At 71.1% G+C, this 57,004-nt stretch carries 48 protein-coding genes and 1 pseudogene (1 of these 49 only partly in view); 31 read left to right on the top strand and 18 right to left on the bottom strand.

Features of this window, described 5'->3' with window-relative positions; all coding sequences use genetic code 11:
* On the top strand, positions 1–170 hold the 3' portion of the coding sequence (locus tag AB0K82_RS23800) for a hypothetical protein (RefSeq protein ID WP_364400397.1). 826 nt of this gene lie to the left of the window's left edge; 170 of the gene's 996 nt are visible here — the last part of the coding sequence; the start codon falls outside the window, past its left edge; its stop codon occupies positions 168–170.
* 15 nt (positions 171–185) lie between these two features.
* Here AB0K82_RS23800 and AB0K82_RS23795 read toward each other — a convergent pair whose 3' ends face one another.
* Positions 186–773, bottom strand: a complete 588-nt coding sequence (locus AB0K82_RS23795; protein WP_364400394.1) for a hypothetical protein — start codon at positions 771–773, stop codon at positions 186–188.
* Between the two features lie 183 nt (positions 774–956).
* Between AB0K82_RS23795 and AB0K82_RS23790 the strand changes: the two genes are divergently transcribed.
* Positions 957–1,823 carry a universal stress protein gene (locus AB0K82_RS23790; RefSeq protein ID WP_364400391.1) on the top strand — a complete coding sequence of 289 codons (867 nt, stop codon included), beginning with the start codon at positions 957–959 and terminating at the stop codon, positions 1,821–1,823.
* Between the two features lie 27 nt (positions 1,824–1,850).
* Here AB0K82_RS23790 and AB0K82_RS23785 read toward each other — a convergent pair whose 3' ends face one another.
* Both AB0K82_RS23785 and AB0K82_RS23780 read right to left on the bottom strand, forming a co-directional pair.
* Positions 1,851–2,588: an HAD family hydrolase gene (locus tag AB0K82_RS23785; protein ID WP_364400388.1), complete on the bottom strand. Its 738-nt coding sequence runs from the start codon at positions 2,586–2,588 to the stop codon at positions 1,851–1,853.
* A gap of 71 nt (positions 2,589–2,659) precedes the next feature.
* Positions 2,660–2,875, bottom strand: a complete 216-nt coding sequence (locus AB0K82_RS23780) for a V-type ATP synthase subunit F (RefSeq protein ID WP_364400385.1) — start codon at positions 2,873–2,875, stop codon at positions 2,660–2,662.
* A 407-nt stretch (positions 2,876–3,282) separates the two neighbouring features.
* On the opposite strand from AB0K82_RS23780, the gene AB0K82_RS23775 reads away from it, so the two are divergent.
* The 3 genes from AB0K82_RS23775 (at position 3,283) to AB0K82_RS23765 (ending at position 5,165) form a co-directional block, all read left to right on the top strand.
* Positions 3,283–3,936: a universal stress protein gene (locus tag AB0K82_RS23775; RefSeq protein WP_364400383.1), complete on the top strand. Its 654-nt coding sequence runs from the start codon at positions 3,283–3,285 to the stop codon at positions 3,934–3,936.
* Between the two features lie 90 nt (positions 3,937–4,026).
* A complete protein-coding gene (locus tag AB0K82_RS23770; RefSeq protein WP_364400381.1) occupies positions 4,027–4,839 on the top strand; it encodes a GAF domain-containing protein in 813 nt (270 codons plus the stop codon).
* Between the two features lie 164 nt (positions 4,840–5,003).
* Positions 5,004–5,165, top strand: coding sequence for a hypothetical protein (locus AB0K82_RS23765; protein ID WP_345353787.1), 162 nt, complete (start codon positions 5,004–5,006; stop codon positions 5,163–5,165).
* A 69-nt stretch (positions 5,166–5,234) separates the two neighbouring features.
* On the opposite strand, the gene AB0K82_RS23760 is transcribed toward AB0K82_RS23765, so the two are convergent.
* On the bottom strand, positions 5,235–5,414 hold the full coding sequence (locus AB0K82_RS23760) for a hypothetical protein (RefSeq protein WP_364400379.1): 180 nt from the start codon (positions 5,412–5,414) through the stop codon (positions 5,235–5,237).
* Between the two features lie 51 nt (positions 5,415–5,465).
* Positions 5,466–7,250: a thiamine pyrophosphate-requiring protein gene (locus AB0K82_RS23755; RefSeq protein ID WP_364400377.1), complete on the bottom strand. Its 1,785-nt coding sequence runs from the start codon at positions 7,248–7,250 to the stop codon at positions 5,466–5,468.
* 80 nt (positions 7,251–7,330) lie between these two features.
* Between AB0K82_RS23755 and AB0K82_RS23750 the strand changes: the two genes are divergently transcribed.
* Both AB0K82_RS23750 and AB0K82_RS23745 read left to right on the top strand, forming a co-directional pair.
* The gene (locus tag AB0K82_RS23750) at positions 7,331–10,213 is read left to right on the top strand and encodes an FAD-linked oxidase C-terminal domain-containing protein (RefSeq protein WP_364400374.1); all 2,883 of its coding nucleotides are present in this window, start codon (positions 7,331–7,333) and stop codon (positions 10,211–10,213) included.
* Positions 10,210–11,280, top strand: coding sequence for an enolase C-terminal domain-like protein (locus AB0K82_RS23745; protein ID WP_364400371.1), 1,071 nt, complete (start codon positions 10,210–10,212; stop codon positions 11,278–11,280). Before AB0K82_RS23750 ends, AB0K82_RS23745 begins: the two co-directional genes overlap by 4 nt.
* A gap of 4 nt (positions 11,281–11,284) precedes the next feature.
* On the opposite strand, the gene AB0K82_RS23740 is transcribed toward AB0K82_RS23745, so the two are convergent.
* The gene (locus tag AB0K82_RS23740; RefSeq protein ID WP_364400369.1) at positions 11,285–11,644 is read right to left on the bottom strand and encodes a hypothetical protein; all 360 of its coding nucleotides are present in this window, start codon (positions 11,642–11,644) and stop codon (positions 11,285–11,287) included.
* A 380-nt stretch (positions 11,645–12,024) separates the two neighbouring features.
* Between AB0K82_RS23740 and AB0K82_RS23735 the strand changes: the two genes are divergently transcribed.
* The 4 genes from AB0K82_RS23735 to AB0K82_RS23720 all read left to right on the top strand — a co-directional run bounded on the left by AB0K82_RS23735 (position 12,025) and on the right by AB0K82_RS23720 (position 15,624).
* The gene (locus AB0K82_RS23735; RefSeq protein ID WP_364400366.1) at positions 12,025–12,936 is read left to right on the top strand and encodes a hypothetical protein; all 912 of its coding nucleotides are present in this window, start codon (positions 12,025–12,027) and stop codon (positions 12,934–12,936) included.
* 234 nt (positions 12,937–13,170) lie between these two features.
* A complete protein-coding gene (locus AB0K82_RS23730) occupies positions 13,171–14,199 on the top strand; it encodes a sigma-70 family RNA polymerase sigma factor (protein WP_364400363.1) in 1,029 nt (342 codons plus the stop codon).
* 116 nt (positions 14,200–14,315) lie between these two features.
* Positions 14,316–14,834, top strand: coding sequence for a pyridoxamine 5'-phosphate oxidase family protein (locus tag AB0K82_RS23725; RefSeq protein ID WP_364400360.1), 519 nt, complete (start codon positions 14,316–14,318; stop codon positions 14,832–14,834).
* Between the two features lie 52 nt (positions 14,835–14,886).
* On the top strand, positions 14,887–15,624 hold the full coding sequence (locus AB0K82_RS23720; RefSeq protein ID WP_364400357.1) for an alpha/beta hydrolase: 738 nt from the start codon (positions 14,887–14,889) through the stop codon (positions 15,622–15,624).
* Positions 15,625–15,789: 165 nt separating this feature from the next.
* On the opposite strand, the gene AB0K82_RS23715 is transcribed toward AB0K82_RS23720, so the two are convergent.
* Positions 15,790–17,802 (bottom strand): S53 family peptidase, encoded by a 2,013-nt coding sequence (locus AB0K82_RS23715; protein WP_364400354.1) that lies wholly within the window; start codon positions 17,800–17,802, stop codon positions 15,790–15,792.
* Positions 17,803–18,006: 204 nt separating this feature from the next.
* Between AB0K82_RS23715 and ctaD the strand changes: the two genes are divergently transcribed.
* Positions 18,007–19,683 (top strand): cytochrome c oxidase subunit I, encoded by a 1,677-nt coding sequence (gene ctaD / locus AB0K82_RS23710; protein WP_364400351.1) that lies wholly within the window; start codon positions 18,007–18,009, stop codon positions 19,681–19,683.
* A gap of 127 nt (positions 19,684–19,810) precedes the next feature.
* Here ctaD and AB0K82_RS23705 read toward each other — a convergent pair whose 3' ends face one another.
* From AB0K82_RS23705 to AB0K82_RS23695, 3 genes are read right to left on the bottom strand one after another with little or no spacing between them, the layout of a single operon-like run.
* Positions 19,811–20,632, bottom strand: a complete 822-nt coding sequence (locus AB0K82_RS23705; RefSeq protein WP_364400348.1) for an SDR family oxidoreductase — start codon at positions 20,630–20,632, stop codon at positions 19,811–19,813.
* A 22-nt stretch (positions 20,633–20,654) separates the two neighbouring features.
* On the bottom strand, positions 20,655–21,650 hold the full coding sequence (locus AB0K82_RS23700) for a diiron oxygenase (RefSeq protein WP_364400345.1): 996 nt from the start codon (positions 21,648–21,650) through the stop codon (positions 20,655–20,657).
* A gap of 11 nt (positions 21,651–21,661) precedes the next feature.
* Positions 21,662–22,306, bottom strand: a complete 645-nt coding sequence (locus AB0K82_RS23695; protein WP_364400342.1) for a TetR/AcrR family transcriptional regulator — start codon at positions 22,304–22,306, stop codon at positions 21,662–21,664.
* Positions 22,307–22,476: 170 nt separating this feature from the next.
* Here AB0K82_RS23695 and AB0K82_RS23690 point away from each other — a divergent pair, with 170 nt between their 5' ends.
* Entirely contained in the window at positions 22,477–23,688 is a 1,212-nt protein-coding gene (locus AB0K82_RS23690; RefSeq protein WP_364400339.1) for a pyridoxal phosphate-dependent aminotransferase, read from the top strand.
* A gap of 278 nt (positions 23,689–23,966) precedes the next feature.
* Here AB0K82_RS23690 and AB0K82_RS23685 read toward each other — a convergent pair whose 3' ends face one another.
* Positions 23,967–24,455 carry a nuclear transport factor 2 family protein gene (locus AB0K82_RS23685; RefSeq protein WP_364400336.1) on the bottom strand — a complete coding sequence of 163 codons (489 nt, stop codon included), beginning with the start codon at positions 24,453–24,455 and terminating at the stop codon, positions 23,967–23,969.
* A 40-nt stretch (positions 24,456–24,495) separates the two neighbouring features.
* Between AB0K82_RS23685 and AB0K82_RS23680 the strand changes: the two genes are divergently transcribed.
* The gene (locus AB0K82_RS23680; RefSeq protein WP_364400333.1) at positions 24,496–24,855 is read left to right on the top strand and encodes an ArsR family transcriptional regulator; all 360 of its coding nucleotides are present in this window, start codon (positions 24,496–24,498) and stop codon (positions 24,853–24,855) included.
* A 364-nt stretch (positions 24,856–25,219) separates the two neighbouring features.
* The gene (locus AB0K82_RS23675; protein ID WP_364400330.1) at positions 25,220–27,307 is read left to right on the top strand and encodes an ATP-dependent DNA helicase; all 2,088 of its coding nucleotides are present in this window, start codon (positions 25,220–25,222) and stop codon (positions 27,305–27,307) included.
* Between the two features lie 339 nt (positions 27,308–27,646).
* Here the strand turns inward: AB0K82_RS23675 and AB0K82_RS23670 are convergent, their stop codons facing one another.
* Together AB0K82_RS23670 and AB0K82_RS23665 are read right to left on the bottom strand one after the other, a co-directional pair.
* The gene (locus AB0K82_RS23670) at positions 27,647–29,347 is read right to left on the bottom strand and encodes an AMP-binding protein (protein WP_364400327.1); all 1,701 of its coding nucleotides are present in this window, start codon (positions 29,345–29,347) and stop codon (positions 27,647–27,649) included.
* A 119-nt stretch (positions 29,348–29,466) separates the two neighbouring features.
* Complete coding sequence (locus AB0K82_RS23665) at positions 29,467–30,501, bottom strand: aminotransferase class V-fold PLP-dependent enzyme (protein ID WP_364400324.1); 1,035 nt, start codon at positions 30,499–30,501, stop codon at positions 29,467–29,469.
* A gap of 342 nt (positions 30,502–30,843) precedes the next feature.
* Between AB0K82_RS23665 and AB0K82_RS23660 the strand changes: the two genes are divergently transcribed.
* A complete protein-coding gene (locus AB0K82_RS23660; protein ID WP_364400321.1) occupies positions 30,844–32,112 on the top strand; it encodes a DUF4192 domain-containing protein in 1,269 nt (422 codons plus the stop codon).
* A gap of 266 nt (positions 32,113–32,378) precedes the next feature.
* A complete protein-coding gene (locus AB0K82_RS23655) occupies positions 32,379–34,169 on the top strand; it encodes a DUF2207 domain-containing protein (RefSeq protein WP_364400318.1) in 1,791 nt (596 codons plus the stop codon).
* 159 nt (positions 34,170–34,328) lie between these two features.
* Here the strand turns inward: AB0K82_RS23655 and AB0K82_RS23650 are convergent, their stop codons facing one another.
* Positions 34,329–34,679, bottom strand: a complete 351-nt coding sequence (locus AB0K82_RS23650) for a hypothetical protein (protein ID WP_364400315.1) — start codon at positions 34,677–34,679, stop codon at positions 34,329–34,331.
* A gap of 234 nt (positions 34,680–34,913) precedes the next feature.
* Here AB0K82_RS23650 and AB0K82_RS23645 point away from each other — a divergent pair, with 234 nt between their 5' ends.
* The 7 genes from AB0K82_RS23645 to leuS all read left to right on the top strand — a co-directional run bounded on the left by AB0K82_RS23645 (position 34,914) and on the right by leuS (position 44,524).
* Entirely contained in the window at positions 34,914–36,029 is a 1,116-nt protein-coding gene (locus tag AB0K82_RS23645; RefSeq protein WP_364400312.1) for a polysaccharide deacetylase family protein, read from the top strand.
* 156 nt (positions 36,030–36,185) lie between these two features.
* A complete protein-coding gene (locus AB0K82_RS23640) occupies positions 36,186–36,707 on the top strand; it encodes a DUF1707 and DUF4870 domain-containing protein (RefSeq protein ID WP_364400309.1) in 522 nt (173 codons plus the stop codon).
* A 68-nt stretch (positions 36,708–36,775) separates the two neighbouring features.
* Positions 36,776–38,140, top strand: coding sequence for an FAD-binding oxidoreductase (locus AB0K82_RS23635; RefSeq protein WP_364400307.1), 1,365 nt, complete (start codon positions 36,776–36,778; stop codon positions 38,138–38,140).
* Positions 38,141–38,142: 2 nt separating this feature from the next.
* On the top strand, positions 38,143–39,426 hold the full coding sequence (locus AB0K82_RS23630; protein WP_364400304.1) for a class I SAM-dependent methyltransferase: 1,284 nt from the start codon (positions 38,143–38,145) through the stop codon (positions 39,424–39,426).
* A gap of 188 nt (positions 39,427–39,614) precedes the next feature.
* The gene (locus AB0K82_RS23625) at positions 39,615–40,508 is read left to right on the top strand and encodes an alpha/beta hydrolase (RefSeq protein ID WP_364400301.1); all 894 of its coding nucleotides are present in this window, start codon (positions 39,615–39,617) and stop codon (positions 40,506–40,508) included.
* A 54-nt stretch (positions 40,509–40,562) separates the two neighbouring features.
* The gene (locus AB0K82_RS23620; RefSeq protein ID WP_364400298.1) at positions 40,563–41,810 is read left to right on the top strand and encodes a cytochrome P450; all 1,248 of its coding nucleotides are present in this window, start codon (positions 40,563–40,565) and stop codon (positions 41,808–41,810) included.
* Positions 41,811–42,058: 248 nt separating this feature from the next.
* On the top strand, positions 42,059–44,524 hold the full coding sequence (gene leuS, locus AB0K82_RS23615; protein ID WP_364400295.1) for a leucine--tRNA ligase: 2,466 nt from the start codon (positions 42,059–42,061) through the stop codon (positions 44,522–44,524).
* Between the two features lie 153 nt (positions 44,525–44,677).
* On the opposite strand, the gene lexA is transcribed toward leuS, so the two are convergent.
* Complete coding sequence (gene lexA / locus AB0K82_RS23610; RefSeq protein ID WP_345353819.1) at positions 44,678–45,382, bottom strand: transcriptional repressor LexA; 705 nt, start codon at positions 45,380–45,382, stop codon at positions 44,678–44,680.
* A 652-nt stretch (positions 45,383–46,034) separates the two neighbouring features.
* Here lexA and nrdR point away from each other — a divergent pair.
* The 3 genes from nrdR (at position 46,035) to AB0K82_RS23595 (ending at position 50,774) form a co-directional block, all read left to right on the top strand.
* Positions 46,035–46,499, top strand: coding sequence for a transcriptional regulator NrdR (gene nrdR / locus AB0K82_RS23605; protein ID WP_252810554.1), 465 nt, complete (start codon positions 46,035–46,037; stop codon positions 46,497–46,499).
* 72 nt (positions 46,500–46,571) lie between these two features.
* The gene (locus AB0K82_RS23600) at positions 46,572–49,397 is read left to right on the top strand and encodes a vitamin B12-dependent ribonucleotide reductase (protein WP_364400291.1); all 2,826 of its coding nucleotides are present in this window, start codon (positions 46,572–46,574) and stop codon (positions 49,395–49,397) included.
* A gap of 384 nt (positions 49,398–49,781) precedes the next feature.
* Entirely contained in the window at positions 49,782–50,774 is a 993-nt protein-coding gene (locus AB0K82_RS23595) for a Fic family protein (RefSeq protein ID WP_364400289.1), read from the top strand.
* Between the two features lie 259 nt (positions 50,775–51,033).
* Here AB0K82_RS23595 and AB0K82_RS23590 read toward each other — a convergent pair whose 3' ends face one another.
* Positions 51,034–51,774 carry an SDR family oxidoreductase gene (locus AB0K82_RS23590; protein WP_364400287.1) on the bottom strand — a complete coding sequence of 247 codons (741 nt, stop codon included), beginning with the start codon at positions 51,772–51,774 and terminating at the stop codon, positions 51,034–51,036.
* A gap of 95 nt (positions 51,775–51,869) precedes the next feature.
* On the opposite strand from AB0K82_RS23590, the gene AB0K82_RS23585 reads away from it, so the two are divergent.
* A complete protein-coding gene (locus AB0K82_RS23585) occupies positions 51,870–52,430 on the top strand; it encodes a helix-turn-helix domain-containing protein (RefSeq protein ID WP_364400285.1) in 561 nt (186 codons plus the stop codon).
* Here AB0K82_RS23585 and AB0K82_RS23580 read toward each other — a convergent pair.
* Complete coding sequence (locus AB0K82_RS23580) at positions 52,422–52,904, bottom strand: MarR family transcriptional regulator (protein ID WP_364400282.1); 483 nt, start codon at positions 52,902–52,904, stop codon at positions 52,422–52,424. The genes AB0K82_RS23585 and AB0K82_RS23580 overlap by 9 nt on opposite strands.
* A 69-nt stretch (positions 52,905–52,973) precedes the next feature.
* Here AB0K82_RS23580 and AB0K82_RS23575 point away from each other — a divergent pair, with 69 nt between their 5' ends.
* Positions 52,974–53,579, top strand: a complete 606-nt coding sequence (locus AB0K82_RS23575) for a TIGR03086 family metal-binding protein (protein WP_364400279.1) — start codon at positions 52,974–52,976, stop codon at positions 53,577–53,579.
* Positions 53,580–53,596: 17 nt separating this feature from the next.
* On the opposite strand, the gene AB0K82_RS23570 is transcribed toward AB0K82_RS23575, so the two are convergent.
* Complete coding sequence (locus AB0K82_RS23570; RefSeq protein ID WP_364400276.1) at positions 53,597–54,595, bottom strand: zinc-dependent alcohol dehydrogenase family protein; 999 nt, start codon at positions 54,593–54,595, stop codon at positions 53,597–53,599.
* Between the two features lie 109 nt (positions 54,596–54,704).
* On the opposite strand from AB0K82_RS23570, the gene AB0K82_RS23565 reads away from it, so the two are divergent.
* Positions 54,705–55,043: a helix-turn-helix domain-containing protein gene (locus tag AB0K82_RS23565; RefSeq protein WP_364400273.1), complete on the top strand. Its 339-nt coding sequence runs from the start codon at positions 54,705–54,707 to the stop codon at positions 55,041–55,043.
* Positions 55,044–55,169: 126 nt separating this feature from the next.
* Positions 55,170–56,942: pseudogene (gene fusA / locus AB0K82_RS23560) on the top strand (elongation factor G); the annotation flags it as partial.
* Positions 56,943–57,004: the final 62 nt, after the last annotated feature.

Raw genomic sequence — 57,004 nt, 5'->3', positions numbered from 1 at the left:
CGGCCGCGTTCCACACCCAGGCGCTGGAGGTGCCGGAGTTGCGGGAGTTCATCCGCGCCCGGTTCTGCGACGGGGCCCACCCCCAGATGATGGTGCGGTTCGGAGTGGCGGACGACGAGTTCGAGAGCGTCCGGCGAGCGGCCGCCGACGTGACGGTGGGCGAGCTGTGACACCTCCGACCGGCCCTAGGAGCGTCCGGTCCAGCGGGGAGCGGTGGCGGCCCAGGCGTTCTCCCACAGCACCATCCGCCGCCGCTCCAGACGGCGGTTGACCGCGGCGTACGCGCCGGCGTGCAGGATCACGAGCGACGTCAGGGCGGCGAACACGGCCAGCGTGGTGTCGGTCAGCGTCTGGGCGTGCGTGCGGGGCCGGGCCGTGAGGTCGCCCGCCTGGTTGATCCAGACACGGCGATGGACGCCGGCATGGTCGTCCCCGGCGGGGACGACGCCGCCGGTATGCCAGCGGCCCGTTCGGTCGCGCCAGCGCAACCGCGTCTCCTGCTCGACACCGTTCCGCGACGCCGCCGCGCCGGTGGCGGTCACCACCGCGTCGACCTGGTACCGGGTCCGCGCCTGGCGGTACTCCGCCCGCAGCCCGGCGCCGTCAACGAAGTGGATCATGAGTGCGGAGGCGATGACGCCCGTGATCAGGAAGAGCGCCCCCAGCACCGCCACGAGGCGGGAGTGGAGCCGGTCGAGCGGACGCCGCAGGGGGTTGCGGTCCGGGCGCAGGTAACGGATGAAGCCCAGCACCTGGATAGTGAGTGCACGCATGGGACACCTCCATCACGGCCACCTCTACCCGCAGGTTAGGCGTCTTCTCCTGGAAATGGGGAGGGTCTCTGGTCCTGGCCTGAAGGCCCGAGAGTCCTTCCCCTCCGCGGGCCTTCGCCTCTGCCGGCCGAAGGCGCGGTGCGATTGGCTGCGAATAGGCCGAAGCAGGGGGGATCTGATCCCATGGCGACCTTCGATGGCAGTTACGTCCTGGTGGGCTTCGACGGGTCCCCGGGAGCCGAGCGCGCACTGCGCTGGGCGGTGGAGGAGGCGCGGGTCCGCCGGCTTCCGCTCACCGTGTGCCACGCCTGGCATTGGCCGTACCCGGTCCCGCCGTCGGGGCCCGAAGCGCTGGAGACGGCGCGGCGGATGGGGCGGCACACCCTCGAGCACGGGGTGTTCGTCGCCCGGCAGCTGCGCCCGGCCCTGACGGTACGGCCGCGCTTCGCGACCGGCCCGGCCTCGGCCGTCCTCATCGACGAGTCCGAGAACGCCGCGCTGGCCGTCGTCGGCTCGCACGGGCGGGGCGGGTTCGCCGGCCTCGGCGCCGGATCGACGGCGCTGCACCTGGCCGCCTACGGTCACTGCCCGGTGCTGGTGATGCGCGACGACCCGGAGCCCGACGGCCCCATCGTCGTGGGCGTGGACGGGTCGCCCGCCGCCGAGGCCGCGCTGGCGTTCGCGTACGAGGAGGCGGCCCTGCGCGGACGGTCCGTACGGGCGGTGTTCGCCTGCTGGGAGGCGGAGGCCATCGCCTCGGCCGAGATGGGCATGCTGCGCGACCCGGAGCAGCTCCGGACGCTCGGCGCCGCGCGGCTGGAGCGCACGGTGTGCCTGTGGCGGGAGAAGTACCCGTACGTCGAGACCGCGACCAGTCTGGTCATGCGGACGCCGCGGCACGCGCTGCTGGAGGCCGCCGCCGACGCCGGGCTGCTCGTCGTGGGGGATCGGGGGCTCGGCGGTGTCCCGGGGCTCCGGCTGGGCTCGGTGAGCCACGCCGTGCTCGTGCACGCGCCGTGCTCGGTCGGCGTCGTACGACCCCGCAGGTGAGAGCACCGGGGCGCGTACGGCGGCCGGTCAGGCGACGCGCTCCCCGACCCCGAGCTCGGACAGATCGGTGATCACCCGGTGCGCCCCGTACTCGGGCAGCAGCAGGGACCGGCCACCCCGGTCGACCCCGATGACGAGACCGAATCCGGCACGCCGGGCGGCCTGGACGGCGGTGAGGTTCTCCTCGATGACGGCCGTCCGCGCCGGAGCGACCCGCATCCGGCGCGCGGCCTCCCGCAAGAGGCAGTCCGCCGACGCGGTGGGACCCTTCTCGGTCGGGTGGAGCGCGTCGAGGCGGACGTCGAACAGCCCCGCGAGGCCCGCTCGGCGCAGCAGTTCGGCGGCGTACCGCGTGGCGGAGACGGCCGCCGTGGGCAACCCGTGCAGGCGGACGGCGTGGACCACGCCGACCGAGGAGGCGAACGCCTGGACGCCGAGCCGGCGGATGATCATGAGGAACAGCTCCTCATGACGCGCGCCCAGGCCGCGCAGGGCGTCGAAGCACAATGGGATCTCGCACGCGGTGAGGTACTGCCGCAGGCCGTCCATCGTGGTGCGGCCCTGCATGTACCGGCGGTAGTCGGTGCCCGCGTCGAAGTACCGGCATTCCGTCTCGTACACGGCGGCGTGTGAGCGCAGGAACGGATCGAGCACGGCCTTCCAGGCCGTGCCCGACGCGTGGGCGGTGTCGACGAGGACGCCGTCCACGCCGAAGATCACCGCTGCGATGTCCCCGCATGCGCAGTGGTGGGTTGTGGTCGGCATGGCCGTTTCCCCTTCTCGTGCTGTTTCCGGCACGCTTCACGACCGCCCGACCGTGACGCGTGGCGGGCTCCTCATGGCGGCATCACGACGGTGAGCGGCCAGGAGGACGGCTCGCCGTCCAGGACACGGGCCGCCCGCGAGGTCAGGATGACGATGGCGACGTCGGTGCCCAGGGAGCGCCAGGCGGCGCGGACGGCGTCAGGTTCTTCCGCGGGCAGGACGATCGCTCCGGCGAGCCCGAAGCCCGTGACCTTGGTCCCTTCCCCGATGATCGCAATTTTAGCCATCTGATGCCTTTCTTTCGGTCTTCCCTTAATCGGGCGTGTCATCACCAATGGGGGGCGGAGAAAGGCGTCGCCCCGCGGCCGCCGCGAAGGGTGGGCCGTCCGGCCGGTTCGCGCCGGCCGAGAACGGGGCGCACCCTCATCGTCCGGAGGCGGGGCCGCGCCGGACAGGGCCGGCCGGGTGCCCGAAAGGGGACCTTTGTCCCGCTTAGTCGCCCGGTGGGGTGGAAACCCGGTAGTGAACGCGCGCATCCCTCCCGCCGGCCGGCTTCGTCGCCCCGTCCGGCCGCGCCGAGCCGCCGTCCGCGGACCGCCGGCCCGGCCGGTCGGCGGGACGGGACGGTCGCCGGCGGAACCGACCTTCGGGAAGAACGATGAGCGGCTTCCGGATCCCCGAGGAAACGGGGCCCGTGATCGCCTATGTCGACGGCACTCCCTCCGGGGACGAGGCCGTCACCTGGGCGATCGAGGAGGCGGGCCGGCGCGGCTCGCTCGTACGGGTGCTGCCGAGGCGGGAGCCGGACCGGCTGCTCGCCGAGGCCGCCGACGCCGCGATGATCGTCGTCGGATCGACCGGCTTCCTCGCCATGTCCCGGCTGGTCACCGGCTCGACCGCCATGGAGGTCGCGGTCCGCGCCGACGTGCCGGTCGTCGTCATCCGCCCGGGGCTGCGCGACGCCGCGCCCGGCCCCTCCGCCGGCCGGGTCGTCGCCGGTGTGGACGGGACCGATCTGTCGGAGGCGGCGATCCGATTCGCCTTCGCCGAGGCGGACGACCGCGAGTGCGGGCTCACGGTCGTCCACGCCGTGGACCGGGAGGAGGACCGGGAGGCGGCGGAGGCCATGCTGACGCGGCTCGCGGACGGGCGCCCGGACGTGCGGACGGTGGTCGGCCTCGGCGTGGCGAGCCGGGTACTGATCGACGAGTCCGCCGGCGCGGAGCTCCTCGTGGTCGGATCCCGCGGCCGCGCCGGCCTGAGCGGCATGCTGCTCGGCTCCGTGAGCCAGGCCGTCGTCCACCGGGCCCACTGCCCGGTCGCCGTCGTCCGCGCACCGCCCGGCTGAACGGCGGCCGCGTCACTCGCGGCCGATCGATGACCGACATCGTGACCGTAGGTCAAGCGAATCGACCGAAGATCGCCTAATCTGCGGTGGGTGCGGCTACCTCCCAAGGGCAACCGGCGTCCCGTCGGGCGCATCTACCTCACCACCGGCGTGAGCGTCGCCTCCGTCGGCCTGGTCGCCCTGGCGGGTGCCGAGGCCGGCGACGGCGGCGCGCTCAAGCCCTGGTGGATCGCGCTCAGCATCGTCATGAGCGTGGTGGGCGCCGCGGTGCCCGGATACGAACAGATCCGCAAGGAACGGCTGCGCAAGGAGGCCGAGCAGGCGGCCATAGAGGCCGCCGTCGAGATGCGGGTGACGATGAACGACGCGCTGGACCCGGTCGTCCGGCAACTCGGGCGCATCGCCACCGCCACGAACCGGCAGGAGCGCGGCAACCTGCGGGAGGCCACCGTCCCGATGATCCTCGACTCGGCGGCGCACCTCATCGACGCCGAACGCGTCCGGGCCTGCTGGTTCCGGTTCGCGCCGGGCAAACCGCGCAAGCTGGAGCCCGCGCAGTACGCCGGGCGCGCGGACGAGCCCGTGACGGTCTTCGAGGAGGGCACGGTCGAGGGGGACTCGGTGTTCGCGATGATCCGGCACAACCAGCACGTCGTGTCGCTGGACGTCGAGGCCGACCCGCCGCCGGGGTGGCGCGGCTCGGCGCAGCACGGATACCGGTCGTTCGTCGCGGTGCCCGTGGTCGCCGGGCAGCGGGCCTTCGGCATCCTCACGGTCGACGCCGTCGACGTCGCCGGGGTGACCGAGGCGGAGGTGCCGTTCGTCCGGCTGCTGGCCGGTCTGCTCGCCGACGCGCTCGCGTACGGAGCATCGGACGACGGGCTCCTCCGTGTCGGCCGGTGACCGGCCCGGAGTCCGCGCCGGGCGGCGGAACCGGAGTCCGCGCCGGCCCGTCTGATCGGACCCCGCGCCGGACGGCGGGACCGGACCCCACGCCGGGTGGTGGGTGATCCGGATTGACCTTCGCCCGGTCGGCACCGACACTTGCGGAAAGGGAGGGAGTGGATATGGCGGACGACATCGTCGTGCAGGACTCCGACGATCGCTCGGAGCGCATGATCCGTGACCCCAAGCGTTACTTCGCCGAGGCCCGGCGCCGGGCCGAGCGGGAGGTCAGACGCGAGGTCGAAGGCGGACCGCGCCGATCCGAGCGCCCGGAACACGGCTAGGAACGCCCCTGTGCCGACGCGGACCCCGTGCGGGGCCCGCGTCGGCGTTTCGATCAGGGGTGCCCGGGGTCAGCCCGGGGAGACGTCCTCGTCGTCCTCGGATTTGCCCTGTTCGCGCTGCTCGCGCACGAAGGCGTCCTGGGTCGAGTCGTAGCCGCGTCCGACATGCTCGGCGGCCTGCTCCGAGAGGCGCGCGGCCGAGTTCGACTGCCGGTCCTCGTCTGACGTCTCGCGCGGATCTGCGTCCATGAGTACCTCCACGGGTCGGGGTGCGGTCGGCGGATGGCAGGGGCGCCGCGCTCAGCGGTGGATCAGCTCCTGCATCTTGGTCTTGATCCCCTTCTTCACGATTCCCACTCGGTCGGGATCGCCCTTGAGGACCGCCTCGGTCATGTCCTTGATCTGTGAGAACTCCGCGTGCGGCGGGATCGGCGGGATGTCGGGGTCGCACCGGACGTCGAGCACGACCGGGCCGTCCGCGCTCAGCGCGCGGTCCCAGGCGGGCCCGATCTCGTCGGGCTTGTCGACGTGGATCCCCTCCAGGCCGATCATGCTCGCGAACCCGGCGTAGGAGACCTCGGGCAGCACCTGCGACTCCTCGAACTTCGGCGCGCCGCCCATCGCCCGCAGCTCCCACGTGACCTGGTTCAGGTCGTTGTTGTGCAGCACGGCGACGATCAGCCGGCGGTCCTGCCAGCGGTCGGCGTAGCGGCGGATCGTGATCAGCTCCGCCATGCCGTTCATCTGCATGGCCCCGTCGCCGACGAACGCGATCGCGGGCCGGTCGGGGTGGGCGAACTTCGCGCCGATGGCGTACGGCACCCCCGGCCCCATCGTGGCCAGCGTCCCGGACAGCGTGCCGCGGACGCCCGACGGCAGCCGCAGGTCACGGGCGTACCAGTTCGCCGCCGATCCGGAGTCGGCGGTCAGGATGGCGTTCTTCGGCAGCCGGTCGTTGAGCTCGTAGAAGAGCCGCATCGGGTTGATCGGGTCGGCCTCGACCATGGCCTCGCGCTCGACGGTCTCCCACCACCGCTCGACGTTCTTCTCGACCTTCTTGCGCCAGGAACGGTTCTTGTTCTTCTTGAGCCGGGGGATGAGCTGCCGGAGCGTCTCGGCGGCGTCGCCGACCAGGTTGACCTCGGTCGGGTAGCGCATCCCGATCAGCTTGCCGTCCACGTCGATCTGCACGGCGCGCGCCTGGCCGAAGTCGGGGAGGAACTGGGTGTACGGGAAGTTCGACCCGACGATCAGCAGCGTGTCGCAGTCCCGCATCAGCTCCCACGACGGCCGGGTGCCGAGCAGGCCGATGGAGCCGGTGACGTACGGCAGGGTGTCCGGCAGCACGTCCTTGCCGAGCAGCGCCTTGGCCACGCCGGCGCCGGTCAGCTCGGCGACCTCGTGCACCTCCGCGGCCGCGCTGCGGGCGCCCTGCCCGATGAGGATGGCGACCTTCTCCCCGGCGTTGATGACCTCCGCCGCCCGCTCGATCTCCTGCGTCGGCGCGACGGTGACGGGCGGCGTGTAGCCGGGGGCGCTGGAGGGGACGTTCTTGAACGCGTGCGCGGGGGGCTCGTACTCCACTTCCTGCAGGTCGGACGGGATGATGATGGCCGTCGGGGCCCGCTCGTCCATGGCGATCCGGATGGCCCGGTCCAGCAGGTTGGGGAACTGCGCCGGGACGGTCGCCATCTGCACGTACTCGCTGGCGACGTCCTTGAAGAGCGACAGCAGGTCGACCTCCTGCTGGTAGTTGCCGCCCATCGCCGACCGGGCGGTCTGCCCGACGATCGCGACCACCGGGACGTGGTCGAGCTTGGCGTCGTACAGGCCGTTCAGCAGGTGGATCGCGCCCGGCCCGCTGGTCGCCATGCAGACGGCGGGCTTCCCGCTGAGTTTGGCGTACCCGACGGCCTCGAAGGCGGACATCTCCTCATGGCGGGCCTGAATGAACTTGGGGTTGTCGTCCGCCCGCTCGAGCGCGGCGATGATGCCGTTGATGCCGTCCCCGGGATACCCGAAAAGGTACTCCACGCCCCACTCGCGGAGGCGTTCCAGCAGGTGGTCGGCGACAGTTCGCGTCATCTCTCCTCCTCGTGCGGTTACTAAAGACGCCGTTCCCGGCGCACGCGATTGAAACCTGCCGTGCGGGTAACCGGAGTCTTATGAGCCTTCAGCGAGATCTCGAAGCGCGGGTCGACGGGGAGGTCCGATTCGATGCGGGCTCGCGCGCGGCGTACGCCCATGACTCCTCCAACTACCGGCAGACGCCGATCGGCGTGGTGGTGCCGCACAACGTCGACGCCGCCGTCGAGGCGATCGCGGCCTGCCGGGAGCACGGGGCGCCGGTGTTCTCGCGGGGCGGCGGGACCAGTCTCGCGGGCCAGTGCTGCAACGAGGGCGTGGTCATCGACTGGTCCAAGTACTGCGACAACCTCATCCGGCTGGACGAGAAGGAGCGGCGGGCCCTCGTACAGCCGGGGATCTGCCTGGACGACCTGAACGGCCTGCTGGCCCCGCACAAGCTGCAGGTGGGACCGAAGCCGTCCACGCACGACACGTGCACGATCGGCGGGATGATCGGCAACAACTCCTGCGGCGCGACCGCGCAGGCGTACGGCAAGATGGCCGACTCGGTGATCCGCCTGGAGGTGCTGACGTACGACGGCGTGCGGATGTGGGTCGGGGAGACCTCCGACGAGGAGTACGAGAAGATCCTCGCCGAGGGCGGCCGCCGCGCCGAGATCTACCGGGCGATGCGGGAACTGGTCGAGGAGAACCTCGCGCTGATCCGCACGCGGTACCCGGACATCCCGCGCCGGATCTCCGGCTACAACCTCGACTCCCTGCTCCCGGAGAAGCACTTCAACGTGGCGCGGGCGCTGGTCGGCAGCGAGTCGACCCTGATCACCGTGCTGCACGCGGAGATCGAGCTGTTCCCGGTGCCGAACCACCAGACGCTCGTCGTCCTGGGCTACCCCGACATCTTCCGTGCCGGGGACGCGGTCACCAAGGTCGCGGACTACCGGCCGCTCGCGCTGGAGGGCCTCGACGAGACCCTGATCGACATCGCCCGGGCCGAGAACGTCGCGGGCAAGGACGCCCTGGAGGGACTGCCGGAGGGGTCGGGCTGGCTCATGGTCCGCTTCGGCGGCGACACCCGCGAGGAGGCCGACGCGCGGGCCGAGCACATGATCAAGGAGTTGCGGGGGACCGAGCACGATCCGCACGTGGTCTTCATGGACGATCCCGCCGAGGAGGAACGCCTCTGGAAGATCCGCGAGGCGGGGCTCGGCGCGACCGCGTACCCGCCGGGCCACCCCGAGACCCACGAGGGCTGGGAGGACGCCGCCGTGCCGCCGGACCGGCTCGGCGACTACCTGCGCGACTTCCGGGCGCTGCTGAGCGAGTTCGACTACGGGCAGGCGTCGCTGTACGGGCACTTCGGGCAGGGCTGCGTGCACACCCGCATCGCCTTCGACCTGGAGGACCCGGACGGGGTGGGGAAGTACCGGCGGTTCGCCGAGCGGGCGGCCCGGCTGGTGGCCTCGTACGGCGGGTCGCTGTCCGGCGAGCACGGCGACGGGCAGTCCCGCGCCGAACTCCTGCCGATCATGTTCGGCGACGAGGTCGTGGCGCTGTTCGGCCGGTACAAGCAGATCTTCGACCCCGGCGACCGGATGAACCCGGGCAAGGTCGCCGCGCCGGCCGGCCGCCGCGTGTACCGGCTCGACGAGAACCTCGACCACCTCGACTACAACCCGCGCGAGCCCCGGACGCACTTCTCCTACCCGGATGACCACCACCGGTTCACCCACGCCGCCGCCCGCTGCGTGGGCATCGGCAAGTGCCGGTCGTCCTCCGGCGGCGTGATGTGCCCGAGCTACCGGGTGACCCGTGAGGAGGAGCACTCCACGCGCGGCCGCGCCCGCGTCCTCATGGAGATGATGCGCGGCGAGGTGATCACCGACGGCTGGCGGTCCAAGGACGTCGACGACGCCCTGGACCTGTGCCTGGCCTGCAAGGGCTGCCGCGGCGACTGCCCCGTCCACGTGGACATGGCGACCTACAAGGCGGAGTTCCTGGCCCACCACTACCGGTGGCGGCTCCGGCCCCGCCCGCACTACTCGATGGGCTGGCTGCCCCTGTCCGCGCGGCTGGCCGCCGCGGCGCCGGGCGTGGTCAACGCGGTGACGCACGCACCCGGCCTGAACCGCGTCGTCAAGTGGGCCGGCGGCGTCGACCAGCGTCGTGACCTGCCGCGTTTCGCCGGGGAACGCTTCACCGACTGGTTCGCCCGGCGCGGATCCCAGGGGGACGGCGACCCGGTCGTCCTGTGGCCGGACACCTTCACGAACAACTTCCACCCCGCGGCCGGAAAGGCCGCCGTACGCGTGCTGGAGGCCGCCGGGTTCCGCGTCGAGGTGCCGCCCGTCCCGCTCTGCTGCGGGCTGACCTGGATCTCCACCGGCCAGCTCGGCGTGGCCGCCCGCGTCCTGCGCCGCACGGCCCGAGCCCTCGCCCCACGGCTGCGCCGGGGCGTGCCCGTCGTGGGCCTGGAGCCGAGCTGCTCGGCCGTCTTCCGCTCCGACGCGCCCGAGCTGCTGTCCGGGGAGCCGGTGTCCGAGGACGTGAGGCTGCTGGCGAAGCAGACGCACTCACTGTCGGAGTTCCTCCTCGACCGGGCGCCCGCGTTCGTCACCGCGCCACCGCCCGGCACCGGGATCCACGCCATCGCGCAGCCGCACTGCCACCAGCACGCCATCTGGGGCTTCGGCGCCGACGGCGAGCTGCTGAAGCGCGCCGGGATCGAGGCCGAGGTCCTCGACGAGGGCTGCTGCGGCCTCGCCGGCAACTTCGGCTTCGAGCGCGGGCACTATGAGGTGTCCGTAGGCGTCGGCGAGCTGGGCGTGCTGCCCGCCGTGCGCGACGCGGCGGACGGCACCCGGATCCTCGCCGACGGCTTCTCCTGCCGCACCCAGATCGAGCAGCGGACCCCGGCCCGGCCCATCCACCTCGCCGAGCTCCTGGCGGAGGTGTTCACGTGATCGAGCTGCACGCCTCCGCGTACACGATCCCGACCGACGGACCCGAGGCCGACGGCACGCTGGAGTGGACATCGACGACGATGGTGCTCGTCGAGGCCCGCGCGGACGGCCGTTCCGGCCTCGGCTGGACGTACGGGCCGACCGCCGTCGCCGACGTCGTGACCGGCGAGCTGGCCCCGGTGGTGAGCGAGGACGTCGCCGCCTCGCACGAGGCGATGTGCCGGACGGTCCGCAACGCCGGCCGGCCGGGGATCTGCTCGATGGCCATCTCCGCGGTCGACTGCGCGCTGTGGGACCTGCGGGCCCGCACCCTCGGACTCCCGCTGCACCGGCTCCTCGGCGCCGTCCGCACCGAGGTGCCGGTGTACGGCTCCGGCGGCTTCACCACGTACGACGCGGGCCGGACCCGGGAGCAGCTCGGGCACTGGGCCGGGGACCTCGGCATTCCCCGGGTGAAGATCAAGATCGGCGAGTCGTGGGGGAGCCGGGAGAACCGCGACCTGCAGCGCCTCGAACTCGCCCGCGAGGTCGTCGGCGGCGGCGTGGAGCTGTACGCCGACGCCAACGGCGCCTACTCCGCCAAGCAGGCCATCCGCGTCGCCCACCAGGCCGCCGACGTGGACCTGCGGTGGTTCGAGGAACCGGTCTCCTCCGACGACCTGTCCGGCCTGCGGGAGGTCCGGTCGGCGGTGGAGTGCGACGTGGCCGCCGGTGAGTACGGCTACGACCTGCCGTACTTCACCCGGATCATCGACGCCGTCGACTGCCCGCAGGCCGACGTCACCCGGGTCGGGGGCATCACCGAGTTCCTGCGCGTGGCCGGACTGGCCCGCGCGCACGGCAAGGACCTGTCGGCGCACTGCGCGCCGCACCTGCACGCGGCGGCGATGGCCGCGATCCCGAACGCGCGGCACATCGAGTGGTTCCACGACCACGTGCGGATCGAGTCGATGCTCTTCGACGGCGCCCTGTCGCCGAAGGGCGGCCGCATCCGCCCGCGTGAGGACGCTCCGGGCCTCGGGCTGAGCTTCAAGCACGCCGACGCCGAGCGGTACCGCGTCCGCTGATCGGTCAGGTCGTGGAGGGCAGGGCGACCACGGTGCGGATGCGCCGGGCCACCTCCTCGACCTCCTCGATCGGCCGGATCGGCTCGGAGTCGTGGCCGCCGCGGTCGGCGTCGGCCCACACCCAGCACCACCAGAGCCGGCCGTCGTGGGACTCGATCGTGACGGACTGACTGAGCGGCTCGGCGGGCTCGAGGAGCGCGGCGAGCCGGTCGCCCGGGTCCTCGGGCGCGGGCCGCTCACCGCTGACCACCAGGGTCAGCGGCCCGGCCATCGTGACGTGCAGCCCGAGCCCCGTCACCGCGTCCGCGAGGGCGCGGAGCGCGTGTTCGAGGGCGTCGCGGTGGGGAGTGGGACATGCGCCCATGGGAGTTCCCTTCCCGAATGGCCGGTCTTCGAACAGGTCATCGACACCTGCTGTTTCAGTCGGTCAATGAGGCTGTTTCGAACGGTCCTCTGTTTTGTTGGAAATGATGCACGCCTTCCGGGTGGCGACGGTAGCCGGGTGAGTGCGGTGCGCACTACTCTGCGAATATGGACGGTCACGGTCTCCCGAAGGCGCTTCGTTCGATCATGGGGCTGCGCGGCTGGTCGCAACTCGATCTCGCCCGTGAGCTGGGCGTATCTCAGAGCTGGGTGTCCCAGGCGTCGCGCGGGATGCGCGATCCTGGAATCGGCCGTACGGAACGGCTGCTGAACCGCATAGGTTGGGAAGTACGCATATCGCCCATTTCGGAGGACGATCCCGTGAGGCGCAGAGAGTTCGTCGCGGCGGCCGCATCCATCACTTTCGTTCCAACTCCGAAGGTCGGCCCTTATCAGGATCCGGGTTACGTCCGGCAACTCGCCGAACGCCTCGCGCACGACCGCTATCAGCAGGGCGGAATCCCGGTCGTCTCCACGGCGCTCCGGCATCTCCGGAAGGTCGGGCCGGCCGTCAACGGGTCCGACCGGGCGCTCCAGGAGGCGTCCTCCGACCTCGCCTGCGAGGCCGCGCGCGTGCTGTACGACTCCCGGCGCTACGCGGCGGCCGAGCAGACCGGGGTGTTCGCGCTCGACCTGGCCCGGCGCTCCGGCAGCACCCGCGCCCAGGCCGACGCGTACAGCACCCTGAGCCGCATCAACATCGACCAGCGACGCGGCGACCGCGGCGCGATGTACGCGCGGCTCGGCCTCCGGCTCGGCGACCTGCCGCCGGCCCGCCGGGCGTGGCTGCGGCTACGGCTCGGGCGCTCCCTGGCGCTGCTGCCCGGGCAGGAGCGCGCGGCACGGGAGGTGCTGGAGGAGGCGCTCGTCGTCGACGGCCTGCCGACGTACGGGATGTCCGACATGCTGGGCAACGTCGGGGTCGCCATGCTGGGGATGCGTGAGCACGGCGGCGCCCGGTCCGCCATCGCCGAGGCCGTCCGCCTCGGCGCGCAGTGCTCCACCCTCCTCTTCGTTGCCTACCAGGCGTGGGAGGTCGAGGCGGCGCTGCGGGCTGGCGACGCGCCCATGGCCGCCGACCGCATGACCGCGCTCGCCCGCATCGCGCCGCTCATCTCCTCCGTCCGGGTCAACGACCACATCGCCGGCGTCTACCGCCTGTCCGGCCGCTGGGCGGGCCTCCCGGAGATGCACGACGCCCGCGAACAACTCCGCTCCGTCATGCGAGCGTGAGCGGCACCCCGCAGGTCATCACGTATCCGGTCGGCGTGCCGGCTCGCCCGTGACAGCAGATCCGGCATCGATGATCACCTGGTGGCCGTCCCGTGTTCTCCGGCACCTCACCAGCAAGAGCGCGATCCAAGGCCGGGGTATCGAGCTGATAGCTTCTTCGCCTGTCAGGTGTCACGCGTCCTAACGCTGCAAACCGGTCGCTGGAGGAACGCGGAGGGTCGTTCATTGGGCGAGTTGCGGGCTGAAGATGGCGCAGTCGTCGCGGCCGCCAAGGCGGGCGACGCGTCGGCGTTCACGGAGCTCGTCGAGCGTTACCGGCGGGAGCTTCAGGTGCACTGCTACCGGATGCTCGGCTCGTTCGAGGAGTCGGAAGACCTGGTCCAGGAGACGTTCTTGCGGGCGTGGCGCAAACGCGAAGGCTTCCAGGGCCGCTCTACATTCCGCGCGTGGCTCTACCGGATCGCGACGAACGCCTGTCTTGACTTCCTCGACAAGCACCCGCGGCACCCGCTTCCACGTGAGGTGGAGCGTGCGACCGGCACGGACGTGGCGTCGCCGCCGGCGGAGATCCCGTGGCTTCAGCCGTACCCGGACCGGCTGCTGGAACCGATCGCGGCCGGCGACGCCGAGCCGGACGCCGTCGTGGTCGGCAAGGAGACGATCGAGTTGGCGTTCCTCGTCGCCGTCCAGCACCTGCCACCCGGACAACGGGCCGCGTTGATCCTGCGAGACGTGCTCGGCTGGTCGACGAAGGAGACGGCCGCCTTGCTCGGAACGAGCGTCGCCTCGGTGAAGAGCGCCTTGCAGCGAGCGAGGCCGGCAATGAAGGCGCACCTGTCCGAACGGCGGCTGGAATGGGCACCGTCGGCGGAGCCGACCCCGCAGGAGCGGGCGTTGGTGCGGCGCTTCATGGATGCTCACGAGCGGGCCGACACCGCTGCCTTCGCGGCGCTCCTGAGCGAGGACGTACGGATGACCATGCCGCCGCATCCGTTCTGGTTCGCCGGTCGCGCGGCCGTCGTCCACTTCGCCGAGCACGCGTTCGGGCCCGGCTCGCCGCTCTATCTAGGACGGTGGCGAAGCGTCCCCACCCGGGCGAACCGGCAGCCGGCGGTCGCGGGGTACATCCGGCTGCCGGGAGACTCCGAGTACCGGGCTCAGGTGCTCAACGTGCTGCGGGTTGAGGACGAGAAGATCGCCGAGATCACCGCCTTCGAGCCGCACCTGTTCCCCGCCTTTGGTCTGCCACTGACGCTGCCCTAGCCAACGGCCGGGCCTGGGCCGATCGTCGTTCGGGCAGAGATTCCTTTCCAGCCGCCTCACCGTCTCAACACTGACGACCTCGATCTGCGTGGTCGACGACGATGAGGAACCGCCTGATGACGATCAAGAACCGCGAAGACGTGATGGCACTGCCGCAAGGTGATGTCGGCCTGCTGGAAAGCGACGTGGCGCAGCGGCTGCTCGCCTCGAAGGAGCTGGCGCGCCTGGCGTATGTAGCGGCGGACGGCACGCCACGGGTGTTTCCGATGTTGTTCCATTGGACAGGAACGGAGGTCGTTCTCTCGACGTTCGGGGGCGCCAAGGTCCGCGCACTGCGGGCGAAGCCCGACGTCGCCATCACCATCGACGCCGCCTCCACACCCCCCACGGTGCTCCTCATACGCGGTCGGGCGTCGGTCACCGACGTCGACGGGATCGTGGCGGAGTACGCGCTGGCCCAGCGTCGCTACGCGGGGGAGGAACAGGGCGCCGCCAATGTGGCGGAGGTCGATCACCCCGGCACGAAGATGTTCCGCATCGCCGTGCGGCCGACCTGGGTCGGAGTGCTCGACTTCCAGACCCGGCTGCCCGGAGGCACCAGCATGGAGGAATTCGAGAACCGGGGCCGATCGTGACGACCGGGCCGAAACCCTGCCTGTACCGCCCTCTTCAGGAGGACAACTCGTCATGACCACCTACGTAATGATCCCCGGCGCCGGGTCCGACTCGTGGTATTGGCATCTGCTGAAGGCCGAGCTGCGTGCGCGCGGCCACGACGTCGTCGCGCCTGACCTGCCCTGCGACGACGATTCGGCCGGGCTGGCCGAGTACGCCGACGTGGTGATCGACGCCATCGGCGATCGAACCGACCTCGTCGTGGTCGCCCAGTCCTTTGGCGGATTCACCGCGCCGTTGGTGTGCGATCGGGTACCGGTCGAGCTGCTGGTGCTGCTGACGGCGATGATCCCGTCGCCGGGTGAGGCACCCGGCGACTGGTGGGCCGACACCGGCTGGGAGCAGGCCAGGCACGAGCAGGACGAGCGCGACGGCAGGGCGCCGGGCGACGACATCGCCCTGTTCCTCCATGATGTCCCGCCCGAACTCGCGGCAGAGGCCACGAAAAGGAGCCGCGATCAGTCCAGCACTCCGTTCGTCACGCCGTGGCCGCTCGCCGCCTGGCCATCCGTGCCGACGAAGTTCCTGCTGTGCCGCGACGACCGCTTCTTCCCGGCCGAGTTCATGCGCCGCGTCGTCAGGGAACGCCTGGGCATCGTCCCGGACGAGATCGACGGCGGCCACAGCATCGCGCTCAGCCGTCCCGAAGAGCTGGCCGACCGGCTGGAGGCGTACCGGACGGACGCGCGGCGACACCCGACGACCTCCGTGCCGGCACAGGTTCAGATCCGACGAGACCCGGTGACCTGACAGGCGAATCCCGGTCCGCCCGACGCTGACACCGGCAGGGCGGCACCGCGCCGACCTCTGTGATCAAGGCGGGCCGGCCGGCGGCTCCCGCTCAATGCGAAGGGGCCGGGTGCGCGTACGCACCCGGCCCCGGTTCGCCGACCGTCCGGGACCGGCTACGACCGGTCAGAACCGGTAGGACAGCAGGTACTTCGCCGTCGGGGTGCCGACGCCGGTGATGCTGTCGTAGCCGCGGACCGCGGGCAGCGCGTCACCCTTGGGGATGCCGTAGTTGCCGGTGGTGCGCAGCACGTAGACCAGCGGGCCCTGCTTGGCGTACGGGTCGGTGTAGTTCGTCCGCACGAACGCCACCGGGTTGTTCTTGCCGAGCGGGGTGTCGGTCACGTCGTGGAGCAGGCCCTTGCCCGCCCGCAGGTAGATCGCCGGGTTGGCGAAGCCGATCGGCGCGCCGCCCTGACGCTGCTGGGCGAGCGCCTGCAGGCCCGCGATGACCGGGCAGGCGAGGCTGGTGCCGCCGACGCGGCTCTCCGCGTACCCGTACGACCCGTCCGGCAGTTGCGCCCACTCCGGGTACCGGATGCCGGTCGTCGAGTCGGCGACGGCCGCGATGTCCGGGATGACGCGCATCGGCTTGGCCGCCTTCGACCCGTCCGGGAGCGTACGGCTCAGCGACGACGGCACGACCGCCCGCTGGTAGCCGGGCTGCGTGAACAGCTCGCTGGTGCCGCCGCCGGAGCCGCCCGCGTAGTTGTCCGGGTAGTGGCCGGGAGGCGCCGGGTCCCACTTCTTGCCGTCCTTGGACAGGCTGTCGGTGGTGAAGTTCCAGCCGGTCTCGAACTTGTAGTCGTCGCGCTTGCCGACCGCGAGGGTCGTGCCGCCGACCGCGGTCACCCACGGGTCGGAGGCGGGCATGTCCGTCTGGCGCTTGGTCGACCCGCTGTCGCCGTACCGCGCCTGGCAGGGCGTGCCCGGCACCTCGTAGCCGCAGTCACCGGTCGAGAAGTAGAAGCCGATGCCCTCGATGGCGCCCTGCTTGTAGATCGACTCTTCCGCGTCGATCATCGCCGGCGTGTAGTGCTCCGACAGGTCGCCCCAGGAGTTGCTGACGATGTCGGCCAGGTGGTTGTCGACGATGTTCAGCATGGCGTCGTCCAGGCCGGTGTCGAGGCAGTTCTGCGCGCCGACGTAGACGACCTTGGCCTTGGGCGCCACCGCGTGCACGGCCGTGACGTCGAGGGCCTCCTCGCCGTACCAGCCGGACGCGCCGCACTCCTCGGTGTAGTCGAACGTCGCGGGCAGGACCTCGCGGTACTGGCCGGCGGCGAACGGCTGCTCACCGTACTTCTTGGAGAAGGCGTTCGAGACCTCGAGCATCTTCGGCGCGGCGTAGGCGTCGACGATCGCGACCGTCGAGCCCTTGCCGGTCAGGCCGCTCTTGGTGGCGCCGTACGCCCCGCGGAGCTGCTTCGGCAGCAGGCCGCACATCGCGTACGGCTGGTGCTTGCCGTACGCCTTGGGCTGCTTTGTGGCGATCTTCTGGCCGTAGTACTGCTCACACGGCTGGGCGACCCAGTAGTTGGGCTCGGGCGGCGGCAGCGTGTCGCCGGCCACCCGGACGTGCTTGGCGCTGTCCAGGCCGGTGATCGTGCGCACGGCCGAGGCGACCGAGGCGGGGACGGTCGCATCGCCGGAGGGCGCCCGCACGATCGTGTTCTGGGCGGCGTAGTTGCGGAAGTCGGTGCCGAACGCCTTCTTGGCCTGGGAGACGCGGCCGGTGACGTGGATGTAGTGGCTGTTGACCGCGTCGACCGTCAGGCCCGCGGAGGTCAGCCACGACTTCACGGCGCTCTTCTGCGCGTCCGTGGGGCCGAAGAGCCTGTCGAAGTCGGCGGGGCTGAGGAACTTGCGGTACTGCGGGCTGCCGGGCGTGGCGACCGCCTCGGCGTAGGCGTCGAGACCCTTCGGGTCCTTCCCGGCCAGCCAGATCCTCGCGTCGAGTCGCTGGGCGTCGTTGGTCTTGCCGCGGTCGGCGGAGGCACGGGCCCAGGCGGGCCTGGTGCCCGCGACCGGTCTCCGGTCGTTCGCCTGTGCCGTCGTCGTGGCCGACAGGCCCGCTGCGAGGAGCGGCAGGGCCAGGGCCGCGGCGGTCAGCACGCGACGTCGTCCGTCTCGGGACATCCACCAGTCCTTTCGTGAGCGGCGTAGGGGAACGCCGCGACGCGAGGATTTCGGTGGGGCCGGTGTTAATCAAGAGTTGTTATGGAATAGATGCGAAAATCGGGAACGGGGGGCCACAACTGGACATCCAGCGCCACTCTTGCGCGCGGCGGCGCGACGGCTAATAGTGGAAGGCGGCGGTGCCTGAGGGCAGGGGAGACCTCAATGGTCCTACTTGGGCGTACGCCCCCTACCGCGGCGCAGCCGTCCCAGCCCCGTTCCAAGGGGCAGATCCTCGTCAGCTGGCTGACATCGACCGATCACAAGGTGATCGGTTATCTGTACCTGACGACCTCGTTCTTCTTCTTCTTGGCCGCCGGGCTGATGGCGATGCTCATCCGCGCCGAGCTCATGCAGCCCGGCCTGCAGATCATGAGCAACCAGCAGTACAACGTGCTGTTCACCCTGCACGGAACGATCATGCTGCTGCTGTTCGCCACACCCCTGTTCGCCGGGTTCGCCAACGTGATCATGCCGCTGCAGATCGGCGCGCCGGACGTGGCGTTCCCGCGGATGAACATGCTCAGCTACTGGTTCTTCCTGTTCGGCGGGCTGATGGTGCTCGCCTCGGGCTTCGTCCCGAACGACCCGGCCGCCTTCGGCTGGTACGCCTACGCGCCGTTGAACGGCGCCGCCCACTCGCCCGGCCTCGGCCCGGACCTGTGGATCATGGGACTCGTCCTGTCCGGGATGGGGACCATTCTGACCTCGGTCAACTTCATCACGACGATCATCTGCATGCGGGCGCCGGGCATGACGATGTTCCGGATGCCGATCTTCACGTGGAACATCCTGTTCACCGGCGTCCTCGTCCTGCTGGCCTTCCCCGTCCTGGCCGCCGCGCTGCTCGCCCTGGCGGCGGACCGCAAGCTCGGCGCGCACGTGTTCGACGCGCAGGTGAACGGCGGCATGATCTGGCAGCACCTGTTCTGGTTCTTCGGCCACCCGGAGGTGTACATCGTCGCGCTGCCGTTCTTCGGCATCGTCACCGAGGTCATCCCGGTCTTCGCCCGGAAACCGCTGTTCGGCTACGTCGGCATGGTCGGCGCGACGATGGCCATTACCGGCCTGTCGGCGACGGTCTGGGCGCATCACATGTTCCCGACCGGGCAGGTCCTGCTGCCGTTCTTCTCCTTCATGACGTTCCTGATCGCGATCCCGACCGGGGTCAAGTTCTTCAACTGGGTGGGCTCGATGTGGCGGGGACATCTGTCCTTCGAGTCACCCATGCTGTGGTCGATCGGATTCCTCGTCACCTTCCTGTTCGGCGGCCTGACCGGCGTGATCCTCGCGTCACCGCCTCTGGACTTCCACGTCAACGACTCCTACTTCGTCGTGGCGCACTTCCACTACGTGCTGTTCGGCACGGTGGTGTTCGCGATGTTCGCGGGGTTCTTCTTCTGGTGGCCGAAGATGACGGGGAAGATGCTGAACGACCGGCTGGGGAAGATCCAGTTCTGGATGCTGTTCATCGGGTTCCACACGACGTTCCTGATCCAGCACTGGCTGGGCGCGGAGGGGATGCCGCGCCGCTACGCCAACTACGCCCGGGTCTTCGCCACAGAGAACCTGATCTCCAGTCTCGGCGCGTTCCTCCTGGGGGCGTCCACGCTCGTGTTCATCTACAACGTCTACGTCACCTGGCGAAAGGCGCCGCGGGTCGGCGTCGACGACCCCTGGGGCTTCGGCAACTCCCTGGAGTGGGCGACCTCCTGTCCGCCGCCGCGGCACAACTTCACCTCGATCCCGCGGATCCGCTCCGAGCGGCCCGCCTTCGACCTGCACTATCCGCGCCTGCCGTCGCCTCCGGCCGAGGAGCTCCCGGCCGGGCAGAAGGACTGAGCGGCTCCCGCCGTACGGCCCGCGCGGGCCGCCGATGAGCGCCCTCGCCGCCGTACGCGGGGGCGGGGGACGTGGGGCGTGGTCCGCCTGCGTCGCCGTACGCGGGGGCGGAGGGCGCGGGGCGCGGTCAGCCGGCGAGGCCGCGCATGCGCCGCACGCTCAGGCCGGCGATGCGGACCGCCGCCCGGGGCGACAGCCGCGCACCGAGCCACGCCGCCCGCCCGGACGCCGGCGCGACGATGAGCGCGTCGTTCCGGTCGATCCCCCGCAGCACGTCACGGGCCAGCGCGGCGGGGGAGTAGAGCCTGCGCTGCACGCGCTGTGCCGCCCGCCGGGCGTTCCTGCCGGTCTCGGTCGGCGGCAGGTCCGGATTGGCGTTGTCGAGCAGGGGCGTGTCGACGAAACCCGGACAGATCACACTGACCCGGACGCCCCGGCTCGCGGCCTCCGCGCGCAGCGCCAGGCTCAACCCGACGACGGCGTGCTTCGTGGCGGTGTAGGGCAGCATCAGCGGCGCGGGCACGAGGCCGGCCAGCGACGCGGTGTTCACGATGTGTCCGTGCCCCTGCTCCAGCATGATCGGGTACGCCGCGTGCACGCCGTGGACGACGCCCCGCAGGTTCACGTCGATCGTGCGGTTCCAGTGGTCGAGGGTGAGCTCCTCGGTCATCCCGCCGACCGCGATGCCGGCGTTGTTGAACACCAGGTCCAGACGGCCGTGCTCCTCCCGGACCGACCGGTACAGCGCGGCGACCGCGTCGGCGTCGGTCACGTCCAGGGCGGCGGCCGTGGCCGGCGCGCGTTCGGACAGCCGGGCCGCGAGCTTCTCGGCACCGTCGACGTCGATGTCGGCGACGGTCACGATGTCGCCGCGGGCCGCGAGGGCGGCCGCGATGGCCCGGCCGATGCCGGAGGCTCCGCCGGTGACGATGGCGATCCGGGAGGTCATGCGAGGGCTCCTCGTTGGTGTCTCAGCGGGCGGCTCGGGCCCGGCGCGGCTTCGGCGTGTCCCAGAGGCCGACGGCCTTCCAGACCCGCTTGCTGACAGGGGTGATCAGGTCGAGCTCGGCGGCGAGGTCGCGGATCTTGGCGACGCAGTTCTTGAACTCCGCGGTCCAGTCGTCCGTGCCGTACGCCTCGCGGACGACGTCCTTCGGGATGCCGAAGTGCCGCACCATCGGGCCCGGGGGAGCGAGCATGATCCGCGCCATGAGGCCGAGGACGAGGGGCGTGGCCACGCCCAGCGCCCGGCGGCGGGGGGCGGGCATCGTGGGCACGCGGTGCCGGAGGTAGTGACGGGCGAACGAGATGTGCCGCGCCTCCTCGGCGATGTGGATCCGCATGATCGTCTCCTGCAGCGGATGCTTCGCCTCGCCGTTCTTGACCGTCTTGCGCTGGACGTAGTCGATGGGATCCTCGCCGCCCAGCACGAAGACGAAGAACAGCTCCGTGGAGATGCGCGGGATGTGCGGGGCGACCTGGGACAGGACGTCCAGGGCCTTGGGCATCCCGCGGATCGGCATCTTCGTCCGGTTGACGAACTCCTGGAACATCATCGCGTGCTGACATTCCTCGCTCGCCTCGTGCAGGACGTAGCGGAACTCCGGAGAGCCGTTCGGCAGCCGGTAGGCGTAGCTCAGCAGCCCGCGCTTGAGCAGGTTCTCGAACTGCAGGCCGATCTTCATCATCGTGGCCACTCGCCACAGGCCGATCCGGGACTGCACCTCCGGCGGCTGCGAGCGGTACCACTCCGTACGGCCGAGGGGGTCGACGGACGGCAGGATCCAGCGGGGGTCGTCGGGGTCGACCGCGAAGTCGGGGTCGGACCAGGGGATGTCGGCGTAGGCGTCCCAGTGCTTGTCGACCGACGCCTTCGACAGACGCTGGATCACGCCGGTGTAGGCCGCGCGGTCCTCGACCGTCGCGTGGATCTCCTCGTCGAGTGTCTCGCTCGGGGGGTTGGACATGACTTTCTCCCTCAGACGGGATCCGGGATGAGCAGGCGGGCCAGCGCTTTGACCTGACCCAGCACCGCCGCCTGGCGGCCGTGGGCGTCATCGTCCAGGGAGTTCTGCAACGTGAGCCCGACGAACATGGCGAACACGGCTCGGATGAGCGTCCCCGCCGTCTCCTCGTCCACCGACTCGGGGAAGAGCCGCTGGAACACCTCGAGGATCACCGCGATGATCCGCTCGTTGATGTCGATGCTCAGCTCGCGCAGCGTCACATCGGTGCGCGCGGCCATCGCGAGCTCCATGAGGGCCAGTGCGGGTGCCTGGCGGAACGTGTCCCACAGCAGGTCGAGCGCGCCCTCCACGTTGCGGCGCTCGGCAGGCAGGGCGGCGAACGCCCGCTCGAACGCGAGCCGCTGCCGCTCCAGGAGGTGCTCGAGCGCGGCGCCGACCAGCAGCATCTTGGTGGGGTAGTGGTGCTGCTGCGCGCCCCGCGAGACGCCGGCCCGGCGGGCCACCTCGGTCGTCGAGGTGCCGGCCCAGCCGAGCTCGGCCAGGCACTCCACGGTCGCGTCCAGCAGGCGGGTCTGCGTCTCCGCCCGCCGCTCCTCCTGGGTGCGGGGAGCGCGGCGCGCGACCTGACCGGGACGTCGGCGGCTGCTCACTGACACATCTCCGACGGTAGGTCGCGAGAAACATGCAATCAAGCCTGATTGTTTGTTGCGCCCGTCACACTATTGGACGCGGTGTCCAAATGATCATGTCTTTCCGGCGGGCGGCCCGGTGGCGCGGCGCGGTAATCCCCACGACGGCTCGGGGGGCGCCCCGTTAAGGTGTCCCCATGCAGGTCAGCCAGTCGGACAAGCTCGCCAACGTCCTGTACGACATCCGGGGACCGGTCCTGAAGCGGGCCATGCAGCTGGAGGCTCAGGGCAACCAGATCCTCAAGCTGCACATCGGCAACCCCGCGCCGTTCGGGTTCGAGGCCCCCGACGAGATCCTCCAGGACGTCATCCGCAACCTGCCGGCGGCGCACGGCTACAGCGATTCCAAGGGCATCCTGTCCGCCCGCCGGGCGGTCGTGCAGCACTACGAGCAGCAGGGCTTCCCCGGAGTCGGCGTCGAGGACGTCTACCTCGGCAACGGCGTGTCCGAGCTGATCGTGATGGCCCTGCAGGCGCTCCTGAACAACGGGGACGAGGTGCTGATCCCGGCGCCGGACTACCCGCTGTGGACGGCCTCGGTGTCGCTGTGCGGCGGCACGCCGGTGCACTACCTCTGCGACGAGGAGCAGGGCTGGATGCCCGACCTCGCGGACATCGAGGCGAAGATCACACCGGCCACCAAGGCCATCGTCATCATCAATCCGAACAACCCGACCGGCGCGGTCTACTCCCGGGAGCTCCTGCAGGGCGTGGCGGAGCTGGCCCGGCGGCGGGGGCTGCTGATCCTCGCCGACGAGATCTACGACCGGATCCTGTACGACGGCGCCGAGCACGTCTCGATCGCGCCGCTCGCCCCGGATGTGCTGTCCCTGACCTTCTCCGGTCTGTCCAAGGCGTACCGCGTCTGCGGGTTCCGTTCCGGCTGGATGGTCGTCGCCGGGCCCAAGGACCACGCGGAATCCTACATCGAGGGCCTGGACATGCTCGCCAACATGCGGCTGTGCCCCAACGTGCCGGGGCAGCACGCCATCCAGGCCGCGCTCGGCGGTCACCAGAGCATCAAGGACCTCGTCCTGCCCGGCGGCCGGCTGCGCGAGCAACGCGACCGCGCCTGGCGGCTCCTCAACGAGATCCCCGGCGTGAGCTGCGCCAAGCCCTCCGGCGCGCTCTACGTCTTCCCGCGACTGGACCCGGAGGTCTACCCCATCGACGACGACCAGCAGTTCGTGCTGGATCTGCTGGAGAGCCAGCAGATCCTCGTCGTCCAGGGCACCGGCTTCAACTGGCCGACAACGGACCACCTGCGGATCGTCACGTTGCAGCACGCCGACGACCTCGAAGAGGCGATCGGCAGGCTGGGCGAGTTCCTCGCCACCCGCCGCGCCTGAACCCGATCCGCCGCTCCCGATGACTGGCGCGCCGCGTCCGAGGCCCGGACCGTCGAGGACGGCCGGCCTCGTCTGCGGCGCGTCGCGCCTGACGCCCGAGCGTCGGGAACGCCGATCTCCGAGGTCCGGCGCGTCGCGTCTGATGCCGACCGTCGGGGGCCGCCGATCTCCGAGGTCCCGCGCGTGGCGTCTGATGCCGACCGTCGGGGTCGCCGATCTCCGAGGTCCGGCGCACCGGCGGCGGTCGGGCGCGCGGCCTGAGGGACGCCGCGGCTCGGTCAGCCCGTCACGGCGCGCTGGTACGCCGCCAGAGCGTCCGGATCGTCGATGCTGCCGTGATGGTGGAACTGGCGCCAGCGCCCGTCCTCGTAGCGGAAGTACCGGGTCGTCCGGATTCGCAGGGGCACCGGCACGCCGTCCGGTCCCGTGTACGTCCCGACCTCGCGTCCGGCGAACACCGCGTGGTCCGCGCCGACGTACTCGACGACGTCGCCGAAGGTGACCTCCACGCGCACCGGCCCGGTGAAGATCTTCTCGTACAGGCCGGCGACCGCGTCGCCGCCGCGCAGGACGCCGCCGAGCGGGTTGTTGAGCTGGGCGAGGGGATGGTCGCTCCAGTCCTCCCGTAGCGCTTCCGGGTCGCGGTGGTTGAGCGCGTAGTAGAAGGACTCCAGGGCCGCGTGCGCGCCCGCGGGAGACGGGTCCGCCGCCTCGGGCAGACGGTTGCGCGCGTTCGGGCCGTACGCCGGGTCGGTGTGGTTGATCACTGTGACTCCTCGCCTAGAGTGTTCGATGGAGGTCGACCACATGAGTGTACGACGAGAATCGAACACCGAGGCGCGGGGGTCGTCGGCGCGCGCTCGGGGGCTGACGCATCGGCATCCGTCCCAGGTGCCGCTCCAGGACGCCCTGGACGCGGTCGCCGACCCGGTGCGCCGCACGATCCTCCGCGAACTCGCCGGACAGCCGGACTGGACGCGCGCCTGCGGCACGTTCGACCTGCCTGTGTCCAAGGCGACCCGGAGCCACCACTTCGCCGTGCTGCGCGCCGCCGGGCTGATCGAGCAGCGCGACGAGGGACCGCGCCGGTTCAACCGCCTCCGGCGAGCGGAGTTCGACCGGGCGTTCCCGGGCCTCCTGGCGCTCGTGCTCGCGGAGCGCGCCTGACCGCGCGGCCGCCGGGTGGGCCCGACCGCCTGCCGGCGCGGAGCGCGCCTGGCCGCGCGCGGTCGCGGAGCGGGCCCGGACGCCTGCCGGCCCTGACGGCCTGTCGTCCCTGACGGCCTGTCGTCCCTGGCGGCCTGCCGGGCCTGACGGCCTGCCGTCCCTGACCGCCTGGCCGCGCGGTCGTGACCGGTCCCGGGGATCCGTCCGCGGGCGGGCGGATTTCGTCGTCGACCGCGGTGTTCCCGTACGGAGCCGCGTACCTGTCCGGAGGGCGGCCGCATCACCAGCCGGAGGTCCCTGAGACCGGCGGGGAAAGTGCGGCTGTGGCGGCGAGCGGTCCCGGTCGCCCGGTAGCGTTGACCGGGTGGCCGACGACCTCCTCGACTCTCCGGAAAAGACCGACGTTCCCGGCGTCGGACCCCTGCTCGCCGCCGCGGTCGCCGGCGTCGGCGGCGCCGAGCGGCCGGGACAGGTCAAGATGGCCGAGGCCGTCGCCCACGCCATCGAGTCCGGTGAGCACCTGGCCGTTCAGGCGGGCACCGGCACCGGGAAGTCCCTGGCCTACCTCGTCCCCGCCGTCCGCCACGCGGTCGCCGAGAACGCGTGTGTCGCGGTGTCCACGGCGACGATCGCGCTGCAGCGCCAGCTCGTCGAGCGCGACCTGCCGCGTCTCGCCGAGTCCCTGACGCCGCTGCTGGGCCGCGAGCCGGCGTTCGCGATCCTCAAGGGCCGGCGCAACTACCTGTGCCTGCACCGGATGCAGGTCGACGAGCCGGACGACCCGGACGAGATCCTCTTCGACGCCCAGTCGGTCTCCGCGACGGGGCGGCAGGTGCAGCGCATCCACGAGTGGGCCGAGACCACCGAGACGGGTGACCGGGACGAGCTCGTCCCCGGCGTCTCCGAGCAGGCGTGGCGTCAGGTCGCCGTGAGCGCCCGCGAGTGCCTGGGGGCGCAGCGCTGCCCGTTCGGCACCGAGTGCTACGCCGAGCGCGCCCGGGACAAGGCCGGAGAGGCGGACGTCGTCGTCACCAACCACGCGCTGCTGGCCATCGACGCGCTCGAGGAGTTCCAGGTCCTCCCCGAACACGACGTCGCGATCATCGACGAGGCGCACGAGCTCGTCGACCGGGTGACCTCGGTGGCCACCGCCGAGTTGTCGGCGTCGGCCGTGGAGTTCGCCGCGCGCCGCTGCGGCCGCCTCATCGAGGAGGATCTCGCCGACCGGCTCAAGGAGGCGGGTGAGGCGCTGCAGCCCATCCTCGCCGACACCAACGCGGGCCGCATGGACGTCCTGCCGCAGGCCCTCGGCGGGGTCCTCCTCTCGATCCGCGACGCCGCGTACGGCTGCGCGACCGCCCTGCGCACCAGCCTCAAGACCGCCGAGGACGACGCCGAGCGGCTCGGCGCTGGCCGGGCCGCCCTGACCGCGCTGGAGGAGATCCACGACACGGCCGGGCGGCTCCTGGAGACGTTCGAGGCCGACCTGGCCTCCCGGCACGACGTCGTCTGGCTGGACCGGCCCTTCACCGAGGACTCCCGGCGGCCCACCGCGCTGCGGGTCGCGCCGCTGGGCGTCGGCGGCCTGCTGCGCGAGCGGTTGTTCGGCCGCCGTACGACCGTGCTGACCTCGGCGACCCTGTCGCTGGGCGGGTCCTTCGAGCCGCTGGCCCGGCAGTGGGGCCTGCCGCCCCTCGGCACGGCGGCGGACGGCGCCGCGGAGGCGTCCGAGCCGCCCGAGGGCGACGAGCCGGCGAAGAAGGACGGCGCCGAACGGCCGCTGCGGTGGTCGGGGCTGGACGTCGGGTCGCCCTTCGACCACGCCCGCAGCGGGATCCTCTACATCGCGCGGCAGCTTCCGCAGCCGGGCCGCGACGGCCTGCCCGAGGCGTACCTCACCGAGCTGACCGAGCTCATCGAGGCCGCCGGGGGCCGTACGCTCGGCCTGTTCTCCTCGATGCGGGCCGCCAAGCAGGCCGCCGAGGCACTGCGCGGCCGCCTCACGCACCCGCTGCTGTGCCAGGGCGACGACTCCACGTCCCAGCTCATCAAGCAGTTCACCGACGACGAGGCGACCTGCCTGTTCGGCACGCTGTCCCTGTGGCAGGGCGTCGACGTGCCGGGGCCGTCGCTTCGGCTGGTGGTGATCGACCGCATCCCGTTCCCGCGTCCCGACGACCCGCTGTCCTCGGCCCGCCAGCGGGCCGTCGCCGCGCACGGCGGCAACGGCTTCATGGCCGTCGCCGCGACGCACGCCGCGCTGCTCCTCGCGCAGGGCGCCGGACGCCTGCTGCGGTCGATGACCGACCGCGGGGTGGTCGCCATCCTGGACCCGCGGCTGGCCACGGCGCGCTACGGCGGTTTCCTGCGGTCGTCGCTGCCGCCGTTCTGGACGACGTTCGACTCCGCCACGGTCAAGGCGGCACTGCGCCGCCTCGACAGCGCCGACTGAGCCGAGGCGACCACCCCTCAGGGGCATCGCGGTGGCGCGTGGCCTGCCGGGTACGCCGGCCGACCGAGGACGATGTCCACAGGGGCCACGCGGTGGCCTGTGGCGCGCCGGGCGGTCGGGGGGGAGGACGACGTCCACAGGGGCGACGCCGGTGATCTGTGGCGCGCCCGCGGCCGGGCCGAGGTTGTGCCCCCCAGGGGTGGCGTGGTGACCCGCGGGGCGCCCGGCGCGACGGCAGCTGAGCCGAGGAGCGCGCCCTCCGCGGTGGCGCAGGGATCTGCGGCGCGACGGCCGACCGAGCCGGCGTGCGCGGCGGTGGCGCGGCGCCGGGGGCACGGGTCAGGGCAGGGTGTTCTCCTCCCGGAGGACCCGGCGCAGGACCTTGCCGAGCATGTTGCGGGGCAGCGACGGGCGGAACTCGACGAAGGCGGGCACCTTGTACGCGACGAGGTGCTGCGCGCAGTAGGCCCGCAGCTCATCCTGGCTCGGCCGGTGCGGCTGCTTCGGGACGACGTACGCGGCGACCGCCTCGCCGTGGCCCGGCTCCGGCACTCCGACGACGGCGGCCTCCTCGACGGCCGGATGCGTCTGCAGGACGGCCTCGACCTCCGAGGGGTAGACATTGAAGCCGTCGACGATGATGACGTCCCGTTTGCGGTCGATCAGCGTGAAGTAGCCGTCCGGGCTCATCATCGCGATGTCCCCGGTCCGGAACCAGCCGTCCGGAGAGAGGGTCTCCGCGGTCTCGGCGGGCTGGTTCCAGTACCCCGCGAACACCTGGGGGCCGCGGACCAGCAGTTCGCCCGGATAACCGACGGGGAGGACGCGGAACGGGTCGTTCTCGTCCACGATCCGCGCCTCGGTGCTGGGCAGAGGAGTGCCGACGGACACGTGCCGGGCGTTGCCGTCGAGGGGGTTGGCCATGACCACCGGCGACGTCTCGGTCATCCCGTACCCCTGGATGACCTGACCGCCCGTACCCGCCTTGAAAGCGTCGACCGTCGTACGGGCGAGCCGCATCGCCCCCGAGACACAGGTGCGGATCGCCCCCGCCCCCGCCTTCTTCGCCTCGGGCGCCGCCGCGAGCTGCTGGAACAGCGGTGGTACGCCGGGGAACAGCGTCGGCCGGTGCTTGTGGATGGCGTCCAGTACGAGCTGCAGGTCGAAGCGGGGGATCAGCACGACCGTTCCCCCGATCAGGATCGTGCACGTCAGGCAGAACGTCAGGCCGAAGACATGGAACAGCGGAACGACGGCCAGGGTGACGTCCTGGCCCTGTTGGATCGCGGGGTCCCACGCCGTGGTCTGCAGCGCGTTCGCGACGAGGTTGCGGTGGGTGAGCATGGCGCCCTTCGGCCGACCCGTGGTGCCGCCGGTGTACTGCAGGACCGCCAGGTCGCGGAACGGGTCGACCATCGCCTGCGGGTGGGGTTCGGTGGTCTTCTTGAGCAGGTCGTCGAACCACAGGACGGGCGCGTCCGCGGGCACTTCGGTGCTCAGTTCGTCGGCCAGCCGGCGCGCCCTGGCGAGCGGGAGCTTGAGCAGTTCCCGTTTGACGAAGGGCAGGTAGTCGGGCAGTGAGGTGACGATGACGTGTTCGACCATCGTCCCGGGCCTCGCCTCGTGCACGGTCTCGTACGCCTTGTCGAAGACGACCACCACGCGGGAACCGGAGTCGGCGAGCTGGTGCCGGAGCTCCGACGAGGTGTACAGCGGGTTGGTGGGGACCACCACCGCGCCGAGCCGCAGCACCGCGTAGAAGGCGATGACCTCCTGCGGGCAGTTGGGCAGGATGACCGCGACCCGGTCGCCTTTACGGACGCCCAGTGCGGCCAGCGCCGTCGCGAATCGGTCGACCGCGTCGCGGAGCCGGGCGTACGTCATCGAACGGCCGAGGAACTCCAGCGCCCGACGGCCGGCGAAGCGGTCGGCCGACGCGTCGAGCAGCCGCGTGAGCGGAACGTCCGGCACTTCGACGTCGGCGGGGACTCCTTCCGCGTAGAAGCGGAGCCACGGCCTCTCTTCGTAGGGTGTGGGCATTCGCCGCGATCACCACCGTGAGCAGATGACACGTTTCTGTAACCCTCGCATCATCTGTCGCCCATGCCCAGTGTTCCGATCGATGGGACAAATCCGACTTTTTGTCAGTCCGTTGCGTATCAGGTCAGGGCGTTGAGGGCTAGATCCACGTCGGCGTCGGTCGTGTACAGGTGGAACGCGGCCCGCAGCCGCCCGTCCCGTACGGCGGCGCGCACCCCCGCGGCCGCCAGCCGCTCCGCGGCACCGGGCAGGTCGACGCTCACGATCGCGCTGCCCGCGGGCGGCAGGTCCAGGCCCCGCAGGAACCGGTCGGCGAGCGCGACGTCGTGGGCGTGGATCCGCTCCACCCCGACCACGTTGAGCAGTTCCAGCGCCGGAGCCGCCCCGACGTAGGAGAACCACGCCGGCGACAGGTCGAACCGGCGGGCCGTCGGCGCCAGCCGGAGCGGCGGCCCGTAATACGCGTGCGGCTCACCGCCGGGCTCGTCCCCGGCGTACCAGCCGGCCGCGACCGGCCGGATCCGATCCCGTACGGCCGGGGCGACGTAGCAGAAGGCGGCGCCGCGCGGTGCCATGAGCCACTTGTACGCCGCGCACGCGAGCACGTCGAACCGCGTCGCGTCGAGCGGCAGCCAGCCGGCCGCCTGGCTGGCGTCGGCCACCACCAGCGCGCCGTTCGCCCGGGCCGCCGCCAGGATGTCCTCGACCGGGGATATCTCGCCGGTGGCCGACTGCACGACGCTGAACGCCACCACCGCCGTACGGCCGTCGACGGCGTCCGCGACCTCGTCCAGCGGCACCGTCCGCACGTCGAGGTCCCGGACCAGCCAGGGGAACAGGTTCGAGGTGAACTCGATCTCCGGTACGACGACGCGTGCCCCGGACGGCAGGGACGCGGCCACCGGGGCCAGCAGCTGGGAGACGGCGGCGCCGATGGCGACGTCATCGGTCTCGGCGCCGACGAGCCGGGCGAACTCCGCCCGCGCCCGCCCCGTGGAGACGTCCCACACGGACCAGGGCACATCGCCGCGCTGCCACTCGCCGAGCGCCCGCTGCACCGCCTCCACGGCCGGACGCGGCGGCAGCCCGTAACTGGCGGTGTTGAGCCATCCCGGCGTCGGCTCCCAGAGAGGGAGTGCTTCGCGTAGATCCACCCGACAAGTCTGCACCGACCCGTCGATCGCGCCCGCCGGGTGGACGCTCACCAGGCCGCCGCCGCGGCAGGGCCGGACGATGGCGTCGGGTGGTTGCCGCGGGCTTGTCGTTGGTTCGGTGTTGTCCCGTGCGTGCGGTCGATGCGCGGAATCCTCGGTGAGCGGCGGCTCGAATCGCCGTCAAGCACCTCGAACCGCCGTCTCGCTCCTGCCTTTACCGAGCATTCCGCACGCACACCTGACCCGGGTAGGGCTCCGGCGCCTGCCATCGGGGCCTGCGGTTTTCCACAGAAGCGATTCCGGGGGTGTCGGGAGCGGAGACGGGCACGGGAGGCTCAGGGCATGAGACCGAACACTCTGCGGCTCCGGTCGCCCGCCGACGTCGTCACCGCGATTCCCTATCTCGTCGGGTTCCATCCCACGGACAGCGTCGTCGTGCTGTGCTGCGGCGGCGCGGACGGCGCATACGCGATCCGGCTCGACTTAACCGCCTCGGACGCGCTTCTCGACCACGTCACCGAGCTCATCACCCGGCGCCGGCCCGCCGACGTCATCCTCACCGGCTACGGCCCCGGCGTGCGGGTGACGCCCGTCGTCGAGCGGGTCGGCGACCGCCTCGCCCGCGACGGCGTGCGGCTCCGCGAGGTCCTGCGCGTCGAGGACGACCGCTACTGGTCCTACCTGTGCACCGACCCGGCCTGCTGCCCGCCGGAGGGCACGTTCGTCGACGCGCGCGGCAGCGCGGTGGCCGCGGCGGCCATCGCGGGAGGCCTGGTCGCCCTGCCGGACCGCGAGGAGCTGGCGCGGATGATCGCACCGGTCGGCGGCGAGGCCATGCGGCAGGCCACCGACCGCGCCGAGCGCCGCCTCACCTCCTGGGCCGAGGCCATCGCGACCGAAGGCGGCCGCACGACCGACGCCGCCGCCGCGATCCCGAGCGGTGCGGATTCGGGTGCTGCGGGTTCCGGTGGCGCTGCCTCGTGCGCCTCGGTTCAGGGCTGTGCGGCTTCGGGTGGCGCTGCTTCGGGTGGCGCGGGTTCGGGCACGGCGATTCCCGGTGGCGCCGCTGCGGGGGGTTCGACCTCGGTCGACTCCCTCAATGCCGGCCCGGCTCCGGCCGGCCCCGCCGAGGTCGGCGTGAGCACGGCCGGGGTGGCCAGGGCCGTCGCGGAGCGGGGCGGAGTGGCGCGTCGGGTGGTCGAGGAAGGGGTGCGGCTGGTCCGGCTCCTCATCGAGCGCGCGCGGGCGGGCGGCGATCCGCCCACTGACGAGGAGGTCGCCTGGCTCGGCGTCCTCCTCGTCAACCTCCGGGTCCGCGACGAGGCATGGGTGCGCATCGACGACGGTGAGATCGGCGCACACATCCGGCTCTGGCGGGACGTCGTGCGGCGGGTGGCCGAGCCCTACCTGCCGGGGCCGGCCTGCCTGCTGGCGTTCGCGGCCTGGCGGGCGGGCGAGGGCGCGCTGGCCAACCTCGCGCTGGACCGGGCGCTGGCCGCCGACCCGCACTACTCCATGGCGCGGCTCCTGCACGAGTTGTTCGTCAGCGGCCTGCCGCCCTGGTCCGTCCCGCTCGACATCACCCCGGAGCAACTCGACGAGGCGAGCTGAGGGGACGGGGCATCGCGAGGCGACCGGCTCCTGGCGGGTGCTGTCTCACACCGGGCAGTGCCCGCCAGGCGGACGTGTCACCAGGGGAGTGGCGCGAGCAGATCGTGGAGGTCACCATGCGGCTGAGGTCATCACGGGGCTGAGGTCATCACGGGGCTGAGGTCATCATGCGGCTGAGGTCACCATGCGGCCCGGTCTTCGTGCCGACGCACCGAAATGGCTCAACTGTCACGTTCTCCGTGCCGAGCCGCAGATAGCTTTTCCGCGTGCGTACCAAGGAAGATCGGATCAGACGGATCTCGGCAGGGGTGGCCGCCGCCGTGGCCCTCCTCCTTTCGGGGCCGGGCACCCCGGCTCGCGCCGCCGCGCCGAACCAGGTGGCCGAGCACATCGAGTCCTTCGCCGTCACCCTGACGCCGGAGCCCGGCGGAACGCTGCACGTGACCGAACAGATCCGTTATGTCTTCGGTCCTGGCGAGCACCACGGCATCGACCGCTGGATCCCGGAGCGCTCACGGTATGACACCCTGCATCGCCGGCTCATGCCCATCAGCGGGTTCCGCGTCAGCAGCCCGGCCGGTCCTGCGGGCGAGGCGACGGTTCGCGAGGACGACGGCACGGTCAAGCTGCGCATCGGTGATCCGCACCGGACCGTTACCGGTACGCAGACCTACGGGATCGACTACGACGTCAGCCGAGCGCTGACCCGTGACGGCCACGGGATCTCCCTGACGTGGAACGCGCTCGGTTCCTCCTGGAAGGTCCCGGTCTCACAGGTGACCGTGCGGGTCGTGTCCCCCGTCCTCATAACGAGCGTCGCCTGTGTCGCCGGTCACGGAGGAGGCACCGCGCCGTGTCTGCGGGCCACGCACACGGGGGCGATCGCCGACTTCTCCGCCGCCGCCCTGCCGGCCCACAGCGGCGTCACCGTCCGTGTCGGCCTGTCCAAGGACGCCATGCCCGTCGCGCCTCCCCGGCTCGTGGCGGTCAGCGCGCCGTTCGCCATGACGCGCTTCACCAGGTGGGGACTCGCCGCCGCGGGAGGCCTGCTGGTCATCGCCGCCTGGTGGTTCCTGCCGCGCCGCCGATGCGGCCTGGGACGCCGGGGCGGCGACGTCTCGACGTTCCCCCCGGATGACCCGAGGATGCGCCCCGGCGTCGCCGTGGTGCTCGTGAACCGCTGGCGCGCGAACCGGCACGCCCTCGCCGCCACCTTGGTGGACCTGGCGATCCGAGGCCACATCCACCTGAAGGTGGAAAGGCTGCCTCGGAACGAGGACAGCGTTCGGCTAATCCGGGGCGACGCCGCCGATCGGGACCTGGTCGGCGTCGAACGCCGGCTCCTCACCGATATCTTCAAGCGGAATGACACCGTCTTTCTCGACAACGTTTGGCAGCGGGCGCATCAGCTCCCGCTCTGCGAGCAACTCGAGCGGACGCCGGTCGAGCTCGGCCTTTACCGCAGGACCCCGTCGGCGCAGGCGCTGCAGTCGAAACTGCTGGCCTCGGCGGCCGGGATCGCCGGCCTGATTCTGCTCTGGCTCGCCGCGACGTCGCCGGCCTTCGCGGGCGGGGGATGGGTGAGCCTGACGCCGATCCTGATCGCGCCGGCGGTCGTGGCGATGGGACGCACGGTGCCGCGCCGGGCGTCCGGTGCGCGAGCCGAGGCACTGGCGAGCGCCTGGCGGAAGGCCGTCGCGGGCGAACCACCGAGCGGCGACCCCGCCGCCCTGACACGTACGTTCCCGTACGCCATCGCGTTCCGGCAGGCGGCACGCTGGAGTGACCCGATGGCGCCGCCGGCGCAGGCGGGCGACCTGGACTGGTTCAAGGTCGACGAGCCGCTTCGGCCGCGTAAGCACCGCCCCGTGGTCGTCTCTCTGCTCCACGGATTGTCGAGCGTGTGGCCCGAACCCGTCACCTCCCGAACGAGGGGTGCCCGCAGCCGCGGGGGCGGCGGTTTTCTCAGCGGTGGCTACGGCGGCGACTCCGGCTTCAGCGGCGGTGGGATGTCCGTGGGCGACGGCGGTGGAGGAGGCGGCGGGGGAAGCTGGTGACGGGGCCAGGACCGGTGGGCGGGACCGGGGCCGGCCCGCCTGCGGGCCTTCGCGGCCTGGCGGGCGGCCCCGAACCGCCGGGCACCCACCGCTGGGCACGAACCGCTGGCACGGATCGCCGGGTACGGGCCGCGGAGCGGTCCTACGGTCGCGGTGACGTCACAGGGAGGCGGCGCCGCCCTGGCGTTTGCGGCGTTCGTTGAAATCCCGCATCCGTTGCGGATAGCCGGTGATCTGCACGTCGTACACCGGAAGGCGCAGGTCGCGGGCGACCTTGTGGATGACCCGCGGTGAGCCGACGCGGCGGCGGGTCCACTCGCCGTCGGCGGCGATCGCCACGGCGGTGGTGTCGGTGGCGAATGTCTCGGGTTCGACGTAGAACTCCACGCCCTTGCGACTCCGGGCAAAGGCCCTGAGCGACTCGATGTCGGCGTTCGTCGCCTCCCGGTCCAGAACGGTCACCCTGCCGCCCCGCCGGCGGCGAATTCCGAAGCGATCGCCCCACCTCATCGGACGTCCTCCCCAAGAGCCGTCGCGCTTCCCGCCCCCGTGCCCTGTCGGCGTCTTGCGGTGGATCGCGCGATTCGTCACGTCTTCAACGCCGATCTATCGTGCAGGGTTCCCGGCGACGACACCACGCATTTGTCGGTATTTGACCGACTGAGAAACCGCAAGGGGAATATGGAACTAAGGTGTGCCATGTCGTGCGGCAGGTACTGACCGGGGGGTCCGATGAGCTTCGCCATGTCGTCGAAGGCCGTCCGCAAGGCCCTCGTGATCGCCGTGGCCGTACTGGGGCTCGGATGGCTCAGCGGCCTCGGAACCCACCCGGCCGGCCCCGCGCGGGGCACGGGCGGGACCGCCGGGCCGCCCATCCCGGAGACGGCGACCGGCCGGTCCGCCTCGCGCGCCGCACCGCCTGCCGGGCCGCTCGGCCGGTCGAGGTCCCGTCCCGCGGGCGGTTCGCCCACCGCGGCGTCACCCGGTCCGGCGAACCCCGGGGCGGCCCACGCCCCGGCGAACGACCTCGTCGCGCGCCTGCGGTACCTCGCCGTGCTTCCCGGCGCCAAGGCCGCGGCGCCCAAGCCGCGGGTCGACTGCCGCAAGGTCAAGTGCATCGCGCTGACGTTCGACGACGGCCCGGGCCCGTACACGGCCAAGCTGCTGAACATGCTCGCCGCCCGGCACGTCAAGGTCACCTTCTTCCTCATCGGCGGCAACATCCGCGGCCGCGAGGCGCTCGTCCGCCGGGAGCTCGCCGAGGGCCACGTGGTCGGCGACCACACCTGGTCGCACCCGTCGCTCAGCTCGCTGTCCGACGGCGCCATCCGTTCCCAGCTGACGCGCACCCTCGGTGAGATCCGACGGGCGTCCGGCCACGGCACCGTCCTGATGCGACCGCCGTACGGCGCGACGGACCGGCAAGTGGCGGCGGTGGCGCGCCGCATGGGCATGGCGCAGATCCTCTGGAGCGTCGACACGAACGACTGGCTGGACCGGAACTCGGCGATCGTCGCGCATCGCGCGGTGTCCTGGGCCCACCCGGGCGACATCATCCTGATGCACGACATCCACCCGACGACGGTGAACGCCGTGCCGAAGATCCTGGCCGGTCTGTCGCGGCGCGGCTTCACGTTCGTCACGGTGCCCGAGCTGTTCGGCGCGCGGTCGCTGAAGCCGGGGGAGACCTACTTCGACGGGCCCGTGCCCCGGCCGAAGAGCCCGCGGACGAAGGCCGCTTCGCACCCGAGCGGCACGGCGAACCCGAGCGGCGCGAATCCGAGCGGCGCGAATCCGAGTGGCGCGCATCCCTCGGGTGGGCCGGCCACAACACGGGCACCCGCCGCACCTGGAGGCTGATCCGCCGGACCGGGGCCGCCGCGCCCGAAGGGGACTTGCCCGGCCCGGGGGCTGCTGCACCCGAAGGCTGACCCGCCGGACCGGGGGACCGCCCCAGGGACGGATCAGGGGTTTCCCGGATGGATTCGGAATCGGGCGCGGCGCACGATCGATGACATGACCATCTCCACACCGACCGGCGCGCTGCGCGTCTCCGCCGCCGAACGAGAGCCGATCGTCGACCGGCTGCAGCAGGCCTTCGCCGAAGGCCGTCTCGACAAGGAAGAACTCGACCTGCGGCTGCATCTCGCGATGACGGCCAGGACACGGGCCGACCTGGACGCGGCGCTGGCGGACCTCACGCCCCTGCCCGCGGCGCACCGGGCGCCGGCGCCGGTCGGCGACCCGACCGCCGAACAGCGCGTGCTGGCCGCGCTCGCGCACGTCCTCGGCGCCACCACCCTCTTCCTGGGACCGCTCGTCATGCTGTGCACGCGCGCCCGGCGGTCGCCGTACGTCCGCCGGCACATCGTCGAGGCCCTCAACTTCCAGCTCACGCTGCTGCTGCTGACGGTCGTGACCTTCGGCCTCGGGGGGATCGCGTACGCGGTCGCCTGGATCGTCTGCGGGGTCGCCGCGCTGCTGGCGCTCGTGGGCACGCGGTTCCGGTATCCGTTCACCCTCCGGCTGGTGCACTGACCCGGTCACGCCGCGTATCGGGCGTGCCCTGGCTGTGCCGAGGGATGCCGGGATGAGAAGATCGACAGGTGACAGGTCACCAAACCGCGGTCGAGAGGCTCCTGTCGTCCTACCGGGCCATCCCGGAGGGCGCAGCGGTCCGGCTGGCGAAACGCACCTCGAACCTGTTCCGGTTCCGCGACGAGATCCAGGCGCCCGGCCTCGACGTCAGCGGCTTCGACAAGGTCCTGAGCGTGGACCCCGAGGCCCGCGTCGCCGACGTCCAGGGCATGACGACGTACGAGGATCTGGTCGACGCGACCCTGCCGTACGGCCTGATGCCGTTCGTCGTCCCGCAGCTCAAGACGATCACACTGGGCGGCGCGGTGACGGGGCTCGGTATCGAGTCGTCGTCGTTCCGCAACGGGCTGCCGCACGAGTCCGTGCTGGAGATGGAGATCCTCACCGGCGCGGGCGAGGTCGTCACCGCGACCCCGGACAATGAGCACCGCGAGCTGTTCTACGGCTTCCCGAACTCGTACGGCACGCTCGGGTACACCCTTCGCCTCAAGATCAAGCTGCAGCCGGTCAAGCCGTACGTCGCGCTGTGGCACGTGCGGTTCTCCTCCGCGCAGGAGTGCGTGGAGGCCATCGACGAGCTCGGTGCCGAGGCGGACTTCATCGACGGCACGGTGTTCGGCGGGGATGAGCTGTACCTCACGCTGGGCCGGTTCGCCGACACGGCCGAGCGCGTCTCCGACTACACGGGGCAGGGGATCTACTACCGGTCGATTCGCGACCGGTTCGTCACGCCGAGCTGGCTGCGGCCGGACGGCCCGCCGACCGACGCGCTGACGACGCACGACTACCTCTGGCGGTGGGACACCGACTGGTTCTGGTGCTCGCGCGCGTTCGGCGTACAGAATCCCCTCGTGCGCCGGGCCTGGCCGGCGTCCAAGAAGCGTTCCGACGTCTACCGTCGGCTGGTCGCGCTCGACAAGCGCCTGCAGACGTCGGCGCGCGTCGACCGCTGGCTCGGCCGGCCGCCCCGCGAGGACGTCATCCAGGACATCGAGGTGCCGGTGGAGCGGCTGCCCGAGTTCCTTGAGTTCTTCCACCGTGAGATCGGCATGAGCCCGGTGTGGCTGTGCCCGCTGCGGGCACAGGACAAGTGGCCGCTGTACCCCCTGGAGCCCGGACGGACGTACGTCAACGTGGGCTTCTGGGGGACGGTGCCGCAGAAACCCGGCCGGCTGCCCGAACACCACAACCGGCTGATCGAGCGCGAGGTCGCCCGCCTCGACGGCCACAAATCGCTGTACTCGACGGCGTTCTACACCCGTGAGGACTTCTGGCGGCACTACGACGGCGCTACCTATCGCAGGTTGAAGGAGGAATACGACCCGGAGCGGCGGCTGCTGGATCTCTACGACAAAACCGTACGGGGCAGGTGAACATGAAGCTGGCGGAGGCTTTCGAACGCGTCGTCGGACGCGACGCACAGGTGGAGTTCCGGGCATACGACGACAGTCGCGCCGGAGCTATCGGCGCGGACGTCAGGGTGGAGGTCAGATCGCCGTACGCGGTGTCCTACCTCGCCCACGCGCCGGGCGCGCTGGGGCTGGCCCGCGCGTACGTCGCGGGATACCTCGACGTGCACGGGGACATGCACACGGCACTGTTCCGGATGCAGTCGGCCCTCGGCGAACTGAGCTGGGCCGACAAGAGGACTCTGCTGCGCGGCATCCTGCGCGACCCGCTGTTGCGCGCCGCCGCGCTGACGCGTCTCGACCCGCCGCCGCAGGAGGTACGGCCGGCCCGCGTGCCGCTCCTGTCGGGGCTGCGGCATTCCAAGCGCCGCGACGCCAAGGCGATCTCCCATCACTACGACGTCTCGAACACCTTCTACGAGTGGGTGCTCGGCCCGTCGATGGCCTACACCTGCGCGTGCTTCCCCTCGGAGGACGCGACGCTGGAGCAGGCGCAGTTCCACAAGTTCGACCTCGTGGCGCGCAAGCTCGGGCTCCGCGAGGGCATGCGGCTCCTCGACGTCGGCTGCGGCTGGGGCGGCATGGTCATGCACGCCGCGCGGGAGTACGGCGTGAAGGCGCTCGGCGTGACGCTGTCCAAGCAGCAGGCCGAGTGGGCGCAGAAGGCGATCGCCGAGGCGGGGCTGTCGGAGCTCGCCGAGGTCCGCCACCTCGACTACCGCGACGTCAAGGAGGAGGGCTTCGACGCCGTCAGCTCGATCGGCCTGACCGAGCACATCGGCAAGGCGAACGTCCCCGGTTACTTCTCCTTCCTGTACGGCAAGCTCAAGCCGGGCGGCCGGCTGCTGAACCACTGCATCACGCGCCCCGACGACAACGAGCCGTCGATCCGCCAGGAAGGCTTCATCAACCGGTACGTCTTCCCCGACGGGGAACTGGAGGGGCCGGGCTGGCTGATCTCGCGGATGAACGACGCCGGCTTCGAGATCCGGCACGAGGAGAACCTCCGCGAGCACTACGCCAAGACCCTGACCGGCTGGTGCCGCAACCTCGACGACCACTGGGACGAGGCGGTCGCCGAGGTCGGAGAGGGCACCGCGCGCGTGTGGCGGCTGTACATGGCCGGCTCGCGGCTCGGGTTCGACCTGAACTGGATCCAGCTGCACCAGGTGCTCGGCGTCAAGCTGCGAGAGGACGGCAGCTCCGGCATGCCGCTGCGACCCGCGTTCGAGCCGCCGTCGGCCGGCTGACCGCCGGCCGCGGTGACGGCCGGCCGCGGTGACGGCCGGCCGCGGTGACGGGTGGTCGCGGGTCGGCCGCGGTGACGGCCGGTCGCGGGTCGGCCGCGGTGACGGGTGGTCGCGGCGGTGCGCCGCGACCACTCCGGGACGTCGCGGAGGGCGTGACGGGTCGGCGACGGCGGCTTAGTGTCGGCCTCATGACGGAGATCGCGACGATCCAGGCGAACGGCCTGAGCTTCGGCTACCTCGAGGCCGGCGACGGGCCGCTCGCGCTGTGCCTGCACGGCTTCCCCGACTCGGCGCACACCTGGCGGCATCTGCTCCCTGCGCTGGCCGGCGCCGGCTACCACGCGGTCGCGCCGTTCCTGCGCGGCTACGCGCCCACGGACGTGCCGAAGGACGGCGCCTACCAGGTCGGCGCGCTCGCGGCCGACGCGAACGCCCTGCACGAGGCGTTCGGCGGGGACGCCGACGCGGTGCTCATCGGACACGACTGGGGCGCCGCCGCGACGTACGCCGCCGTCGCGCACGCCCCGCAGCGCTGGCGGCGGGCGGTGGCCATGGCGCTCCCACCGCTCGGGGCCATGCTGTCGGGTTTCTTCCACTACGCGCAGCTCAAGCGGTCCTTCTACATCTTCCTGTTCCAGACGCCGCTGGCCGAGACCGCGGTGCTGACGGAGGACCTGGCGTTCCTCGACGGCCTGTGGGCGGACTGGTCGCCGGGCTACGACGCCGCCCGCGACGTCGCCCACGCCAAAGAGTGCCTCCGCGACCCGGCGAACCTGTCCGCCGCCATCGGCTACTACCGGGCGATGCTCGACCCGTCCCGGCACCTGCCCGCGTACGCCGCCGAGCAGGAGGCGGCCGAACGCGTAGGCGAGCGGCCGATCCTGTATCTGCACGGGTCGGCCGACGGCTGCCTGGACGCCGGGCTCGCCCACGGCGTCGACGGGCATCTCCCGCCCGGTTCGAGGTCGGCGATCGTCGCCGGTGCCGGGCACTTCGCGCACCTGGAGCGGCCCGGGGAGGTCGACCGGCTGATCCTGGACTGGCTGGCCACCGATCGGCCCGTGCGAACCGGTGCGATGTAAGTGCTCACTTTGGCAGAATGGCGCAGAATCGCGTTCTAGTCGAGGAGGAGCGGCGTGGAGAAGACCCGGCCCGACGGGATCGACCTGACCGAGTGGGATTTCTGGGCGCGCCCGCTCGACGAGCGTCACGCGGCGTTCCGGACGCTGCGGTATCTGCCCCGGCCGGCGTTCTTCCGGGAGCCGGAGCTGTCGTTCGTGCCGGCGGGGCCCGGGTACTACGCGCTGACCACCCACGCGGACGTCGTCGAGGCCTCGCGCCGGCCGGCCGACTTCTGCTCCGGGCAGGGCGCGATCAACATCAACGACATGCCGGCCGACCTGGGCGAGTACTTCGGCTCCATGATCAACATGGACGACCCGCGGCATGCCAAGATCCGCCGGATCGTCTCGCGCGCGTTCTCGCCGCGCATGATCCAGCGGTTCGAGGACCAGGTCCAGGCCGTCGCCGAACAGGTCGTCGAGGAGGTCCTCGCCAAGGGCGGCGGCGACTTCGTCACCGACGTCGCCGCCCGGCTCCCCCTGAAGATCATCTGTGACCTGATGGGCATCGACGAGGCGCATTACAAGACCGTCTTCGACAACTCCAACATCATCCTCGCCGGCGCCGACACCGAGTTCGTCTCCGAGGAGGCCGACCAGGTCGCGCTGCAGCTCCTCGAGGCGGGGCAGACGCTGAAGGACCTCGTCGAGGAGCTCGGCCGCAGACGCCGCGGGGAGCCGACCGGCGACCTCACCTCCGCGCTGGTGAACGCCAACATCGACGGCGAGTCGCTGACCGACCAGGAGCTCGGCTCGTTCTTCATCCTCCTGGTCGTCGCCGGCAACGAGACCACCCGCAACGCCATCGCCCACGGCCTGCACCTGCTCACCCGCTACCCGGAGCAGCGGGAGCTGATCGCGTCGGACTTCGAGCGGTACGTCCCCGGCGCGGTGGAGGAGATCGTGCGGTACGCCTCGCCGGTCATCTGGATGCGGCGCACCGCGACCCGCGACACCGAGCTGAACGGCCATGAGTTCACGGCCGGCGACAAGCTGCTGCTCTACTACTGGTCGGCCAACCGGGACGAGACCGTCTTCACCGACCCGGACGTCTTCGACATCACCCGCGATCCCAATCCGCACGTCGGTTTCGGCGGCCCCGGCCCGCACTTCTGCCTCGGCGCCCACCTGGCCCGCCGGGAGATCACCGTGATGTTCCGGGAACTGTTCCGCCGGGCTCCGGGCGTCCGCGCCACGGGTGAGCCCGACCGCCTGCTGTCCAACTTCATCAACGGCATCAAGCACCTGCCGTACGCCATCTGACACGCCGCGCCCACGGCACCGTCCTGATGCGGCCGCCGAACGGCGCTTCGCCCGGGCGAGGCGTCGTCCGGCGGCCGCCCGGCGTCCTTGCGTCTGCGATAGTCTTGAGGTATGCGATCTCGGCTGCTCCTCAGCCGGCCGCGTTGACCCGAGCCGTCGACGCGGCAGCCCCTCCTGCGTGAGGGGCGTTCTCATGCCAGGGGCACGGTTCACCGCCAGCCGAAGCCGTGCGAATCAGACGAGGAACCATGACAGGCGCCGACGAGAACTACGACCCACGGACGTTCCAGGACAAGTGGCAGGCCCGGTGGGAGGAGCTGAAGCCCTTCGCGGCGAGCGAGGACCCCGCCGACGAGCGGCCCCGCAAGTACGCGCTGGACATGTTCCCGTATCCCTCCGGCGACCTCCACATGGGGCACGCCGAGGCGTTCGCGATCGGCGACGTGGTGGCGCGGTACTGGCTCCAGAAGGGCTTCAACGTCCTGCACCCCATCGGCTGGGACTCCTTCGGTCTGCCGGCCGAGAACGCCGCGATCAAGCGCAACTCCCACCCCGCCGAGTGGACGTACACCAACATCGACACCCAGGCGGAGTCTTTTAAGCGCTACGCGGCCTCCTTCGACTGGTCACGCCGGCTGCACACCTCCGACCCGGAGTACTACCGCTGGAACCAGTGGCTGTTCCTGCGCTTCTACGAGCGCGGCCTGGCGTACCGCAAGGGCGGCCAGGTCAACTGGTGCCCGAACGACCAGACCGTGCTGGCCAACGAGCAGGTCGTCAACGGGCACTGCGAGCGGTGCGGCGCGGTGGTCGAGAAGCGCGTCCTGACGCAGTGGTACTTCAAGATCACTGAGTACGCCGACCGGCTGCTGGCCGACATGGCGGAGCTGGAGTGGCCCGAGCGGGTGCTGCTGATGCAGCGCAACTGGATCGGCCGCTCCGAGGGCGCCGACGTCACCTTCCAGATCGAGGGGCGCGCGGAGCCGATCACCGTCTACACCACCCGGCCGGACACCCTGTACGGCGCGACCTTCTTCGTCGTCGCCGCCGACGCCCCGCTGGCCGACGAGATCTGCGCGCCGGAGCAGCGCGCGGAGTTCGAGACCTACCGGGACGCGGTCCGCCGCGAGACGGAGATCGAGCGGCTGGCCACCGACAAGGAGAAGACCGGCGTCTTCCTGGGCCGCTACGCGATCAACCCGGTGAACGGCGAGCGGATCCCCGTGTGGGCCTCCGACTACGTCCTGGCCGAGTACGGCCACGGCGCGATCATGGCGGTGCCCGCCCACGACCAGCGCGACCTGGACTTCGCCCGCAAGTTCGGCCTGCCGGTCCGCGTCGTCGTGCACACGGGCGAGGCGGACCCCGGTGAGACCGGGACCGCCACCCCCGGCGAGGGCGAACTGGTCAACTCGGGTCCCCTGGACGGCCTGACCAAGTCCACCGCCATCCCGCGGATCGTCGAGATCCTGGAGGAGAAGGGCCTGGGCAAGGCCGCCGTCAACTACCGGCTGCGCGACTGGCTGATCTCCCGGCAGCGGTTCTGGGGCACGCCCATCCCGATCATCCACTGCGACGCCTGCGGCGAGGTCCCGGTCCCGGACGACCAGCTGCCCGTGCGCCTGCCGGACGACCTGCGCGGCGCCGACCTGGCCCCGAAGGGCGTGTCGCCGCTGGCGGCCGCCGCCGACTGGGTGAACGTCCCGTGCCCCAAGTGCGGCGCTCCGGCCAAGCGCGACACCGACACGATGGACACCTTCGTCGACTCCTCCTGGTACTTCCTGCGGTACTGCTCGCCGGGGTACGAGGACGGCCCGTTCGACGCCGAGAAGGTGCGCCGGTGGATGCCGGCCGACCAGTACACCGGTGGTGTCGAGCACGCCATCCTGCACCTGCTGTACGCGCGGTTCTTCACCAAGGTGCTGTACGACATGGGCCTGGTCGACTTCACCGAGCCCTTCAAACGGCTGGTCAACCAGGGTCAGGTCATCCTGAACGGCTCCGCGATGTCCAAGACGACCGGCAACCTGGTCGACCTGGGCGAGCAGATCGCCGCGTACGGCGTCGACGCCGTACGGCTGACGATGCTGTTCTCCGGTCCGCCGGAGGACGACATCGACTGGGCGGACGTGTCGCCGTCGGGGTCGGTGAAGTTCCTGGCGCGGGTCTTCCGCGTGGCCGCCGAGGTGACGTCCGCGCCGGGCGCCGACCCGGCGACCGGCGACGTCGAGCTGCGCAAGGTGACGCATCGGACGATCGACGAGGTCACCCGGCTGGTCGAGGCGCACCGCTACAACGTGGCGATCGCCCGGATGATGGAGCTGACCTCCGCGGCGCGCAAGGCCATCGACACGGGGGCGGGCGCCGGCGACCCGGCGGTCCGGGAGGCCGCCGAGACCCTGGCGGTCATGCTGTCGCTGGTCGCGCCGTACACCGCCGAGGAGATGTGGGAGCGGCTGGGCCGTACGGCTCCGGTGGTCAAGGCCGGCTGGCCGGCGGCCGAGCCCGCGCTGCTGGTGCAGGAGTCGGTGACCTGCGTGGTCCAGGTGGCGGGCAAGGTCCGCGACCGCCTGGAGGTGTCCCCGGACATCGCCGAGGGCGACCTGGAGCGCCTGGCGCTGGAGTCGGAGAAGGTCAGGGCGGCCCTGGGCGACCGGGGCGTCCGCAAGGTCGTCGTGCGCGCTCCGAAGATCGTGAACATCGTGCCCGCCTGATCGGCGCCGGTGCGTGTCCGCCAGGGATTCGTCGGACACGCACTAGCCCCGGTTCGGTGCCGTGGCACCGAACCGGGGCTGATCACGTATTCCGCGGGACCGTCACCGTGCGCCCCGGAACGGCCGCGTCGCCGCCGGGGATCCCGGGCGGGATCACATCTTCCGCAGGACCGCCACCACGCGCCCGAGAATGGTCGCGTCGTCGCCGGGAATCGGGTCGTACGCCGGGTTGTGCGGCATCAGCCAGACCTTGTCGTCGCGGCGCTTGAGCGTCTTGACGGTGGCCTCTCCGTCGATCATCGCCGCCACGATGTCGCCGTTCTCCGCGACGGGCTGCTGACGCACGACGACCCAGTCGCCGTCGGCGATGGCCGCCTCGATCATCGAGTCACCGGTGACGTTGAGCAGGAAGTGGGTGCCTTCGCCGACGAGCTGCCGCGGCAGCGCGAAGACGTCCTCCACGGCCTCCTCGGCGAGGATGGGGCCACCCGCCGCGATGCGCCCGACGAGTGGGACGTAGGCGGGCGCCGGCCGCGTGGGAGCCTCCTGGCCGTTGGCGACCTCGTACGACTCGCCGTCGGCCTCGGCGGCGATGGCCGGGGATCCTGGCATGCGGACGACGACCGCGCGCGGCCGGTTGGGGTCGCGCAGCAGGAAACCCTTGCGCTGCAGGGTCCGGAGCTGGTGGGACACGCTGGAGGTACTGGTCAGGCCGACGGCCTCGCCGATCTCCCGCATCGACGGCGGATAACCGCGCCGCTGCACCGAGTCCCTGATCACTTCCAGCACCTTGCGCTGCCGGACGGTCAGGCCGCTCTCGTCGCCCGGGCCGTCGGGCATTTCCCGAACCTTGCTCATGGTGTCTCCGATGGCTGTCTTCCCGGTGACGCGTCGCCGCCGGTATTTCGGTCCCGTAGTGGGACGTTATCGCTTCTGCGGGAAATGATCAAACAGGTGTTCGAAAAATGTCGAATTTTGCGGTCCGGGGTATGTCGCGTTTGGTTCGCACATACGTTCGAGGGTAATTCCCGGACCGGGTTCGGGGAAGGAGGGCGCCATTGGCGGCGACGCCTTGCCGCCTCGTCGTGATCGGCGCTCTCGCGCGGCCGGCGCGAAGGGGGTGCCCGCCGACGCGGCGCCGGTGCGCCCGTGGCAGTCTTGGGGGGGCGCGACGCCCGCGCCCGCGCGGCCGCCGGCCGGGATGTGATCGACCTCACCGTGACGGGCGTCGGCTGCGTTTCCGCAGGTGATCCAGGATGTACGAGGTCGAAGCGGCCGATCGTCGCCCCCGGGGGAAGGCCCGACACGCCGACGAGGGCGGCGGATCGCCATGTGAGCGGCGTCTTCTCGCCGGGTGCCCCACGCGGGTTGCGATGCACTCGGCCGGGCTCTACGGTTGGACCCCAACATCTAGTAGTTACATGGATGTAGTTCACCATAGGTTGTGGTTACGAGGTGAGGTTCGCGCAGTTCGCGCGTGACCCGCTGTCAGGGGGAGGAGTCCGGAGCCATGCACTGCCCGTTCTGCCGACACACCGACAGCAGGGTCATCGACAGCCGCACGGCCGACGACGGGGCCGCCATCCGGCGCCGGCGTTCGTGCCCCGAGTGCGGCCGCCGCTTCACCACCCAGGAGACGGTGCTCATGATGGTCGCCAAGCGCAGTGGCGTGACCGAGCCGTTCTCCCGGGACAAGATCATCGCCGGAGTGCGCCGGGCGTGTCAGGGCCGTCCCGTCAACGAGGACGCCCTGGCCATGCTCGGCCAGCGGGTCGAGGAGGCGATCCGGGCGACCGGGAACGCCGAGATTCCCTCGCACCAGATCGGGCTGGCGATCCTCGGCCCGCTCCGTGAACTCGACGAGGTCGCGTACCTGCGATTCGCCTCCGTCTACCGGGGGTTCGAGACGCTCGACGACTTCGCCAAGGAAATCGAATCGCTGCGCGTGGCGTCCGGCGGCGACGCCCGTTCCTAGGGCGGCGCCCGGACCGCGGGCTGTACGGGTAATCCTGGAGGTGGGCCTGGTGTGCCCGAGAAGGGGGATGTCATGACGGAGACGGTGAGCGGCTCAGCCCGACGGGGCAAGGCGGGTCGCAGGGGCCTGAAGATGGAGCGCGTCTTCACGCGGCCGGGCGTCCACCCGTACGACGACGTCCGGTGGGAGCGCCGGGACGTCGTCATGACCAACTGGCGCGACGGGTCGGTGAACTTCGAGCAGAAGGGCGTCGAGTTCCCCGACACCTGGTCCGTAAACGCGGTCAACATCGTCACCTCGAAGTACTTCCGCGGCGCGGTCGGCACGCCGCAGCGCGAGTCGAGCCTCAAGCAGCTGGTCGACCGGGTCGTCGGGGTGTACACCGAGACCGGCGTCAAGAACGGCTACTTCGCGTCCGAGGAGGATGCCGAGATCTTCGACCACGAGCTGAAGCACGCCCTGGTCAACCAGGTCTTCAGCTTCAACTCGCCGGTCTGGTTCAACGTCGGCACCGCCTCGCCGCAGCAGGTCAGCGCGTGCTTCATCCTGTCCGTGGACGACACGATGGAGTCGATCCTGGACTGGTACAAGGAAGAGGGCGTCATCTTCAAGGGCGGCTCCGGGTCGGGGGTCAACCTCTCCCGCATCCGCTCCAGCAAGGAGCTGCTGTCCTCCGGCGGCACCGCGAGCGGCCCGGTGTCGTTCATGCGCGGCGCCGACGCCTCCGCCGGGACGATCAAGTCCGGTGGCGCGACCCGCCGGGCGGCGAAGATGGTCGTCCTCGACGTCGACCACCCGGACGTCGAGGAGTTCATCGAGACCAAGGCGCGCGAAGAGGACAAGATCCGCGCCCTGCGCGACGCCGGCTTCGACATGGACCTGGGCGGCAAGGACATCGTCAGCGTCCAGTACCAGAACGCCAACAACTCCGTCCGCGTCTCCGACGAGTTCATGCGCGCGGTGGAGTCCGGCGACTCCTTCGGCCTGCGCGCCCGCCGTTCCGGCGAGGCCATCAGCCAGGTCGACGCCAAGGGGCTGTTCCGCAAGCTCGCCCAGGCGGCCTGGGAGTGCGCGGACCCCGGCATCCAGTACGACGACACGATCAACGACTGGCACACCAACCCCGAGACCGGGCGCATCACGGCGAGCAACCCCTGCTCGGAGTACATGAGCCTGGACAACTCGTCCTGCAACCTCGCCAGCATCAACCTGCTGAAGTTCCTGAACGACGACAACACCTTCGACGTCGAGCGGTTCGTCAAGCTCAGCGAGCTGATCATCACCGCGATGGACATCTCCATCACGTTCGCGGACTTCCCGACCGAGAAGATCGGTGAGACGACCCGGGCGTACCGCCAGCTCGGCATCGGCTACGCCAACCTCGGCGCGCTGCTGATGGCGACCGGCCACGCGTACGACTCCGAGGGCGGGCGCTCGCTCGCGGCGGCCATCACCTCGCTGATGACCGGTGTGGCCTACCGCCGCTCCGCCGAGCTGGCCGGCGCGGTCGGCACGTACGACGGCTACGCCCGCAACGCCGAGGCGCACCAGCGCGTCATGCGCAAGCACGCGGTCGCCAACGACGAGATCCGCACGCTCGACGTGATGGACAAGTCCATCCACAGCGAGGCCACCAAGCAGTGGCGGCAGTGCCTCAAGGTCGGCGAGAAGAACGGCTACCGCAACGCCCAGGCGTCGCTGCTGGCGCCCACCGGCACGATCGGCCTCATGATGGACTGCGACACGACGGGCATCGAGCCCGACCTGGCGCTGGTCAAGTACAAGAAGCTGGTCGGCGGCGGCTCGATGCAGATCGTCAACAACACCGTGCCGCGCGCCCTGAAGAAGCTCGGCTACCAGCAGGAGCAGATCGAGGCGGTCGTCGAGTACATCTCCGAGCACGGCCACGTCGTCGACGCGCCCGGCCTGCGCCTCGAGCACTACGAGGTCTTCGACTGCGCGATGGGCGAGCGGGCGATCAGCCCGATGGGCCACGTGCGGATGATGGCCGCGGTGCAGCCGTTCCTGTCCGGCGCGATCTCCAAGACCGTGAACATGCCGGAGCAGGCCACCGTCGAGGACGTCGAGAAGATCTACTTCGAGGGCTGGAAGCTCGGTCTCAAGGCCCTGGCGATCTACCGCGACAACTGCAAGGTCGGCCAGCCGCTGTCCGTGGCCAAGAAGAAGACCGAGGAGAAGGTCGAGGAGGCGCCGGCGCCGGCCCCGGTGATCGAGCGCGGCCCGGTGCGGACCCGCCTGCCCAAGCAGCGGACCGCGACCGTCACCCGGTTCTCCGTCGGCGGTGCCGAGGGCTACATGACCGCCTCCTGCTACCCGGACAACGGGCTCGGTGAGGTGTTCCTCAAGCTCGGCAAGCAGGGCTCCACGCTCGCCGGGGTCATGGACGCCTTCTCGATGGCGATCTCCATCAGCCTCCAGTACGGCGTGCCGCTGGAGACGTGGGTCGAGAAGTTCACCAACATGCGGTTCGAGCCGGCCGGCATGACCGACGACCCGGACATCCGGATGGCGACCTCGATGATGGACTACATCTTCCGTCGCCTCGCCCTCGACCACCTGCCGTACGAGACGCGCGCCGAGCTGGGGATCTTCTCCGCCGAGGAGCGCACGGCGCAGGCGGCGGGCCAGGACCCGGCCGCGCTGCACGCCGAGGAGGACGTCGAGCGCGAGTCGCTGGCCCAGTCGGTGCCGGTCGAGCAGCCGAAGGCCAAGGAGCCGGAGGAGCCCGCGGCGGCGCACTCCTCGACCGAGCTGATCGAGAGCCACCAGGGCCGTACGGCGGACGCGCCGCTGTGCCTCACCTGCGGCACGAAGATGCGCCCGGCCGGCAGCTGCTACGTCTGCGAGGGCTGCGGCTCCACCAGCGGCTGCAGCTGATTTCGGGCGCCGTTAACGTGTGAAGTACCTGGTCAGAGCGGGGGGCCGACGAGTGATCGGCTCCCCGCTTCTGTCGCGCCCTGCCGATGTTGCATGCGACACAACACGGATGGAGGTCGGCGAGCTGAGGGAGATGGCCCTGGCGAGCGCGTCCACGTCCGGTCTCCGAGAGGGTCTGCATTGCTGAAGGATCTGTGAGCCGTGCCAGGGGCGATCCGGTCATACCTGGATGATCGACCTTCCTGCTCCCTGTCGAGCCTGCTACTTGATAAGTTTAATTAGCTCCTCGAATGGGTTATCAACTTGTCGAGCCGCTCTGTCGCGCGGTCGGCCGTCGAGATGCGGAGGTGTGGCGTGGGCAGGGGGCGACCGAGTAGGGCGGTCGTGTACCAGCGGCTCGACAAGGCTCTGGCCGAACTGAACCAAAGGTACGGAGGTCTGCCGGACCCGCGTGAGGCACGGGCGATTTGGGATGACATCTGGCATCTGGAGGCTCATCACTCGACCGCTCTGGAAGGGAACACGCTGGTGCTGCGCGAGGTGCAGCTGCTGTTGGACCAAGGGCGGGCGGTCGGCGCGAAGTCGTTGAAGGAGTACAACGAGGTCCGTGGATATGCCGATGCCGCGCGATGGGTCTACCGGCAGGCGCTCGAGCCCGGGGATTGGCACGACGGAAGACTCCTGACGGTCGGGGAAGTGCGTCAGATCCATCACATGGCCATGACGCCCGTCTGGGACGTCGCGCCGCATCCAGATGCCACCGAGCGTGAGTCGCCGGGGAACTTCCGAGAACACGACATACAGCCGTTCTCCGCCGGCATGGTGCCGCCGGCCTGGCCGCTCGTCCCTGCTTGCTTGGAGGAGTGGATCGGGCAGGTGTGCCTGCTGGGCAAGGAGGCTGGTGCAGACGACGATGGCCAGCCTTTTCCGGAGCGCCTCGCGCGGTTGCACAACACCTTCGAGCAGGTGCACCCCTTCATTGACGGGAACGGCCGAACCGGTCGGCTGGTCCTCAACCTGATCTTGGTGCGCTTGGGATACCCGCCCGTGATCATCTTCAAGAAGCAGCGAGACGCCTACCTGATGGCGATGCAGCGAGCGGACGCTGGCGACCCCGGATCGCTGGGTGAGCTGATCGCACGGGCGATGCATGACAACCTGAACCGGTTCATCGTGCCCAACGTGGCAGGACCGGCTCGCATGGTTCCCCTTGTAGCGCTCGTCGATGAGGAGTTCTCGCTTCCTGCCCTTCGGCAGGCGGCACAGCGCGGGCGGTTGGAGGCGTTTCAGGGACACGATGGGATATGGCGCAGTTCCCGCAAGGCCGTGGACGCATACCGGGAATCAAAACATCGGCGGAGGCCCAGGCAGGAGTGAACGACGAGGGTGTGTCGGCGGGCTCGGTGCGAGGCGGGTGACGGCCGACTGCCCCTGGCCACCTGTCGCCCTGAGGAATACTGCACCCCCGAATAAGTGCAGTGCCCCACCGTAAGGGCAGCGCGCCCTCAAGTGCAGGTCGAGCCGGCGCGCTCGCCGTGAGGGGGCGTCGTTGTACCGGATGCTCGGGAAAGGCCGCCGCTGTCGGGCAGAGGTCGGCCTGGTCTCCGTACTGTCACAGGGATCCACCGGACAGGTCCTAGCCCTGGACGGTCGGGCGGATGGTGATCTCGCCGATCTCCACGTCGTGGGGCTGTTCGACGGCGAAGGCGATGGCGCGGGCGACGGCCTCCGGCGGGATGGCGAGTTCGTCCATCGTGCGGCGGGCCTGCTCGCGGACCCGGGGGTCCTCGATCGAGTCGGTGAGCTCGGTGTTCACGAAGCCCGGTGACACCGCCGTCGTCCGCAGCACGCCGTCGGTCGACTCCTGCCGCAGTGCTTCCAGGAGGGTGCGGACGGCGTTCTTGGTCGCGGCGTAGACCGCTTGGGTAGGAACGATCTTCAGACCGGACGTCGACACCGTGGTCACCAGATGGCCGCGGCCCTGCCGGCGGAAGACCGGAAGCGCGGCGGCGACGCCGTACAGCACTCCGCGCAGGTTGACGTCGATCATCGCCGACCAGCCGTCGACGTCGAGGTCGGCCACGGGTCCGAGCCTGCTGATGCCGGCGTTGCCCACCAGCACGTCGAGGCGGCCGAACTCCGCCACGGCCCGGCCGACGAGTCCCTCCAGGTCCGCGCGCCGGGTGACGTCCGTGGCGCACGCGATCGCGCGCCCGCCGCGGCCGCGGATGTCCTGGGCGAGCTCGTCGAGGCGCTCCGTCCGGCGTGCGCCGAGGACGACGGCCGCCCCTCGCTCGGCGAGCAGGCGCGCCGTCGCCTCGCCGATGCCGCTGCTCGCTCCGGTGATGGCGACGACCTTGCCGCTGATGGCTGTCATGGGGAATCCCTCCGGCATAAAGTGGACACGTGTCCGCAGTGATGCCACGCTACCGGACACGTGTCCGCTTAGCCGACGCATCGAGCAGGGGAGCGATGGACTCAACCCGCCGCCGGGCCGACGCCGCCGACAACCGCGCACGGATCATCCGGGTCGCGCGAGAGGTCATCGCGAACGCGGAGGAGATCAGGCTCAACGCGATCGCCAAGCAGGCGGGGGTCGGCCAGGGCACCCTCTACCGCCACTTCCCGACCCGCGAGGATCTGCTCGCCGAGGTCTATCGGGAGGACGTCGGCGAGCTCGTCGCGGCGGCCCCGGCGCTGCTCGCCGAGCACGAGCCGCTCACCGCACTGGCTCGCTGGTTCGACCGCGTGGTCGACTACGCGCAGGTCAAGCGCGGAGTGTTCGCCGCCGTCGAAGCGGCGGTCTGGCGGGACCTGTCCGCGCACAGCCTCGGTCCGATCGGTGACGCGCTGACCGTGCTCCTCGACGCCGGCAAGGCGGACGGGAGCATCCGCCCCGACGTGGACGCCCGCGACGTCATCCTCCTCGTCGGTTACCTGACCCGCCTCGAGCGGGACGAGTGGGACGCCAGGGCCCGGCACCTGCTCCACGTCATCCTCGACGGTCTGCGCCGCCCCGAGCGGTCAGTCTGAGCGACGCCGAGGTGACGCCGGGTCGACGATCTCCTCCTCCGGCAGGCTGGACAGCGTCCGCAGGGCGCGGAGGAAGGCGGCGCGGTCGGCGGCCGGAAGGCGGGCGAGCAGGTGGTTCTCCCGCTCTCTGATGCCGGCCTGGACGGAGTCGCGCAGCCGCCGTCCCTCGGGGGTGAGTGAGAGCAGCCGGACCCGCCGGTCGCCGGGGTCGGGCCGCCGCTCGATCAGGCCGCGTTCCTGGAGGCCGTCGAGCACGCCGATGATGCGGGTCTTGTCGGCGCCGATGGCCTGCGCCAGCGCGTTCTGGGTCCGGACGGGCTCCTCGCCCAGGGCCAGCAGCACGGAGTACGCCCACATGGACACGTCGTGGGCGCGCAGCACCGGCGCCTCGGCCGCCATCAGGGCGCGCCCCAACGGCACGATCATCGCCGCCAGGTCACGCCGCCCGTCTTCGGCCGTCCTGCTCTCCGTCATGGCACGAAAATACGACGTCTCCAAAGATGTGCATGGACAGATGATAAGCATATTGCTTACTATCTGCCCATGCATACGATTGATCTACGTCCGGCGGACGAGCGGGTGGTGCGGACGAGCGTCGAGGTGGTGGCGAAGGCGGGCCGCGACGATCTCGGCCGCCCCACGCCGTGTTCGGCCTGGACGCTCGGCGACCTGCTCGCGCACATGACGGCCCAGCACCACGGCTTCGCGGCCGCCGCGCGAGGCGACGGCGCCGACCCCGCGGTCTGGCGGCCCCGGCCGCTCGAAGCGGATCCGGTGGCCGCGTACGCCGCCGCCGCGGAGGACGTCCTGGCCGCCTTCGCCGGACCGGACGTCCTGGACCGGGCGTTCGCCCTGCCCGAGGTCGGGCCCGGAGTGACGTTTCCCGGCGCGCAGGCGATCGGGTTCCACTTCATCGACTACGTGGTGCACGCCTGGGACGTCGCGCGCTCCCTCGGGCTGTCCTACGAACTGGACGGCGACCTGGCCGAGGACGCGCTGCGGATCGCCTTGGCCGTCCCCGGCGGGGACTACCGGCTCGGGCCGGGCGCCTCCTTCCGCCCGGAGCTGCCCGCGCCCGCGGACGCGTCCCCGCTCGACCGGATCCTGACGGCGCTCGGTCGTTCCCCGGGCTGGCCCGACGGAGCCTGAGCCTGCGAGGAATCGGCTCAATGCTCGACGGTGACGACGATCTTGCCGAGCTGGGCGTTGGACTCCAGGTACCGGTGGGCCTCGACGATCTCCGCCAGGTCGAACGTGCGGTCCACGGCGGGCCGGAAGGCGCCCGAACGCAGCCCTGAGGCCACGAACGCCTCCGCTCGGCGGAGCCGTTCGGGCCGGCGGGTCGTCTCGTGCAGGGTGTAGGTGCGCATGGTGAGCGCGGGCATGCCCAGCTCGATCCCGGGGTACGGCGTCGGCTCGCCGCTCAGCGCGCCGTACACCAGGAGCGTGCCCTCGTCGGCGACCACCTTGGCCAGGTCGATGACGCCGGGACCGGCGACGGCGTCGAACACGAACTCGGCGCCCCGGCCGTCGGTCGCCGCCAGCACCCGCTCGACGACGTCCTCGGACTCGGTGACGATCACGTCCGCCGCGCCCGCCTTCAGCAGCGCCTCCTTCTTGGCGGCGGTGCGGGTGAGGGCGATCGGCGTGGCGCCGACACGGTCGGCCACCTGGATGGCGGCCAGTCCGACGCTGCTGGACGCCGCGTTCAGCACGACCGTGTCCCCGGGGCGCATCCCGCCGACCTCGACCAGCGCCCCGTAGGCCGTCACGTACGGCATCCACACCGCCGCGCCCTCGACCGCGCCGAGCCCCTCCGGACGGCGCACCACCGCCGACGCGGGCACGATCGCCCGCTCGGCGTAGACGCCGTAGTCGTTCTGTGAGAACGCGGGCACGGTGCCGACCGGCTGGCCGGGCCGGAACCCGGTGACGCCCGCGCCGACCGCCTCGATCACGCCGGCGGCCTCGGTGCCCAGCCGGGCGGGGAACCGCTTCACCTCCTCGATGTAGTGGCCGGTCCGGAACAGCACCTCGGCCCTGTTCAGGCCGATCGCGTCCACCCGGATCCGCACCTCGCCCGGGCCCGGATCGCCGACCTCCAGATCCTCCAGTCGCAGCACCTCGGGACCGCCGAGCTCGTGGAACCGCACCGTCCTGGTCATCACGTCGTCCTTCCGCGGAGTCTTGGGGTGATCCACTCAAGCCTGTAAGTACGACCGCTGTCAAACTACGAGGCTCATCGTAGTTCGATGGAGGTCGTAGGATGGGATCATGGACGACCGCATCCCCCCGCACCCCGACGTGCGGACGGTCCCGCTGCAGCGGGTCCTCGAGGCCCTCGTCGACCCGGTGCGGCGGAGCATCGTCACGCAACTCTGCGACGCCCCCGCCGACCTCAAGTGCGGCGGGTTCGACATTCCCGTGAGCAATTCCACGGCCACCCACCATTTCCGGATCCTGCGCGAGGCCGGGCTCATCCGGCAGTACTACGTCGGCACCTCGCGGATGAACGCTCTTCGGCGCGACGAGGTCGACGAGGTCTTTCCCGGTCTGCTCGACGCCATTGTGTCCGCCGACCGCGAGTCCTCCGGGGCGCTCTCGCGTCGATGAGCGCGCGATTAGCGCGTTATCCGATGGGTGAACAGCCCGGCGCCACGCGGCCGCAGGACCTGCGCGGCCGCCGAAAACCGCGTGCACTGCCTGGGGCGATGCGTTCATACTCATGACCCGGTATGCGCCGTGGCGGTCTTCGACGGGGTCGCCGGCGTAGAGCCGCAGTCCGAGACCGTCTGGCGTCAGGCCGAGAGGTACGGCGTGCCGCGGATCTGCTTCGTCAACAAGCTCGACCGTACCGGCGGGGACTTCCACCGATGCGTCGGCATGATCGCCGATCGGCTCGGTGCGGTGCCGCTGGTCGTGCAGCTGCCGATCGGGGCCGAGGACGCCTTCACCGGCGTCGTCGACCTCGTCCGGATGAAGGCGTACGTCTGGTCCGCCGAGGCCCGCCTCGGCGAGGCGTACGACCTCGTCGACGTCCCGGACACGCACCGCGCGGCCGCCCGTGAGTGGCGCGGCAGGCTCGTGGAGACGCTCGCCGAGCACGACGAGGAGGTCATGCGGCTCTTCGCGGACGGCCTCGAACCGCCGGCGGACCTGCTGCACGCCGCGATCCGGCGGGTCACGATCGCGTCCGGCGGGTCGGCGGGCGCCACGGTCACGCCGGTGCTCTGCGGCACGGCCTTCAAGAACAAGGGCGTGCAGCCGCTGCTCGACGCGGTCGTCCGGTACCTGCCGTCCCCGCTGGACGTCGAGGCCGTCGACGTCCGGCGCGGGGCCACGATCAGACCGGCCGACGACGAGCCGCTCGCCGCGCTCGTGTTCAAGATCCTGACCGACGCGCACCTGGGCCGGCTGGCCTTCGTCCGGGTCTACGCCGGCCGCCTGGAGCCGGGCGCCACGGTGTTCAACTCCGTCAAGGGCAGGAAGGAGCGGGTCGGCAAGCTCTACCGGATGCACGCCGACAAGCGGCTGGAGCTGAGGTCGGCGGGCGCCGGCGACATCGTCGCGGTGATGGGGCTGAAGGACACCACGACCGGTGAGACGCTGTGCGGCGACCGGAGCCCGGTGGTCCTGGAGTCGATGGACTTCCCGGACCCGGTCGTCGAGGTGGCCGTCGAGGCCGTGGCCCGGCGGGACCAGGAGCGGCTGCGCCTGGCGGTCCGGCGGCTCGCGGAGGAGGACCCCTCCTTCACGGTGCGGACCGGGGAGGAGACCGGCCAGACCGTCATCGGCGGGATGGGCGAGCTCCATCTGTCGATCGTCGTCGACCGGCTCGAGCGCGAGTTCGGTGTCGAGACGACGGTCGGCCGGCCGCGGGTCGCCTACCGGGAGACCATCCGCAGGCCGGTCGAGAAGGTCGAGTACACGCACAAGAAGCAGACGGGAGGGAAGGGGCAGTTCGCCAGGGTCCGGCTCGCCATCGAACCGATCGCGGACGGCTACGAGTTCGTGAACGAGGTCACCGGCGGGCGGGTCCCGAAGGAGTTCGTCCCCGCGGTGGACGCCGGCTGCCAGGACGCGATGCGGTTCGGCGTCGTGGCGGGCTACGAGATGACGGGCGTGCGTGTCACGCTTCTCGACGGCGCGTTCCACGAGCAGGACTCCTCCGAGCCGGCGTTCCGCCAGGCCGGATTCCACGCGTTCAAGGAGGCCGCGCGCCGGGCCGTGCCGGTGCTCCTGGAGCCGGTCATGGCGGTCGAGGTCACCACGCCCGACGACTACACGGGCGAGGTGATCGGCGATCTGAACGCGCGGCGCGGGCACATCCAGGCCCTCGCCGAGCGGGCCGGCGCCCGAATCGTCCGGGGGCTGGTGCCGCTGTCGGAGATGTTCGGCTACGCCGGTGACCTTCGCAGCCGGACCTCGGGACGGGCGAGCTTCGCCATGGAGTTCGACTCGTACGCCGATGTCCCGCGCGCCCTGGCCGAGGCGGTCGCCGCCACGGCCTGACGCCGAGGGCGTTGGGCCGGCGCCCCGCGGGGGGCCCCCGCCGCGGCCGGGGGGGGGTTTCG

This window comes from Actinoallomurus sp. NPDC052274, assembly GCF_040679475.1.
GTDB lineage: Bacteria > Actinomycetota > Actinomycetes > Streptosporangiales > Streptosporangiaceae > Actinoallomurus > Actinoallomurus liliacearum.
This window is presented reverse-complemented; position numbering and strand designations above follow the sequence as displayed.

Bases quoted from the DNA above. Each gene is read 5' to 3' on its own strand.
- AB0K82_RS23795 (WP_364400394.1), bottom strand. From the start codon at position 773: ATGCGTGCACTCACTATCCAGGTGCTGGGCTTCATCCGTTACCTGCGC.
- AB0K82_RS23790 (WP_364400391.1), top strand. From the start codon at position 957: ATGGCGACCTTCGATGGCAGTTACGTCCTGGTGGGCTTCGACGGGTCC.
- AB0K82_RS23785 (WP_364400388.1), bottom strand. From the start codon at position 2,588: ATGCCGACCACAACCCACCACTGCGCATGCGGGGACATCGCAGCGGTG.
- AB0K82_RS23780 (WP_364400385.1), bottom strand. From the start codon at position 2,875: ATGGCTAAAATTGCGATCATCGGGGAAGGGACCAAGGTCACGGGCTTC.
- AB0K82_RS23765 (WP_345353787.1), top strand. From the start codon at position 5,004: ATGGCGGACGACATCGTCGTGCAGGACTCCGACGATCGCTCGGAGCGC.
- AB0K82_RS23760 (WP_364400379.1), bottom strand. From the start codon at position 5,414: ATGGACGCAGATCCGCGCGAGACGTCAGACGAGGACCGGCAGTCGAAC.
- AB0K82_RS23755 (WP_364400377.1), bottom strand. From the start codon at position 7,250: ATGACGCGAACTGTCGCCGACCACCTGCTGGAACGCCTCCGCGAGTGG.
- AB0K82_RS23750 (WP_364400374.1), top strand. From the start codon at position 7,331: ATGAGCCTTCAGCGAGATCTCGAAGCGCGGGTCGACGGGGAGGTCCGA.
- AB0K82_RS23740 (WP_364400369.1), bottom strand. From the start codon at position 11,644: ATGGGCGCATGTCCCACTCCCCACCGCGACGCCCTCGAACACGCGCTC.
- AB0K82_RS23725 (WP_364400360.1), top strand. From the start codon at position 14,316: ATGACGATCAAGAACCGCGAAGACGTGATGGCACTGCCGCAAGGTGAT.
- AB0K82_RS23720 (WP_364400357.1), top strand. From the start codon at position 14,887: ATGACCACCTACGTAATGATCCCCGGCGCCGGGTCCGACTCGTGGTAT.
- AB0K82_RS23715 (WP_364400354.1), bottom strand. From the start codon at position 17,802: ATGTCCCGAGACGGACGACGTCGCGTGCTGACCGCCGCGGCCCTGGCC.
- ctaD (WP_364400351.1), top strand. From the start codon at position 18,007: ATGGTCCTACTTGGGCGTACGCCCCCTACCGCGGCGCAGCCGTCCCAG.
- AB0K82_RS23705 (WP_364400348.1), bottom strand. From the start codon at position 20,632: ATGACCTCCCGGATCGCCATCGTCACCGGCGGAGCCTCCGGCATCGGC.
- AB0K82_RS23700 (WP_364400345.1), bottom strand. From the start codon at position 21,650: ATGTCCAACCCCCCGAGCGAGACACTCGACGAGGAGATCCACGCGACG.
- AB0K82_RS23690 (WP_364400339.1), top strand. From the start codon at position 22,477: ATGCAGGTCAGCCAGTCGGACAAGCTCGCCAACGTCCTGTACGACATC.
- AB0K82_RS23680 (WP_364400333.1), top strand. From the start codon at position 24,496: ATGAGTGTACGACGAGAATCGAACACCGAGGCGCGGGGGTCGTCGGCG.
- AB0K82_RS23670 (WP_364400327.1), bottom strand. From the start codon at position 29,347: ATGCCCACACCCTACGAAGAGAGGCCGTGGCTCCGCTTCTACGCGGAA.
- AB0K82_RS23660 (WP_364400321.1), top strand. From the start codon at position 30,844: ATGAGACCGAACACTCTGCGGCTCCGGTCGCCCGCCGACGTCGTCACC.
- AB0K82_RS23650 (WP_364400315.1), bottom strand. From the start codon at position 34,679: ATGAGGTGGGGCGATCGCTTCGGAATTCGCCGCCGGCGGGGCGGCAGG.
- AB0K82_RS23645 (WP_364400312.1), top strand. From the start codon at position 34,914: ATGTCGTCGAAGGCCGTCCGCAAGGCCCTCGTGATCGCCGTGGCCGTA.
- AB0K82_RS23640 (WP_364400309.1), top strand. From the start codon at position 36,186: ATGACCATCTCCACACCGACCGGCGCGCTGCGCGTCTCCGCCGCCGAA.
- AB0K82_RS23630 (WP_364400304.1), top strand. From the start codon at position 38,143: ATGAAGCTGGCGGAGGCTTTCGAACGCGTCGTCGGACGCGACGCACAG.
- AB0K82_RS23625 (WP_364400301.1), top strand. From the start codon at position 39,615: ATGACGGAGATCGCGACGATCCAGGCGAACGGCCTGAGCTTCGGCTAC.
- leuS (WP_364400295.1), top strand. From the start codon at position 42,059: ATGACAGGCGCCGACGAGAACTACGACCCACGGACGTTCCAGGACAAG.
- lexA (WP_345353819.1), bottom strand. From the start codon at position 45,382: ATGAGCAAGGTTCGGGAAATGCCCGACGGCCCGGGCGACGAGAGCGGC.
- nrdR (WP_252810554.1), top strand. From the start codon at position 46,035: ATGCACTGCCCGTTCTGCCGACACACCGACAGCAGGGTCATCGACAGC.
- AB0K82_RS23600 (WP_364400291.1), top strand. From the start codon at position 46,572: ATGACGGAGACGGTGAGCGGCTCAGCCCGACGGGGCAAGGCGGGTCGC.
- AB0K82_RS23590 (WP_364400287.1), bottom strand. From the start codon at position 51,774: ATGACAGCCATCAGCGGCAAGGTCGTCGCCATCACCGGAGCGAGCAGC.
- AB0K82_RS23585 (WP_364400285.1), top strand. From the start codon at position 51,870: ATGGACTCAACCCGCCGCCGGGCCGACGCCGCCGACAACCGCGCACGG.
- AB0K82_RS23580 (WP_364400282.1), bottom strand. From the start codon at position 52,904: ATGACGGAGAGCAGGACGGCCGAAGACGGGCGGCGTGACCTGGCGGCG.
- AB0K82_RS23575 (WP_364400279.1), top strand. From the start codon at position 52,974: ATGCATACGATTGATCTACGTCCGGCGGACGAGCGGGTGGTGCGGACG.
- AB0K82_RS23570 (WP_364400276.1), bottom strand. From the start codon at position 54,595: ATGACCAGGACGGTGCGGTTCCACGAGCTCGGCGGTCCCGAGGTGCTG.
- AB0K82_RS23565 (WP_364400273.1), top strand. From the start codon at position 54,705: ATGGACGACCGCATCCCCCCGCACCCCGACGTGCGGACGGTCCCGCTG.